Annotated in this window: 51 protein-coding genes (1 of these 51 cut by a window edge); 26 read left to right on the top strand and 25 right to left on the bottom strand. The window is 69.2% G+C overall.

Translation table 11 applies throughout. From position 1 onward, the window contains the following. Positions 1-7: 7 nt before the first annotated feature. The 5 genes from ACRDNQ_RS14655 to ACRDNQ_RS14675 all read right to left on the bottom strand — a co-directional run bounded on the left by ACRDNQ_RS14655 (position 8) and on the right by ACRDNQ_RS14675 (position 5149). Complete coding sequence (locus ACRDNQ_RS14655) at positions 8-517, bottom strand: CarD family transcriptional regulator (RefSeq protein WP_431829434.1); 510 nt, start codon at positions 515-517, stop codon at positions 8-10. A 293-nt stretch (positions 518-810) separates the two neighbouring features. Continuing rightward, positions 811-1149, bottom strand: coding sequence for a ferredoxin FdxA (fdxA, locus tag ACRDNQ_RS14660; protein WP_431829435.1), 339 nt, complete (start codon positions 1147-1149; stop codon positions 811-813). A gap of 133 nt (positions 1150-1282) precedes the next feature. After that, a complete protein-coding gene (locus ACRDNQ_RS14665) occupies positions 1283-1567 on the bottom strand; it encodes an RNA-binding S4 domain-containing protein (RefSeq protein WP_431829799.1) in 285 nt (94 codons plus the stop codon). Further along, the gene (locus ACRDNQ_RS14670) at positions 1564-4509 is read right to left on the bottom strand and encodes a helicase-related protein (RefSeq protein ID WP_431829436.1); all 2946 of its coding nucleotides are present in this window, start codon (positions 4507-4509) and stop codon (positions 1564-1566) included. The genes ACRDNQ_RS14665 and ACRDNQ_RS14670 overlap by 4 nt, the downstream gene beginning before the upstream one ends. A 79-nt stretch (positions 4510-4588) precedes the next feature. Then, positions 4589-5149 (bottom strand): tetratricopeptide repeat protein, encoded by a 561-nt coding sequence (locus ACRDNQ_RS14675; RefSeq protein ID WP_431829437.1) that lies wholly within the window; start codon positions 5147-5149, stop codon positions 4589-4591. 72 nt (positions 5150-5221) lie between these two features. On the opposite strand from ACRDNQ_RS14675, the gene ACRDNQ_RS14680 reads away from it, so the two are divergent. Further along, a complete protein-coding gene (locus tag ACRDNQ_RS14680; RefSeq protein WP_431829438.1) occupies positions 5222-5512 on the top strand; it encodes an SCP2 sterol-binding domain-containing protein in 291 nt (96 codons plus the stop codon). A gap of 2 nt (positions 5513-5514) precedes the next feature. After that, positions 5515-6450, top strand: coding sequence for an alpha/beta fold hydrolase (locus ACRDNQ_RS14685; protein ID WP_431829439.1), 936 nt, complete (start codon positions 5515-5517; stop codon positions 6448-6450). On the opposite strand, the gene ACRDNQ_RS14690 is transcribed toward ACRDNQ_RS14685, so the two are convergent. The 9 genes from ACRDNQ_RS14690 to ACRDNQ_RS14730 all read right to left on the bottom strand — a co-directional run bounded on the left by ACRDNQ_RS14690 (position 6447) and on the right by ACRDNQ_RS14730 (position 17264). Next, complete coding sequence (locus ACRDNQ_RS14690) at positions 6447-7172, bottom strand: peptidase (RefSeq protein WP_431829440.1); 726 nt, start codon at positions 7170-7172, stop codon at positions 6447-6449. The two genes, ACRDNQ_RS14685 and ACRDNQ_RS14690, sit on opposite strands and share 4 nt — an antisense overlap. Before the next feature lie 74 nt (positions 7173-7246). Beyond that, positions 7247-8065 (bottom strand): transglutaminase family protein, encoded by an 819-nt coding sequence (locus ACRDNQ_RS14695; protein ID WP_431829441.1) that lies wholly within the window; start codon positions 8063-8065, stop codon positions 7247-7249. A 1-nt stretch (position 8066) separates the two neighbouring features. Continuing rightward, positions 8067-9020: an alpha-E domain-containing protein gene (locus ACRDNQ_RS14700; RefSeq protein WP_431829442.1), complete on the bottom strand. Its 954-nt coding sequence runs from the start codon at positions 9018-9020 to the stop codon at positions 8067-8069. After that, positions 9021-10445, bottom strand: coding sequence for a circularly permuted type 2 ATP-grasp protein (locus ACRDNQ_RS14705; protein ID WP_431829443.1), 1425 nt, complete (start codon positions 10443-10445; stop codon positions 9021-9023). It lies immediately after the preceding gene. An 80-nt stretch (positions 10446-10525) separates the two neighbouring features. Then, a complete protein-coding gene (betA, locus tag ACRDNQ_RS14710; RefSeq protein WP_431829444.1) occupies positions 10526-12175 on the bottom strand; it encodes a choline dehydrogenase in 1650 nt (549 codons plus the stop codon). A gap of 17 nt (positions 12176-12192) precedes the next feature. After that, positions 12193-13644, bottom strand: coding sequence for a betaine-aldehyde dehydrogenase (gene betB / locus ACRDNQ_RS14715; RefSeq protein WP_431829445.1), 1452 nt, complete (start codon positions 13642-13644; stop codon positions 12193-12195). 77 nt (positions 13645-13721) lie between these two features. Continuing rightward, complete coding sequence (gene der, locus ACRDNQ_RS14720) at positions 13722-15182, bottom strand: ribosome biogenesis GTPase Der (protein WP_431829446.1); 1461 nt, start codon at positions 15180-15182, stop codon at positions 13722-13724. A 44-nt stretch (positions 15183-15226) separates the two neighbouring features. Beyond that, on the bottom strand, positions 15227-16549 hold the full coding sequence (locus ACRDNQ_RS14725; RefSeq protein WP_431829447.1) for a PQQ-like beta-propeller repeat protein: 1323 nt from the start codon (positions 16547-16549) through the stop codon (positions 15227-15229). Between the two features lie 55 nt (positions 16550-16604). Beyond that, complete coding sequence (locus tag ACRDNQ_RS14730; RefSeq protein ID WP_431829448.1) at positions 16605-17264, bottom strand: tetratricopeptide repeat protein; 660 nt, start codon at positions 17262-17264, stop codon at positions 16605-16607. Positions 17265-17514: 250 nt separating this feature from the next. On the opposite strand from ACRDNQ_RS14730, the gene ACRDNQ_RS14735 reads away from it, so the two are divergent. Together ACRDNQ_RS14735 and ACRDNQ_RS14740 are read left to right on the top strand one after the other, a co-directional pair. Beyond that, positions 17515-18663, top strand: coding sequence for an efflux RND transporter periplasmic adaptor subunit (locus ACRDNQ_RS14735; protein ID WP_431829449.1), 1149 nt, complete (start codon positions 17515-17517; stop codon positions 18661-18663). After that, on the top strand, positions 18660-22373 hold the full coding sequence (locus ACRDNQ_RS14740) for an efflux RND transporter permease subunit (RefSeq protein ID WP_431829450.1): 3714 nt from the start codon (positions 18660-18662) through the stop codon (positions 22371-22373). The genes ACRDNQ_RS14735 and ACRDNQ_RS14740 overlap by 4 nt, the downstream gene beginning before the upstream one ends. 139 nt (positions 22374-22512) lie before the next feature. On the opposite strand, the gene ACRDNQ_RS14745 is transcribed toward ACRDNQ_RS14740, so the two are convergent. Beyond that, on the bottom strand, positions 22513-24330 hold the full coding sequence (locus ACRDNQ_RS14745) for an ABCB family ABC transporter ATP-binding protein/permease (protein ID WP_431829451.1): 1818 nt from the start codon (positions 24328-24330) through the stop codon (positions 22513-22515). 130 nt (positions 24331-24460) lie between these two features. Beyond that, entirely contained in the window at positions 24461-25834 is a 1374-nt protein-coding gene (locus ACRDNQ_RS14750; RefSeq protein WP_431829452.1) for a LysM peptidoglycan-binding domain-containing protein, read from the bottom strand. A 103-nt stretch (positions 25835-25937) separates the two neighbouring features. On the opposite strand from ACRDNQ_RS14750, the gene ACRDNQ_RS14755 reads away from it, so the two are divergent. Then, the gene (locus ACRDNQ_RS14755) at positions 25938-26495 is read left to right on the top strand and encodes an LOG family protein (RefSeq protein WP_431829453.1); all 558 of its coding nucleotides are present in this window, start codon (positions 25938-25940) and stop codon (positions 26493-26495) included. Positions 26496-26601: 106 nt separating this feature from the next. Here the strand turns inward: ACRDNQ_RS14755 and ACRDNQ_RS14760 are convergent, their stop codons facing one another. The 6 genes from ACRDNQ_RS14760 to ACRDNQ_RS14785 form a co-directional block, all read right to left on the bottom strand. Continuing rightward, a complete protein-coding gene (locus ACRDNQ_RS14760; protein ID WP_431829454.1) occupies positions 26602-27204 on the bottom strand; it encodes a superoxide dismutase in 603 nt (200 codons plus the stop codon). 107 nt (positions 27205-27311) lie between these two features. Then, the gene (locus ACRDNQ_RS14765) at positions 27312-27731 is read right to left on the bottom strand and encodes a hypothetical protein (protein WP_431829455.1); all 420 of its coding nucleotides are present in this window, start codon (positions 27729-27731) and stop codon (positions 27312-27314) included. Then, complete coding sequence (locus tag ACRDNQ_RS14770) at positions 27731-28297, bottom strand: sarcosine oxidase subunit gamma (RefSeq protein WP_431829456.1); 567 nt, start codon at positions 28295-28297, stop codon at positions 27731-27733. The genes ACRDNQ_RS14765 and ACRDNQ_RS14770 overlap by 1 nt, the downstream gene beginning before the upstream one ends. Continuing rightward, the gene (locus ACRDNQ_RS14775; protein WP_431829457.1) at positions 28290-31298 is read right to left on the bottom strand and encodes a sarcosine oxidase subunit alpha family protein; all 3009 of its coding nucleotides are present in this window, start codon (positions 31296-31298) and stop codon (positions 28290-28292) included. Before ACRDNQ_RS14775 ends, ACRDNQ_RS14770 begins: the two co-directional genes overlap by 8 nt. After that, the gene (locus tag ACRDNQ_RS14780) at positions 31295-31618 is read right to left on the bottom strand and encodes a sarcosine oxidase subunit delta (RefSeq protein ID WP_431829458.1); all 324 of its coding nucleotides are present in this window, start codon (positions 31616-31618) and stop codon (positions 31295-31297) included. Before ACRDNQ_RS14780 ends, ACRDNQ_RS14775 begins: the two co-directional genes overlap by 4 nt. A gap of 36 nt (positions 31619-31654) precedes the next feature. Continuing rightward, complete coding sequence (locus ACRDNQ_RS14785) at positions 31655-31840, bottom strand: hypothetical protein (RefSeq protein ID WP_431829459.1); 186 nt, start codon at positions 31838-31840, stop codon at positions 31655-31657. A gap of 119 nt (positions 31841-31959) precedes the next feature. On the opposite strand from ACRDNQ_RS14785, the gene ACRDNQ_RS14790 reads away from it, so the two are divergent. Continuing rightward, positions 31960-32109, top strand: coding sequence for a hypothetical protein (locus tag ACRDNQ_RS14790; RefSeq protein WP_431829460.1), 150 nt, complete (start codon positions 31960-31962; stop codon positions 32107-32109). Between the two features lie 41 nt (positions 32110-32150). On the opposite strand, the gene ACRDNQ_RS14795 is transcribed toward ACRDNQ_RS14790, so the two are convergent. Beyond that, a complete protein-coding gene (locus ACRDNQ_RS14795; protein ID WP_431829461.1) occupies positions 32151-33395 on the bottom strand; it encodes a sarcosine oxidase subunit beta family protein in 1245 nt (414 codons plus the stop codon). A gap of 215 nt (positions 33396-33610) precedes the next feature. Here ACRDNQ_RS14795 and ccmI point away from each other — a divergent pair, with 215 nt between their 5' ends. The 8 genes from ccmI to selD all read left to right on the top strand — a co-directional run bounded on the left by ccmI (position 33611) and on the right by selD (position 42515). Further along, positions 33611-34882 (top strand): c-type cytochrome biogenesis protein CcmI, encoded by a 1272-nt coding sequence (gene ccmI / locus ACRDNQ_RS14800; protein WP_431829462.1) that lies wholly within the window; start codon positions 33611-33613, stop codon positions 34880-34882. Then, the gene (gene ruvX, locus ACRDNQ_RS14805) at positions 34879-35343 is read left to right on the top strand and encodes a Holliday junction resolvase RuvX (protein ID WP_431829463.1); all 465 of its coding nucleotides are present in this window, start codon (positions 34879-34881) and stop codon (positions 35341-35343) included. The genes ccmI and ruvX overlap by 4 nt, the downstream gene beginning before the upstream one ends. Before the next feature lie 61 nt (positions 35344-35404). Further along, positions 35405-35635: a DUF1289 domain-containing protein gene (locus ACRDNQ_RS14810; RefSeq protein WP_431829464.1), complete on the top strand. Its 231-nt coding sequence runs from the start codon at positions 35405-35407 to the stop codon at positions 35633-35635. A gap of 27 nt (positions 35636-35662) precedes the next feature. Then, positions 35663-36319, top strand: a complete 657-nt coding sequence (locus ACRDNQ_RS14815) for an ABC transporter ATP-binding protein (protein WP_431829465.1) — start codon at positions 35663-35665, stop codon at positions 36317-36319. Next, positions 36316-38718, top strand: a complete 2403-nt coding sequence (locus ACRDNQ_RS14820; protein ID WP_431829466.1) for an FtsX-like permease family protein — start codon at positions 36316-36318, stop codon at positions 38716-38718. Before ACRDNQ_RS14815 ends, ACRDNQ_RS14820 begins: the two co-directional genes overlap by 4 nt. After that, positions 38708-39748, top strand: a complete 1041-nt coding sequence (locus tag ACRDNQ_RS14825; protein ID WP_431829467.1) for a lipocalin-like domain-containing protein — start codon at positions 38708-38710, stop codon at positions 39746-39748. Before ACRDNQ_RS14820 ends, ACRDNQ_RS14825 begins: the two co-directional genes overlap by 11 nt. Continuing rightward, positions 39741-40301: a pyridoxamine 5'-phosphate oxidase family protein gene (locus tag ACRDNQ_RS14830; RefSeq protein ID WP_431829468.1), complete on the top strand. Its 561-nt coding sequence runs from the start codon at positions 39741-39743 to the stop codon at positions 40299-40301. The genes ACRDNQ_RS14825 and ACRDNQ_RS14830 overlap by 8 nt, the downstream gene beginning before the upstream one ends. 42 nt (positions 40302-40343) lie before the next feature. Further along, positions 40344-42515 carry a selenide, water dikinase SelD gene (gene selD, locus ACRDNQ_RS14835; protein WP_431829469.1) on the top strand — a complete coding sequence of 724 codons (2172 nt, stop codon included), beginning with the start codon at positions 40344-40346 and terminating at the stop codon, positions 42513-42515. 14 nt (positions 42516-42529) lie between these two features. Here selD and mnmH read toward each other — a convergent pair whose 3' ends face one another. Both mnmH and ACRDNQ_RS14845 read right to left on the bottom strand, forming a co-directional pair. Beyond that, positions 42530-43588, bottom strand: a complete 1059-nt coding sequence (gene mnmH, locus ACRDNQ_RS14840) for a tRNA 2-selenouridine(34) synthase MnmH (protein WP_431829470.1) — start codon at positions 43586-43588, stop codon at positions 42530-42532. Positions 43589-43598: 10 nt separating this feature from the next. Beyond that, positions 43599-44543, bottom strand: a complete 945-nt coding sequence (locus ACRDNQ_RS14845) for an NAD(P)/FAD-dependent oxidoreductase (protein ID WP_431829471.1) — start codon at positions 44541-44543, stop codon at positions 43599-43601. 98 nt (positions 44544-44641) lie between these two features. On the opposite strand from ACRDNQ_RS14845, the gene ACRDNQ_RS14850 reads away from it, so the two are divergent. The 12 genes from ACRDNQ_RS14850 to ACRDNQ_RS14905 all read left to right on the top strand — a co-directional run. Continuing rightward, positions 44642-45385, top strand: a complete 744-nt coding sequence (locus tag ACRDNQ_RS14850; protein ID WP_431829472.1) for an esterase/lipase family protein — start codon at positions 44642-44644, stop codon at positions 45383-45385. 38 nt (positions 45386-45423) lie between these two features. Next, positions 45424-46905, top strand: a complete 1482-nt coding sequence (locus tag ACRDNQ_RS14855; RefSeq protein ID WP_431829473.1) for an alpha/beta fold hydrolase — start codon at positions 45424-45426, stop codon at positions 46903-46905. 69 nt (positions 46906-46974) lie between these two features. Further along, complete coding sequence (locus tag ACRDNQ_RS14860; RefSeq protein ID WP_431829800.1) at positions 46975-48357, top strand: bifunctional enoyl-CoA hydratase/phosphate acetyltransferase; 1383 nt, start codon at positions 46975-46977, stop codon at positions 48355-48357. Beyond that, entirely contained in the window at positions 48354-49484 is a 1131-nt protein-coding gene (locus ACRDNQ_RS14865; RefSeq protein WP_431829474.1) for an acetate/propionate family kinase, read from the top strand. The genes ACRDNQ_RS14860 and ACRDNQ_RS14865 overlap by 4 nt, the downstream gene beginning before the upstream one ends. 78 nt (positions 49485-49562) lie before the next feature. Next, positions 49563-50006, top strand: a complete 444-nt coding sequence (locus ACRDNQ_RS14870; RefSeq protein WP_431829475.1) for a tellurite resistance TerB family protein — start codon at positions 49563-49565, stop codon at positions 50004-50006. A 156-nt stretch (positions 50007-50162) separates the two neighbouring features. Next, positions 50163-50936 (top strand): ABC transporter ATP-binding protein, encoded by a 774-nt coding sequence (locus ACRDNQ_RS14875; RefSeq protein ID WP_431829476.1) that lies wholly within the window; start codon positions 50163-50165, stop codon positions 50934-50936. Positions 50937-51021: 85 nt separating this feature from the next. Then, complete coding sequence (locus tag ACRDNQ_RS14880; protein WP_431829477.1) at positions 51022-51771, top strand: transporter substrate-binding domain-containing protein; 750 nt, start codon at positions 51022-51024, stop codon at positions 51769-51771. A gap of 81 nt (positions 51772-51852) precedes the next feature. Continuing rightward, positions 51853-52731 (top strand): ABC transporter permease, encoded by an 879-nt coding sequence (locus tag ACRDNQ_RS14885; RefSeq protein ID WP_431829478.1) that lies wholly within the window; start codon positions 51853-51855, stop codon positions 52729-52731. After that, entirely contained in the window at positions 52728-53534 is an 807-nt protein-coding gene (locus ACRDNQ_RS14890; protein WP_431829479.1) for an ABC transporter permease, read from the top strand. Before ACRDNQ_RS14885 ends, ACRDNQ_RS14890 begins: the two co-directional genes overlap by 4 nt. After that, positions 53531-54841, top strand: a complete 1311-nt coding sequence (locus ACRDNQ_RS14895) for a glutamine synthetase family protein (protein ID WP_431829480.1) — start codon at positions 53531-53533, stop codon at positions 54839-54841. Before ACRDNQ_RS14890 ends, ACRDNQ_RS14895 begins: the two co-directional genes overlap by 4 nt. A gap of 54 nt (positions 54842-54895) precedes the next feature. Continuing rightward, the gene (locus ACRDNQ_RS14900; RefSeq protein ID WP_431829481.1) at positions 54896-55579 is read left to right on the top strand and encodes a type 1 glutamine amidotransferase; all 684 of its coding nucleotides are present in this window, start codon (positions 54896-54898) and stop codon (positions 55577-55579) included. After that, positions 55572-56323, top strand: partial view of a glutamine synthetase family protein gene (locus ACRDNQ_RS14905; protein ID WP_431829482.1) — the 5' portion only. The gene runs 610 nt beyond the window's last position; the window shows 752 of its 1362 coding nt (coding positions 1-752); its start codon is at positions 55572-55574; the stop codon falls past the right edge of the window. Before ACRDNQ_RS14900 ends, ACRDNQ_RS14905 begins: the two co-directional genes overlap by 8 nt.

Below are 56323 nucleotides of genomic sequence, written 5' to 3' on the forward strand. Positions count from 1 at the left end.
CGTTGCCTCAGGCCGCGCGGCCCACGAGAACCTCGTCGACCTTTCTCTGGGCCGACATCTCGTCCGAGCCCGACACCGCGGCCACTTCGCGGGTCAGCCGCTCGAGCGCGGCTTCGTAAAGCTGGCGTTCGGAATAGCTCTGCTCGCGCTGGTCGTCGGCGCGGTGCAGGTCGCGCACCACCTCGGCGATGGCGATCAGGTCACCCGAGTTGATCTTCTGCTCATATTCCTGCGCGCGGCGCGACCACATGGCGCGCTTCACGCGGGCCTTGCCCCTTAGCGTCGACATGGCCTTCGACACGATGTCCGGCGATGAGAGCGAGCGCATGCCCACATCGGTCGCCTTGTGCGTCGGGACGCGGAGGGTCATCTTGTCCTTCTCGAACGAGATGACGAACAGTTCCAGCTTGATGCCGGCGATTTCCTGCTCTTCGATGGACATGATCTGGCCCACGCCATGCGCGGGATAGACGACATAGTCGTTCGGGCGGAATTCCGGCTTCTTCGAGTTGCTCATGTGCAGACTTGATCCTTTCATCCCCAGCAACAAGGCGACAAAGTTACGGCGGGGAACCCCTGATTTCCCCGTCGCTGGTCATTGTCATGTCGACTTGTCAGCGCCCGTCAGGACACACGTCGATGCGGGCGGTCGTTTACGTAACAGATATATAGCAAAAGTTGGCCCGAAAATGAAGGGGGCCGTCAGGAACACATAATTTCCGCTGGCGATTCAGTGGGATACAGCCCGAATCGCACTGTGGTTGGGCGGGGTTTTGCCCGGCACCGATTCGCGCCGGTCGCCACGTCCTGTCAGCCGCCCTCTCCCGGCGCCTCCGAGAAGTATTTTTCAAGCTTGCCGTCTTCGCCGTCTCGCGCGTCGGCCTCGGGCAGCGGGTCCTTCTTGGTGATGATCACCGGCCAGGCTTCCGAATACTTCCGGTTGAACTCGACCCATTTTTCCATGTCGGGTTCGGTGTCCGGGCGGATCGCGTCGGCGGGACATTCGGGTTCGCAGACGCCGCAGTCGATGCATTCGTCAGGATGGATGACGAGCATGTTCTCGCCCTCGTAGAAACAGTCGACCGGGCAGACCTCGACGCAGTCGGTGTATTTGCAGGCGATGCAGTTGTCGGTGACGACGTAGGTCATGTCTCTTCTCTCGATTCCGGCGCCTTGCTAGGACAAGCCCGGGCACCGCGCAACCCGTAGCGAACGGTTTGCATTCATCTAAGGCCAAGCCGACCCTCGTCCATGGCCCCGCACCGCGCAACGGGCGAAATCGTCACTCCGGAGCGTCGTCCTCGGTGTAAAGGCCGCGCGCCTCGTCGGCGGGGCCACGGCGGGCCGACAGCGCGGCCACGCGCACCACGCGAACCCCGCCCGGCTGCACCACCGTCAGCACGTCGCCCAGTCGCAGGACCGCACCGGGCTTCTTCACGAGGCGGGCGTTGATGCGGACCTTGCCGGCCTCAACCATTTCGGCGGCAAGGCTGCGGGTGCGAAAGAACCTGGCCTGCCAGAGCCACTTGTCCAGACGGGTGCGCCCTTCGCCCTGCAGCGGGGTCAGTCCTTGGTCCGAAGCCCCATGAGGGCGGCCGCGAAGGGGTTGTCGGGGTCGATCCGGTCCTTCTTCGGCGGTCGTGCCTCGAAGCTGCGCGCGCCCTGCTCCTGGCGGTCGCGCCCGCCGCCCGGCTTGCCCTTGTCGCCACCCTTCGGCTTGCCGCGGCCCTTGGGCTTAGCCCCGCGGCCGTCGGGCTTGGCGCGCGGGCCAGCCTCGGGCTTGCCGCCCTGGTGTGCGCCGTCGCGGCGCGCGGTCCGGTGTCCGCCCCAGGCAAAGGTATAGAAGACCTCGACTTCGACTTCGGCGGCGGTGTCTGCATCAGCGCCGGGCTCTGCGCTTGACGCTGCGCCTGACTCTGCGCCTGACTCTGCGGGCGCCACATCCCGCGCCGCGGCGTCTTCGCCGGCATCGGGCGCGTCCGCAGGCGCTGCGTCGCCGGTGGAGTGCGATGCGTCCGGTGCGTCGGCCTCAAGAGCGGGCGCCTCGGCGACGACCTCATCCCCGGTTTCGGGTACCGTTTCGGACACCGTCTCGGGGGACGTCTCGGACACGGTCTCGGGCGCGGGCCGCGCCTTTTCGCGCTCGCCCCGGGTGGCGCGATAGCCCAGGCCGGTCATCAGCGCGGCGAATTGCTCGAGCGTCAGACCGGTGATCGAAAGCATGTCGGGCGAGGCCTCGAAACCGCCGCGGGTGTCCTTCGCGCGCAGCATGTCGGCAAGCCGTTCCAGCATGTCGATCCGGATCGCCCGTTCGCCGGCCGGGCGATAGCCCGACATCGCGAAGTAGCCCTTGCGCACGGGTTCGATCGCGGGAACGGTCACAAGGCCCGGCGGCGGGCTTTCCGGGAACTCGATCAGCCCCTCGGCCAGCGACCACAGAACGATGCGCAGGCGCGTCGGCGCGGGCTTAAGAAGCGCGGGGATGAAGACGGTGAACTGCCCGAAGCGCACGCCGTGCTTGCGCAGCGCGCCGCGCGCGTCCTGGTCGAGGTCCTTCACCTCGTTCGCCACGCTTTCGCGCGGGATGATGCCGAAGTTCTCGACCATGCGGAAGGCGAAGCCGCGGGCCAGTCCGGTCAGCGTCTCGTCCTTCGACAGCGCCAGAAGCGGCTCGAAGGCGGTGACCACCTTGCGGTCGATGAAATGCTGAAGCCGGCGTTGCACCTTGGCGGCGACATCCGGCCCCGCCTCGTCGTCGACGAAGGCCTCCACCACCGGGCGAAGCGGTTCGGGACCCTTGACCAGCTTGCCCACGGCGTGCGTGCCCCACATCAGCCCGCCCTGCTCGGTGAAGTCGATCTCGGTGTCGGGGGTGTTGTAGAACCGGTCGGCGCGCAGCGTGTATTCCGGCGTCAGGGCGGCCAGCGCGGCGGCGCGCAGCGTGCGCGCCTCGTCCGGGCTTGCCTTCGGATCCTGGCTGAAGCGGAAGCCGTCAAGGCGTCCCACGTGCTGCCCTTCGACGCTGACGTCGCCCTTGTCGTTGACTTCGGCCACAAGGCCCTCCTTCTGTTTCAACCGCCGAAGCAGAACACTGGTCCGCCGGTCGACAAATCTTTGTGTCAGGCGCTCGTGCAGAGCATCCGACAGTCGGTCTTCTACCGCGCGCGTCTCGCCACGCCAATGGCTTTCGTCCCGCGTCCATCCCCGGCGCTGCGCGACGTAGGTCCAGGTGCGGATAAAGGCCAGCCGTTTCGACAAAGTGTCGATGTCGCCATCGACCCGATCGATGCGCGCGATGTGGCGGGCCAGCCAGTCGTCGGGGACCCGTCCGTCCTGATGCAGGAAGCGGAAGATCGCCTCGAGAAGCGAGGCATGCTCGGCATGGCTGATCCCGCGAAAGTCGGGCACCCGGCAGACGTCCCACAGAAGCCGCACGGCGTCGCTGGTCGAGGCGCGGGCCCGCACTTCGGGCAGCGCCGACAGCGCCTGAAGGGCCAGAAGGTCGTCCGCCGCGCGCGCCCGCATCAGCCAGGGATTGTCCGACGCCTCTTCCAGCGCGGCGATCAGGCGGTCGGGCGACCCGAAGTCGAGCTCCGAGTTGCGCCATTGGAGCCGCTTGAGCGGCGTGAAGCGGTGCGTGGTGATCGCCTCGACCACCTCGTCGTCCAGAGGCGGCGCCTCGCCCGTGACGCCGAAGGTGCCGTCGTTCATGTGCCGCCCGGCGCGGCCGGCGATCTGCGCCAGTTCGTTGGGCTCGAGCCGCCGCATCCGGCGACCGTCGAACTTCGACAGGCCGGAGAAGGCGACGTGGTCGATATCGAGGTTGAGGCCCATGCCGATCGCGTCGGTCGCGACGAGGTAATCGACGTCGCCGTTCTGGTACATCGCCACCTGCGCGTTGCGCGTGCGCGGCGAGAGCGCCCCCATGACGACCGCCGCCCCGCCCTTCTGGCGGCGGATGAGTTCGGCGATGGCATAGACGTTTTCCACCGAAAACCCGACGATGGCCGACCTGGGCGGCATCCGGCTTATCTTTTTCGAACCGGAATAGGCCAGGGTCGAGAACCGCTCGCGCCGCAGGAAGACCGCGCCGGGACAGAGCTCCGCGATGGCCCCGCGCATGGTGTCCGAGCCCAGCAGAAGCGTCTCGTGCAGGCCGCGCGCATGCAGCAGACGGTCGGTGAAGACGTGCCCGCGTTCCGGATCGGCGCACAGCTGGATCTCGTCGACGGCCAGGAAATCGGCGCCGATGCCCACGGGCATCGCCTCGACCGTGCAGACCCAGTATTGCGTCCGCTCGGGCACGATCCGCTCTTCCCCGGTGACCAGCGCCACGACCGACGGGCCGCGCAGCGCGACGCAGCGGTCATAGACCTCGCGCGCCAGAAGCCGCAGCGGCAGGCCGATGACGCCGGTGCGATGCGCCAGCATCCGCTCGATGGCGTAGTGCGTCTTGCCGGTGTTGGTGGGGCCGAGGACGGCCGTGACCCGGGCGGGCGGGCGCGACATGGCGGATGTCCCTTTCCTCGGTGACGGTCTGCGCGGTTAAAGCGAATTCCCGAGGGGGCGACAAGGGCCCCGGGACAGGCTAGAGAGACACGCCCTCGACCGATTTCTCGAGGCTCTCGATCGCCTCCTGCGCGCCTTCGGCGTTGGGGTTGAGATCGGCGACCGACCGCCAGACCTCAAGCGCCTGATCCTCCATCCCAAGCTCCTGAAGGATCAGCGCGAGTCCCGAAAGGGCGCCGAAATGCCGGGGGTTGAGTTCCAGCGTCCGGCGGATGTCGGCCAGCGCCTCGCCGTAGTCGCCTTCGCTGTAGAAGGCCATGGCGCGGGCGTTATAGCCTTCCGCGAAATCGGGGGCATGGTCGATCAGGGCCGAGAAATGCTCGATCGCGGCGGCGTTGTCCTCGGCCTCCATCGCCTCGCGGCCGCGGTCCAGAAGAAGGTCCATGGCCGCTGAGCCCGAGCGCGACCACTCGTCCCAGATCTGCGATTCGATCTGCTGGGCGGCTTCGGGATCGGCGGCCTTCAACTGCTCGAAAAGACTGTCGAGCGCGGCCTCGTCCGCACGGGCGGCGGGCGAAAGGCTGCCGATCAGCAGAAATGCCGCAACGACACGTTTGAGATTGGGCAACTTGCCATACATATCAGGGTCAAATGTAACCGGCGCGCCCGAAAAAGCGAGGGGGGCGCCAGTAAATTCCAGGGGAGCGACCTGATGTCCGACGTGATCGACGCCGCTGTGAGCGCGCTGAACGAAAAGCTGGCCGGAAGCGGCTTTGAAGGGGTCGCGAAATTCGTGATCCGCAACGAAGGCGCGATCCTTCTTGACGCCTCGGGCGCGCGGGCCGGCGACGACGCCGCCGACGTCACGATGACGGCCGACACCGACACGTTCCGGGCCATCCTCGCCGGCAACCTGAACCCCACCGCCGCCTTCATGACCGGTCGCCTCAAGGTCGACGGCGACATGGGCGCTGCCCTGCGGCTGGGTTCGGTCCTGTCCTGACGGTGACGCCCGCCCCATTCCATGGCGAGCTTGCCGAAGGGCCGCCGGGGGGCCACGCGCTGTGGCTGACGGCGGACGATGGCGTGCGCCTGCGGGCGGCCTTCTGGCCCTCCGGTTCTGCCGGCACGGTCTTCGTCTTTCCCGGCCGCACCGAAATGGTCGAGAAATACGGCCGCCTCGCCCGGGATCTGGCCGCGCGCGGGTTTTCGACGGTTGCGATCGACTGGCGCGGTCAGGGCCTTGCCGACCGGGTCGGCCGCGATCCGATGATGGGGCATGTCGGTGTCTTCGCGGACTACCAGCGCGACTGGGACGCCGTGCTGGGTGCTGCCCGCACCGCCGGACTGCCGGAGCCCTACTTCGTGATCGGCCATTCGATGGGCGGGGCGATCGCGCTGCGCGCGGTCCTGCGATCCGCCCACCCTTTCGCGGCGGCCGCCTTCAGCGCGCCCATGTGGGGCATCCGGATCGCCCCGCACATGCGGCCTGTGGCCTGGGTCCTGCCACGCACCGCCCGCGCCCTTGGCCGGGCCGAGGTCTATTCCCCCGGCGCGCAGCGTAACAGCTACCTTGCGTCCGCGGCCTTCGAAGGCAACACGCTGACGACCTGCCCCGACCAGTTCGCCTACATGCAGCGCCAGGTCCGCCACGACGAGCGCTTCGCTCTGGGTGGCCCGTCGATTCACTGGCTGCACGAGGCGCTGACCGAGATCGCGGCCTTCCGCCGGATCGAACTGCCCGATCTTCCGGTGCTGACCGGCCTTGGCTCGGGCGACATGGTCGTCGACGGCGGCGCCGTGGCGGCACTGGCGCGGCGCTGGCCGGGCAGCCGGTTCACCGTCTTCGACGGTGCGCGCCACGAGTTGCTGATGGAGCGGGCCGAGGTGCGCGGGCCCTTCCTCGAGGCAGCCGTCGAGTTGTTCGAAAGCGCCGCCTAAAGCGCGATTTCGGCGAAGGACCGCCGCAGCGCGTCCGACCAGGCCGAACTCATGGCCGCGAAGCCGGAGTCGTTCGCTTCGATCCGGCGGCTGTAGGAGGCGCGGCAGGCGTCCTTCTCGATCACCAGAAGGTCCAGCGGCATTCCCACCGACAGGTTCGACCGCAGCGTCGAATCCATCGACAGAAGCACCACCTTCTGCGCGTCCGCCAGCGTCAGGCGCGGGGTCACGACGCGGTCGAGGATGGGTTTGCCGTACTTGTGTTCGCCGATCTGAAGAAAGGGCGTGTCGGCGGTCGCCTCGATGAAGTTGCCTTCGGGATAGATCAGGAACATGCGCATGTCCCCGCCCTTGCGTTGCCCGGCCACGATCATCGTGGCGGTGGCGCTTTGCGCGTTCCGTTCCATCTTCGAGCGCACATCGGCCGAAACCTCGGACAACTCGCGCCCGACCAGCTCGGCCACCTGAAGCATCGTCGGCACGTTCAGCACCGAGGGCGGGCCGTCGGGTTCGGTATGGCTTGCGGCCTCCTGAAGGCGGGCGATCGTGGTCTGGGTCACCGACAGGCTGCCCGCGGTCATGATGGTGACGATGCGTTCGCCCGGGTCCTCGAAGACGAACATCTTGCGGTAGATCGCGATGTTGTCGAGCCCCGCGTTGGTGCGGGTGTCCGACAGCAGCACCATTCCGGCATCCAGAAGAAGCCCCACGCAATAGGTCATGCCCGACTCACTTCGTTTGCTCGATGTCGCAAGACACTATCAGCCGCAGGAGGAAGAGCAATCGACCCCCCCCTCTACTGCGCAGCCTGATTGACGACGACCACGACATCCATGATCTCGTCCCCCAACCCCCGCACCACGCCGCGGATCGGCGCCGCCTCGGCCGCGTCGACACCCGACCCGATGCGGATGTAGCGGTCGTTGGGGCAGATGCGGTTCGACGGATCGAAGCCCACCCACCCCAGATCGGGCAGGAAGATCTCGGACCAGGCGTGCGAGGCCTCCTGCGCGGCCTCGTCCTCGGACGCGAAGAGATAGCCGGTGACATATCGCGCGGGCATGTCCAGCAGCCGCGCCGCCGCGATCAGGGCATGGGAATGGTCCTGGCAGACGCCGTGGCCCAGGGCCAGCGCCTCTGCCGCGGTGGTGCCCTGCTCGGTCTGCCCAGGGGTATAGGCGATGGCGTCGGCGACCGCGTTCATCAGCGCATGCGCCCGGTCAAGCGCGCGATCGGGCGCGATCCCCGCCACCGCGGTTTCGGCCAGGTCGGCCAGCGCCAGATCGGGCCGGGTGACGCGGGTCGAGCGCAGGTAAGCCGCGGGCGGGATCACCTCGCGGTGGCCGCGCAACACGCCGGTCAGATCGACCGTCTCGACCACGCCGCGCACGGTGATATGGGCCTCGGAGATGGGGCCCACGTGCTTGGCCGTCTCGATCCAGTCGCCGGCGCCGTCGCGGAAGGCCGCCCCGCGCATCGCGGGGCCGGTGTCGATCGTCCACTCGACGGCGATCTGCCCGTCGAAAACCGACGGCGTCAGACGAAGCGACTGGATCACGCCCCGCTTGGGCGGGTCGAAGCGGTAGTGCGTGGTGTGATCGACGGTGATCCGCATCCTAGCGCGCCTCGCCGCTGAGGTATTGTTCGTGGATGATCGCCGTCAGCCCGGCCACGGCGTCGATCACGCCGGTCAGGAACTCGTGCAGGCCCACGTCGAAGACATCCTCGACCGTGATCTCGGACAACCGCGCAAGAAGCGCGCGGGACTGCGCCTGCGCGTCGCCCGAGCGGCCATAGCCGCGCGCCAGCGCCTCGAGATGGGTGTTGGCCTCGGTCGCGCAGGTGATCAGAGAGCGCGGCGACTTGGTGTTCAGGATCAGGAAGTCGGCGATCTTCGCGGGCGTGATCTCGCCGCCGTAGGCCCAGTTGAAGGCCCGGTGCGCCGACATCGCCCGCAGGATCGTGCGCCACTGGTAGTTGTCGAGGCCCGAGCCAACGAAATCGACCTGCGGCAGAAGCACGAAATACTTGACGTCCAGAAGCCGCGCCGTGGCATCGGCGCGTTCCAGCGCGTAGCCGATGTGCATGAAGCTCCAGCCGTCGTTGCGCAGCTGCGAATCCTCGATCGCGCCGCGAACCATGGACGAGTTGCGGATCGTCCAGTCGATCAGGTCGTTGACCGACAGCTTCGACCGTTCGGTGCGCCGAAGCTCCTGCATTTCCTGGAACGCGGTGTTGAGGGCGTCCCAGACCTGGCTGGTCAGCGCCGTGCGCACGATCCGCCCGTTTTCCCGCGCGCGCGAAATGCACGAGGCGATCGAGGACGGGTTGTCGAGATCGAAGAACAGGTAGCTTTCGACATTGCGCTGGACCGGGTCGCCGTACTTCCCGACGAAGCCCCCCGCCGTGCCCGAGGCCTGAAGGATCGATTCCCATTCGTTGCGGAACCCGCCGCTGACCGACGGGATCAGCGCGTTCCGGCTGCCCACCTCGAGAAGGCGCGCAATGGTTTCGGCCCGCGCCATGTAGCGGGTGATCCAGAACAGGTTCTCTGCGGTCCGGCTCAGCATCTATTCGGCAAGCACCCAGGTGTCCTTCACGCCGCCGCCCTGCGAGGAGTTGACGACAAGCGAACCTTCGGTCAGCGCCACGCGGGTCAGCCCGCCCGGCACGAGTTCGATCCTTTCGCCCACAAGACAATAGGGGCGCAGGTCGACGTGGCGCGGCGCGATCCCTTCCTCGACGAAGGTCGGCACGGTCGACAGCGCCAGCGTGGGCTGGGCGATATAGTTCTCGGGCGTCGCCATCAGCGTCTTGCGGAAGGATTCGATCTGTTCCTTCGTCGAGCGTGGCCCGACAAGCATCCCGTATCCGCCCGAGCCGTGCACCTCCTTCACGACGAGGTCGCCCAGGTTCGACAGCACATAGCCAAGATCGTCGGTCTTGGCGCATTGCCAGGTCGGGACGTTCTTCAGGATCGGCTCTTCGCCCAGATAGAAGCGCACCATGTCGGGCACGAAGGTATAGATCGCCTTGTCGTCGGCCACCCCCGCCCCCGGCGCCGAGGCGATGGTGACCCCGCCCGAACGATAGACGTTCATCAGGCCGGGCACGCCCAGCATCGAATCGGGGCGGAAGCACAGCGGATCGAGGAAGGCGTCGTCGATCCGGCGATAGATCACGTCGACCTTCTGCGGCCCGCGCGTGGTGCGCATCCAGACGTAATCGCCCTCGACGAACAGATCCGGCCCCTCGACCAGTTCCACGCCCATCATGTCGGCAAGGAAGGAATGTTCGTAATAGGCCGAGTTGTAATGCCCGGGCGTCAGGATTGCGATCGTGGGCTCGCGGTCGCACTTGGGCGGGGCGACCGAGGCCAGCGTGCGCTTGAGAAGCGCGGGATAGCTTTCCACTGGGGCAATCCGGTTCTCGCGGAACAGATGCGGGAACATGCGCATCATGATCTCGCGGTTTTCCAGCATGTAGCTCACGCCCGAGGGGGTGCGGCAGTTGTCCTCGAGCACGAAGAATTCGTCGGCGCCCGTGCGCACAAGGTCGATGCCGACGATATGGCTGAAGACCCCGCGCGGCGGCTTCACGCCCATCACGGCGGGCTCGAAGGCCTCGTTCTGGTAGACAAGCTTCGCGGGCACGCGGCCTGCCCGAATGATCTCGCCCCGGCCGTAGACGTCCATCAGGAAGGCGTTGAGCGCCCGGGCCCTTTGCTTGATCCCGCGTTCAAGCTTGCGCCATTCGTCGAAGGCGAAGATGCGGGGGAACATGTCGAAGGGGATCAGCCGGTCGGGGTCGCCGCCTTCGCCATAGACGGCGAAGGTGATGCCGATGCGGCGGAACAGGGCCTCGGCCTCGGATTGCTTGAGGCTGCGCAGTTCCACCGGCATGTTCGCCGCCCAGGCTTCGATGCCGGCATAGGGCGGCCGCACGCGGTCGCCTTCGAACATCTCGTTGAAATAGGCCGGTTTCGACTGTCCCATGCGACAGACTTAGCAAGCCTGGCGAGGGAGAGGGAAGCGGGTAGCCGCACGAAACGCCACACTGCCTAAAAAAGCGGCAATCAACGCTGGGAATTCCGCCAGTCCGGGTGAATCCACGGCTCGACGTTCATCGGCGGCAATGGCGGGCGGCCAAGGATGTGGTCCGCCATCTTCTCGCCCACCATGATCGCGGGGGCGTTGAGATTGCCGTTGGTGATGCGCGGGAAGACCGAGGTGTCGACCACCCGCAGCGCGTCGACGCCGATCACCCGGCCTTCGGGATCGACCACCGCCATCGGGTCGGTCGCGGCGCCCATCCGGGTGGTGCCGCAGGGGTGATAGGCGCTTTCGGCATGGTCGCGCACGAAGGCGTCTATGTCGGCATCGCTGGTGACGTCGGTGCCGGGCTGGATCTCGCGCTTGACGAAGGGCTTGAAGGCCTCTTGCGCGAAGAGCTCGCGCGTCAGCCGGATCGCCTTGCGGAATTCGGCCCAGTCGTCGGGATGCGACATGTAGTTGAACCGGATCGAGGGCGCGGCGGCCGGATCGGGCGCGCTCAGGCGCACCTCGCCCCGGCTTTTCGACCGCATCGGCCCGACATGGGCCTGGAACCCGTGCCCTTCGGCCGCGACCTTGCCGTCATAGCGCACCGCGATCGGCAGGAAATGGTACTGGATGTCGGGATAGTCGACGCCCGCTGCACTGCGGATGAAGCCCACCGTCTCAAGGTTGTTCGACGCGCCCGGCCCGGTCCGCGTGAACAGCCAGCGCGCGCCCACCCAGGCCTTTCCCGGCAGATTCCAGTACTTGAAAAGCGTGACCGGCTGAAGCGAGGCGATCTGGAAATAGACCTCGAGGTGGTCCTGAAGGTTCGACCCGACCCCGGGACGGTCGGCAATCACGTCAAGCCCGTGGGACTGAAGATGCGCGCCGGGGCCAATGCCCGACAGCATCAGCAGCTTGGGCGTGTTGATCGACGAGGCGGCAAGGATGACCTCGGCACGCGCGCGGATCGTCTCGACCCGCCCGCCCCGGTCGATCTCGACTCCGGTAGCGCGGCCCTGCTCGACCAGCACGCGGCGCGCCAGCCCGCGCACCAGCGTGCAGTTCGGGCCCCGAAGCGCCGGCTTGAGATAGGCCGCTGCCGCCGACCAGCGCCGACCCTGCCAGACGGTCTGCTCCATGGCGCCGAAGCCTTCCTGGTGAAGGCCGTTGTAATCCTCGGTCACGGGATAGCCCGCCTGCCTGCCGGCCTCGAGGAAGGCCGCGTGCAGCGGGTTGTCGCGCGGCCCCCGCGTGACGTGCAGCGGTCCGCCCTGCCCCCGCACCGGCGAGGCGTCGCCGCCGTGCCAATCCTCCATCCGGCGGAAGTAGGGCAGCACGTCGGCATAGCCCCAGCCGGCCGCGCCCTGGTCACGCCAGTGGTCGAAGTCGCGCGCGTGACCGCGCACATAGACCATCCCGTTGATCGAGGACGACCCCCCGATCACCTTGCCGCGCGGCACGACAAGGCGGCGACCGCCCAGGTTCGGCTCGGGCTCGCTCTGCAAGCCCCAGTCGTAGCGCGCCATGTTCATCGGATAGGACAGCGCGCCGGGCATCTGGATAAAGGGGCCCGCGTCGCTGCCGCCGTACTCGACGACGATCACCGACCGCCCGGCCTCGGACAGCCGAAAGGCCACGGCGCAGCCCGCCGAGCCGGCGCCCACGATGACGTAATCGGCTTCCATTCCCCCTCGCTCGTCCCTCAGTAAGGGGCGACGACATCCCCCGTGGCCACGTAGACAGACTTGATCTGGCTGTAGTGATCTAGCGCATGGCGCGAGTTCTCGCGGCCCAGACCCGACGCTTTGACGCCTCCGAACGGCGCTTCGACCGGCGTCAGGTTGTAGGTGTTGATCCAGCAGGTGCCGGCCTGAAGCCGCGCCACGACCCGGTGCGCGCGCGCAAGATCACGGGTGAAGACCCCGGCGGACAGCCCGAATTCGGTGGCGTTCGCGCGCGCGACGATCTCGTCCTCCTGCGCAAAGCGCAGCACGCTCATCACCGGGCCGAAGATCTCTTCGCGTGCGATGGTCATCGCGTCCGTCACGTCGGCAAAGACGGTGGGCGCGATCCAGTAGCCGGCGCGGTCGATCCGGGTGCCACCAGCCACAAGCCGCGCGCCTTCGGCCACAGCGGCCTTGATATAGCCCATCACGATTTCGCACTGCCGGGCCGAGACTTGCGGGCCGTAATTCACGCTTTCGTCCAGCGGATCGCCGACCACCACACCGCTCAGCCGTTCGCCCAGCCGCGCAAGAAACACGTCGTGGATCGCCTCCTGCACGAAGACGCGGGTGCCGTTCGAACAGACCTGCCCCGAGGAGTAGAAGTTGCCGTTGATCGCCGCGCTGACCGCGTTTTCCAGATCGGCGTCGTCGAAGACGATCAGGGGCGACTTGCCGCCAAGCTCCATCGTGACGTGCTTCATGCCCGCGGCCGCCGCGGCATAGACCTTGCGCCCCGTCGGCACCGATCCGGTGAGCGACACCTTGGCGATGCGCGGATCGGTGGCCAGCGCCGCGCCAACCGCCCCCATCCCCTGCACCACGTTGAAAAGCCCCGGCGGGGCCCCGGCCTCGATATAGATCTCGGCAAGTTTCAGGGCGCTGAGCGGGGTCGTTTCCGAGGGCTTGAAAACCATCGCATTGCCGCAGGCCAGCGCCGGGGCCGATTTCCAGCTGGCGATCTGGATCGGATAGTTCCAGGCCCCGATGCCGGCGCAGATGCCCAGCGGCTCACGCCGGGTATAGACGAAGTTCTCGCCCAGCGGAATGAAGTCGCCGGTGTCCCCGGCGATGATGCCGCCGAAGTATTCAAGGCAATCGGCCCCGCTTGCGGCATCGGCCACCAGCGTCTCCTGCAGCGGCTTGCCGGTGTCGAGCGTCTCGAGAACGCTCAGGTCACGGTTGCGGACGCGCATGATCTCGGCGGCGCGGCGCAGGACGCGGCCGCGGGCGGCGGGCGTTTCGGCCGCCCACAGGCGCTGCGCCGCCTCGGCCGAAGCGATCGCCGCGTCGAGAACGGCGGGCGTGGCCGCGTGAAGCCGCGCGATGACCTCGCCCGTGGCGGGATAGAGGACCTCGATCACCTCGCCCGCGGGATCGTCGAGATAGGCGCCATTCACGAAATGGCTGCCGTTCGGCTGGGCGCGCATGGCCTGTCCCTCCGTGGTGTCGTCGTTCGCGCAGGCCCAGCTTTGGCCCCATTCCCTTGCCGGGGCAAGGGTGCGCGTCAGTCCTTCGACCGGCCGTGGATGTGCTTGCGCAACCGCGAGGGGGTGGATTTCTTGCGGTCCTTGTAGGGGTTCTGGTCGGACTGGCTGCGCAGCGTCAGCCGGATCGGCGTGCCCGGCATGTCGAAACTGTCGCGCAGCCCGTTGATCAGATAACGCTCGTAGCTTTCCGGCATCTTCTCGGGGTTCGAGCACATGACGACGAACCCGGGCGGCCGGGTCTTGGCCTGGGTCATGTAGCGCAGCTTGATCCGGCGGCCCGAGGGCGCCGGCGGCGGATGCGCCTCGACCATGCCCGCCAGCCAGCGGTTCAGCGGCGAGGTCGGCACGCGGCGGTTCCAGACGTCATACGCGCGCAGCACCGCGTCGTGCAGCTTGTCGAGGCCCCTGCCCGTCAGCGCCGACACCGTCACCAGCGGCGCGCCGCGCAACTGCGGCAGAAGCTTCTCGAAGGCCTCGCGCAGTTCCTTCAGCTTGGCCTGCTTGTCGGCCTCGACGTCCCACTTGTTGACCGCGACCACCACCGCGCGGCCCTCGCGCTCGGCCAGATCGGCGATGCGCAGGTCCTGCTGCTCGAACGGGATCGCCGCGTCGAGCAGGACGACCACCACCTCGGCGAACTTCACCGCGCGCAGCGCGTCGCCCACCGACAGCTTTTCGACCTTGTCCTGAATCCGCGCCTTCTTGCGCATCCCGGCGGTGTCGAAGAGACGCACCGGCGTGCCATCCCAGTCAAGCCGGACCGAGATCGCGTCGCGGGTGATGCCCGCCTCGGGGCCGGTCAACAGCCGATCCTCGCCGAGGATCTTGTTGATCAGCGTCGACTTTCCGGCGTTCGGACGACCGACGACGGCGATCTGAAGCGGCTTTTCGGCGGTGGGCACGCGCGGCCCGGCGTCGTCTTCGTCGCCCTCGTCGATGTCGACTTCGGTCTCGGGGGCGCTTTCCTCGGCCCGTGCCTCGGCCGCCTCGACCAGCGGGCGCAGGATCGACATGAGCTCGCCCATCCCCTCGCCATGTTCGGCCGACAGGCGCAGCGGCTCGCCCAGGCCCAGGGCATAGGCGTCAAGCACGCCCGCGTCCGCCGCCCGACCTTCGGCCTTGTTAGCGGCCAGGATGACGTGGGCCGACCGCCGCCGCAGGATGTCGGCGAAGACCTCGTCGGCGGGCAGGACGCCGGCACGGGCGTCGATCACGAACAGGCAGGCATCCGCCATGTCGACCGCGCGTTCGGTCAGCTTGCGCATTCGGCCCTGCAGGCTTTCGTCCGTCGCCTCTTCAAGGCCGGCCGTGTCGATCACGGTGAACCTCAGGTCGCCCAGCCGCGCCGCGCCTTCGCGCAGGTCCCGCGTCACGCCGGGCTGGTCGTCGACCAGCGCCAGGCGTTTGCCGACCAGGCGGTTGAACAGCGTCGACTTGCCCACGTTGGGACGTCCGACGATGGCAAGGGTGAAGGTCATGGGCGGTTCCCGATTCGAAGCGCGCGTTCTACACCGCTCGCCCCCTAGCGGAAAGCGTGAAGCGTCCCGCTTTCGCCGACGATGAAAAGCGTTCCGCCCGCCACGACGGGGGGCCGCGCGGCGGGTTCGGGCAGCGTCACGGCGGATAGAAGCGATCCGTCGACCGGGCTGAAGCTGCGCAGAAGCCCGTCGTCCGAGGCGACCAGAAGCCGTCCGCCGGCCAGAACCGGGCCGTAGTGGACGAAGACATCCTTGAGCCGCCGCGCCCGGCGCACCGGCTCGAACAGGGGAAGCGCGACGCCCCAGATCCGCTCGCCGGACGCGGCGTCGAGGCGAAGAAGCTCGTTGCGGTCCGAGATCAGGAAGACCGACCCGCCCTCGACCCAGACCGGGCCGAAGGCGCCCTCTTCCACGGTCCAGACCCTTTCGCCGGTCGCGGCGTCGACGGCGACGGTCCGCCCCGAGGTGTTGCCCATGAAGACGCGCCCGCCCGCGATCACCGGGTCGCCGCCGATGTCGAGGATGCGCGCGAAGACCGGCCCCAGCCGCTGCCCGGCGAGCGACGTGCTCCAAAGCGTCTCGCCGGTGTTGAGCGACAGCGCGGTGATCTGCCCCGACGAGAACGGCAGGATCACGCGGCCGTCCGCGATCGCCGGCGCGCTGCCGCCGACGACCCCGCTGACGCTGCGCGCACCCGGCGTCTGCCAGCGCACGCGCCCGTTGCCCACGTCGATCCCCCAGGCGCGGCTGTCCCGCGTCACAAGGGTCACGATGTCGCCCGACACCGTCGGCGCGCCCGAGGCGACCGAATCGAGTTCCTGCACCCAGATCGTGCCGCCGCTTGCGGCATCAAGCGCGTGAAGCTGTCCGAAGGCGGTCGCCACGAACAGCCGGTTGCCCTGCACCGCAAGCCCCCCGCCCGAGGCATCCTCGGGCCGGTCGCCCGGCCGCGTCAGATCTCGGGCCCAGAGGACCTGCCCGGTCGTCGAAAGCGACGTGACGCGGGCCTGCGAATCCATCGCGAAGATCTGCCCGCCCTGCACCACCGGGTCGACGGTCAGGCGCTGCCGGCGCGTGTTGCCGGCGCCAAGGTCCTGCGACCAGATCTGGGTCGGGACCGCGCCCAGCGCGGGCTGGGGCACGCGATGCGCGGCCGAGCCTGCCTTGTGCGTCCAGTTCGCGTTGAGCTGCGGCGCGGGCAGCGAGATGCGCGCCGCGCGATTGACCGGGCCTGCGGGCGCGGCCGGTGCGGCCTGGGTCGGATCGACGGGGGCCGACAGATCGGCGCGCAGGTCCTCTCTTTCGCCCGGAAGGATCACTTCCTGCTCGGTGCACCCGACCAGAAGCGCCGCAACAAGTGCGGCCATGACCCCTTTTGCCAAAGTGATGCGGATCACGCGTCCTCCCGTCGACCCGGCGATCTCAGGCGCCGTCCGGGGCGCCGCCAAGCACCACGATCAATTGCGTCGCGCGGTTTCGCAAGCCCTGGCTTGCCGTGCTGTCGGCCGAAATCTCGTTCAGCCGGTCAAGCGCGGCCTCGACGTTGCCCCGGTCGATCTCGGCCAAAGCGATCTGCTCGAGCGCGAGAAGACGGTAGGGCGCGCCGGGAAGGGCAAGCCCCTGCACCCGCGTGATCCGTTCGTCGGGCGACATCGTGGGGCCACCCGCCATCACGGCCTTGAGCGCGGCCAGGTCCCGCAAGAGCGGCGATGCCTCGGGCGAGGCCGCAAGCGCGTCAAGCGTCGACAAGGTGGCGGCAAGATCGCCGCCCTCGATATCGGCCCCCGCGGTCAGCAGGCCGACAAGAGCGGCAAGGTCGGGCCGCCCCGAGGTGTCCACGACCTCGAGCGCCGCGCGCCGGGCGGCGGGATCCTCGGTCTCGAGCGCGGCGATGATGGCATCGCCCAGCCGTTCGGCTTCGGCCTGCGCGGTCGCCTTGCGCCATTCGTTCCACGCGGCGCCGCCGACGATCAGCAGAACGGCAAGAATCGCGATCCAGCCATAGCGGCGCATCAGCGCGAACAGGCGGTCGCGGCGCAAGTCTTCGGTCACCTCGTCGATGAAGCTGTCCTGATTGGCCACGCGCCACCCTTTCCTTGCCGTCGGAAGACCTCATACCGCCCCCTGCCGCCGGTTGCAAAGGGCGTTCGCACATGGCCGGTCAGCCTTCTTGCGCGGCACCGCGAAAAAAACTAATCTGAACCGAACGGTTTAGCGTAAGATCAGTTGAACGCGAACAGATTGCAGACACACCCCTCCGCAAGCCATGCCCCCGGCGTCGCCCGCCGTGGACGACGTGCGGGGTGAAACAGGACGAGTTACGAGACCAATCATGCGCCTTTTCCCGATCCTGACCGCCGCCGTGGTCGTGGCGGTCCTCTATCTTCTGGTCTTCGATCGCGACCGCCTTCTGACCCTGGCCGGCGTCGGACCGACCGTGGTCGAGGCGGTCGAGGCCTCGGAAACCCCGGCCGAAGCGGCAGCGCACAATGCGCATGCCGTTCCAGTGGTGGCGATGCGCTCGACGGCGCAGGAAATCGACAGCGCGGTGGTGCTGCGCGGCCGCACCGAAGCGGCCCGCAACATCGACGTGCAGGCCGAGACCAGCGGACTTGTCGTGTCCGAACCGCTGCGCAAAGGCAGCACCGTCGCCGCCGGCGACCTTCTGTGCCGGCTTGACATCGGAACCCGCGCCGCCGCGCTTGCCGAAGCCGAAAGCCGCCTGACCGAAGCGCGCGCGCGGCTTGCCGACGCGGAAATCAACCTGACCGCCGCCTCGCGCCTCAGCGAGGGCGGTTTTGCCACCGAAACCCGGCTGACCGCGGCCGAAGCCGCCGCGGAATCGGCGCGGGCAGGCGTGCAGGCGGCCGAAGCCGCCATCGCCTCGGCCAAGACCGAGATCGACCGGATCGAGATCCGCGCCCCGTTCGACGGCCTTCTCGAAACCGACTCGGCCGAACTCGGATCGCTTCTGCAACCCGGCAGCGTCTGCGCCTCGATCATCCAGCTTGATCCGATCAAGCTTGTGGGCTTCGCGCCGGAAGTCGCCATCGACCGCATCACGGTCGGCGCGTCCGCCGGCGCGCGCCTGGCCACCGGGCGCGAGGTTCCGGGAACCGTGACCTTCCTGTCGCGCTCGGCCGACCCCGCCACCCGCACCTTCCGGGTCGAGGTCGAGGCGCCGAACGGCGATCTTGCCATCGGCGATGGGCAGACGGCCGAGATCTTCATCTCGTCGGACGGACAGGTGGCGCACCTGCTGCCGCAATCCGCGCTGACGCTGAACGACGAGGGCCGGCTTGGCGTGCGCCTTGTGGTCGACGCCGCCGCGGCCTTCGCGCCGGTGTCGGTGGTGCGCGACACGACCCAGGGCATCTGGGTCACCGGCCTCGAGCCCGACATCGAGGTGATCGTCGTCGGCCAGGAATACGTGACCGACGGCGTGCCCGTCGCCGTCACCCTGAAGGAGGCCGCGCAATGACGGGCATCGTCGACTGGGCCGCCGCGCGCGCCCGGATGGTCATCGCCTTCATCGTGCTGGCGCTGGTCGCCGGCGGCTACAGCTACGTCAACCTTCCCAAGGAAGGCGAGCCCGACATCGAGGTGCCGGCCGTCGTCATCTCGCTGCCGTTCCCCGGCATCTCGTCCGAGGACAGCGAAAAGCTTCTGATCAAGCCGATGGAGACCGAGCTTTCGGATCTCGACGGGCTGAAGTCGATGTCGTCGACCGCGGCCGAAGGCTATGCCAACGTCGTGCTCGAGTTCGAATTCGGCTGGGACAAGACCGCGACGCTCGCCGACGTGCGGGACGCCATGAGCGCGGCCGAGGCGCAGTTTCCCGCAGGGTTCGAGCGCTATTCGATCAGCGAATTCAACTTCTCGGAATTCCCGATCATCATCGTCAACCTCACCGGCCCGGTGCCGGAACGCACCCTGCTGCAGGTCGCCAAGCGCCTGCAGGACCGGCTCGAGGGGCTCGAGCCCGTGCTTGACGCCTCGCTTGCCGGCCAGCGCGACGAGATGGTCGAGGTCGTCATCGACCCGCTGCGGCTCGAGGCCTACAACGTGACCGCGGGCGAACTGATCGGCGTCGTGGTCAACAACAACCAGCTGATCGCCGCCGGCGAGATCGAAACCGCGACCGGCGCCTTCTCGGTCAAGATACCGGCCTCGTTCAACGACCAGCGCGACATCTTCACCCTGCCCGTCAAGGTCGACGGCGACCGGGTGGTGACGCTGGGCGATCTGGCTGACATCCGTCTGACCTTCGAGGATCGCCAGGGCACCGCGCGCTTCAACGGCGAGAACACCGTCGCGTTGCAGGTGGTCAAGCGCAAGGGCTTCAACCTGATCGACACCGCCGCCCTGGTGCGCGAGACGGTCGAGGCCGAACGCGCCGCATGGCCCGCCGAACTGCAGTCGGCGATCACCGTGGGCACCTCGAACGACCGCAGCCGCGAAGTCGTCTCGATGGTCCAGCAGCTTGAAGGGTCGGTGCTGACCGCCATTGCGCTGGTGATGATCGTGGTGCTTGCGGCACTTGGCACGCGCTCGGCGCTTCTGGTCGGCTTCGCGGTTCCCACCTCGTTCCTGATGACCTTCGCGCTGTTCGCGGTGATGGACGTCACGATCTCGAACATCGTGATGTTCGGCCTGATCCTGGCGGTCGGCATGCTGGTCGACGCCGCGGTGGTCATCGTCGAATATGGCGACCGGCGCATCGGCGAGGGCGCGGGCCCGATGACCGCCTATACCGAGGCCGCCAAGCGCATGTTCTGGCCGGTCGCCGCCTCGACCGCGACGACTCTGTGCGCCTTCCTGCCGATGCTCTTCTGGCCCGGCGTCGCGGGCGAGTTCATGGGGATGCTGCCGACCACGATGATCTTCGTGCTGACCGCGTCCTTCATCGTGGCGATCGTTTTCCTGCCCGTCGTCGGCGGGGTCGCCGGCCGCGCCAGCCGCCACCTTGGCCGCGTGGCCGGGGGACTGAAGCGCGTGCTGCCCTGGTGGGCCCGGGCCGCGCTGGTGCCGGTGGCGATGTACGGCATGTTCCTGGGCGCGATGCAGGCGCTGAACCCCGGCTACCTGCTGCCCGACGACGCCACTGGGGCGGGTCCGCGGATGTTCGGGGTCGCGCTGTTCTTCCTGTCGGCCGCCGCCTCGTCGATCACGCTTCAGGCCGCCCGGATCGAGCGGACCGCAGGCCAGATCCAGGCGGGCTACCGCCGCACGCCCTTCGGCCATTTCATCCGCCTGCTGACCGCCAACCCGATCATGCCGGTCCTCACGATCGTCGCGGTTGCGGCCTTCGTGGTGGGCACCTTCAGCGTCTACAGTCGGAACAACAACGGGGTCGAGTTCTTCGTCGAAAGCGAACCCGAGCAGGCGATCGTCTATGTCCGCGCGCGCGGCAACCTCAGCCTGGACGAAAAGGATGCTCTGGTGCGCCAGGTCGAGGACGTGATCCTTGACACCCAGGGCGTGCAGTCGGCCTTCGCCTTCGCCGGCTCGGGCGGTCTGAACCAGAACACCGGCGGCTCCGGCGGTCCGCGCGACGCCATCGGCCAGGTCCAGATCGAGCTTGTGCCCTGGGAAGACCGCCCCGACTACGCCCGCGGGCTTGACGGCGTGACCGCGGCCGACCTCGACGGCGACCTCGTGCTTGCCCGCCTGCAGGACCGGCTGGATCAGATCCCCGGCATCCAGACCGAGATCCTGAACCTGGCCCAGGGCCCGGCCTCGAGTAAGCCCGTCCATCTGCGCCTGATGGGCGACGACGGCGCGGCGCTGGCCCAGGCCGTCGCGATCGCGCGCGCCAAGTTCGAGTCGACGCCCGGACTTGTGGACCTCGAAGACACGCTGCCCCTGCCCGGCATCGACTGGCAGATCAACGTCGATGTCGAGAAAGCCGGCCGCTACGGCGCCGACGTGGCCACCGTGGGCGGCATGGTGCAGCTTGTGACGCGCGGCATCCTGCTCGACACGATGCGGGTGCCAAGCTCGGAGGACGAGATCGAGATCCGCGTCCGCCTGCCCGAGGACGACCGCGTGCTCTCGACACTCGACACGCTCAAGGTGCGCACGAGCGACGGCCTCGTGCCGCTGTCGAACTTCATCACCCGCGAACCCGTCGCGAAGCTTGCGCAGATCGACCGGATCGACCAGTCCCGCTACCTCGACGTCAAGGCGGGGGTCGAGGCCGACCTCGTGACGCTGGTCGACGACCAGGGTCGGGTCGTGGCGGCGCTGACCGACGAAGCGCTTGCCGCCGATCCGGCGCTGAGCGACCGCGTGGCAAGCGGCGCGTTGAACCGCGTGCCGCTGACCGCGAACGAACGCATCGCGCACCTGACGGAATGGCTTGAGGCCGAGCGCCCCTTCCCCACCGGCGTGACCTGGGAATGGACCGGCGACCAGGAGGACCAGGCCGAAAGCCAGGCCTTCCTCGGCACCGCCTTCGCCGGGGCGCTGGGGCTGATGTTCATCATCCTGCTTGCGCAGTTCAACTCGTTCTACAACTCGGTGCTGGTGCTGCTGGCGGTGGTGCTGTCGACGGCCGGCGTGCTGATCGGGATGCTGGTGATGGACCAGACCTTCTCGATCATCATGACCGGGACGGGGATCGTGGCGCTGGCGGGAATCGTGGTGAACAACAACATCGTGCTGATCGACACCTATCAGGAGTTCAGCCGCTACATGCCGCGGATCGAGGCGATCATCCGCACCGTCGAACAGCGGATCCGGCCGGTGCTGCTGACCACGATCACCACGATGGCCGGCCTGACGCCGATGATGCTGGGCATCAGCTTCGACTTCCTCGGCGGGGGCTATTCGATCGACAGCCCGACGTCGCTGTGGTGGAAGCAGCTTGCCACCGCGGTGGTCTTCGGCCTTGGCATCGCCACGGTGCTGACGCTGATCGTGACCCCGGCCATGCTGGCGCTGCGGGTCTGGGTCGGCGCGGGGGCCTATCGCTCGATCGCCGGGCTTCGGGCGCTGACCCACGGCAGCGGCAGCAAGACCGCGCGCGACCTCGCACTGCATAAGGCCGCGCGCAAGGTCAAGGACCCCGAGATCGTCTGGGAAATCGACGGTCCGTCGCCCGCACCGGCACCGGTGCCCGTGTCCGTCCCGCCGACGGACGCACCCGCGGAAGACGCGCCCGGAAAACCGCTTCGCGCGGCAGAGTGACGGCGCGGACAGCAAGAAGGACCCCGCCCTGGCGCGGGGCCTTTCGCTTCTTCTCTTGGGAAATACTCCCGCCGGAGGCCCCGCGCGGACTGCGCCGCACGAAGGCAGCGCGCCCGGAACGGGCGCACCGCAGTGACGGTCACGCCGCCTCTTCCCGCTCGGCCGCCTGCCGCTGCCAAAGGCCGGCATAGCGGCCCTGACTTGCCAGAAGCGCCTCGTGGGTGCCTTCCTCGACGATCCGGCCGGCTTCCAGCACGACGATGTGGTCGGCATCCGCGACCGTCGACAGGCGGTGCGCGATCATGATCACCGTGCGGCCCTCGCCCATGGCCTTGAGCTCGCCCTGGATCTCGGCCTCGGTCTCGGTGTCGAGCGCGCTCGTTGCCTCGTCCAGAAGCAGGATCGGGGGATTCTTCAGAAGCGTGCGCGCGATGCCCACGCGCTGCTTCTCGCCCCCCGACAGCTTCAGCCCGCGCTCGCCCACCTTCGTCTCGTAGCCCTCGGGCAGGCTGGCGATGAAGTCGTGGATCTTGGCGGCCCGCGCCGCTGCCTCGATCGCGTCGCGGCCGGCCTCGGGCCGACCGTAGGCGATGTTGTAGTAGATCGTGTCGTTGAACAGCACCGTGTCCTGCGGCACCACGCCGATGGCGTCGTGCAGGCTTTCCTGCGTGACGTCGCGGATGTCCTGCCCGTCGATGCGCAGCGCGCCGCCCCCCACGTCGTAGAACCGGAAGAGCAGCCGCCCGATCGTCGACTTCCCCGATCCCGTGGGGCCGACGATGGCGACGCTGCGGCCCGGGGGCACGGTCAGGCTCACGCCCTTCAGGATCGGGCGCGCCGTGTCGTACCCGAAACGAACGTCGTCAAACACGATCTCGCCCCCGGTGACTTTCAGCGGCGGCGCCCCGGGCTTGTCCGTCACCTCGGCGGGCTGTTCGAGAAGGTCGAACATCTCGCCCATGTCGACCAGCGCCTGACGGATCTCGCGGTAGACCGTGCCAAGGAAGTTCAGCGGCATGGTGATCTGGATCATGTAGGCGTTGACCATCACGAAATCGCCCACGGTCAGCGCGCCGTTCGACACCCCGATCGCCGCCATCACCATCACGATGACCAGCGCCGTCGTGATTATCAGCGACTGCCCGAAATTGAGGAACGCCAGCGAATAGTTGGTCTTGAGCGCCGCCGCCTCGTAGCCTTCCATCGCCCGGTCATAGCGCGCGGCCTCGCGCCGCTCGGCGCCGAAATACTTGACCGTCTCGAAGTTGAGCAGGCTGTCGATCGCCTTCTGGTTGGCGTCGGTGTCCTGGTCGTTCATCTGCTTGCGGATCTTCACGCGCCATTCGGTCACCTTGAAGGTGAACCAGACATAGATCGCGATCGTCACGGTCAGCACGATCAGGTAGTCGATGTCGAAGACCACCGCCAGCACGATGCCGGTCAGCAGAAGCTCGAGCACCAGCGGCCCGATCGAGAACAGAAGGAAGCGCAGCAGGAAGTCGACGCCCTTCACCCCCCGCTCGATGATCCGGGACAGGCCCCCGGTCTTGCGCGTGATGTGATAGCGCAGCGACAGCCTGTGGATGTGCTCGAAGGTCTCGAGCGCCAGCTTGCGCAGCGCGCGCTGGCCCACGGCGGCGAAAAGCGCATCGCGCAACTGCTGGAAGCCCACGTTCGACAGCCGCGCCACGCCATAGGCGACGGTCAGGCCGACCGCCCCCAGCCCCAGCGTCCAGGCCGCGTCCGCTGACCCTTCGCCCGACAGCGTGTCGACCGCCGCCTTGTAGAAGAAGGGCGTGGCCACCGTGATGACCTTGGCAAGGATCAGCGCGACCATCGCCAGCACGACGCGGCGCTTGGCCCAGCCTTCGCCTTCGGGCCACAGATAGGGCGCGACCCTGCGCACGGTTCGCCAGCCGCTGCGGCGGGCCTCGGTCTCGAAATCGGTGTCTGCCACGCGCCGGTGCGCCTTCTGCGGTGAAACGGTCCCCGACCCTAATGCGGGTCCGCGGCGAAGACCAGAGAGCGCCGCCCGCGGCGCGCCTGTGCATTCGCGCACGGATCGCGCCGCACGGCCCTGCGGTGCGTCAGTCCGGGACGGTAAAGACCTGCCCGGGATAGATCAGGTCGGGGTCGCGGATGCGATCGCGGTTGGCCTCGAAGACGCGCACGTAAAGCAGGCCCTCGCCATAATTCTCGCGGGCGATCCCCCACAGCGTGTTGCCGGGCTGAACCGTCACCAGTTCGACCGGACGGGTGACCGTCGCGCCGTCGGCGGCGTCAAGCGCCTGAAGATCGGTGACCGCTTCGCGCTGGAACGGCGTCTCGGCGCGCGAGGTGACGACCCCGCCCGCGTCGAGTTCGTCCACGCGCAGGGTATAGACCCCGGTGTCGATGTCCGGAAGCTCGGTCCGCCACTGGCCCCCCTCGCCCACCTGAGTGGTCAGGAGAGGCGCGTTGTCGAGATAGACGCGCACGAAGCCTTCGCCCGTGGCGCGCCCGGCAAGCTGCACCTCGCCCGCCGCGTCGTAGCTGATCGAGTCGATGCGCACGCTGTCCATGACCTCGGGGCCTTCGCCGCCGGACTGAAGCACCTGCACCCCGTCGGCATCGGCCAGCAGCACGATCGGCGCGGTCTGGTCGGGCCCGGCCTCGGCGGACGCGGCGTCGACGGGCGACGCCACGGCTTCTGGCGCGGCTGCCGCATCTTCGGCCGGATCGGTCGCTGCGATGTCGACCCCGGCTTCGTCCGGTTCGGCGGCCGCCGCCTCTGCGACAGGCGGTTCGGTCGCCGTCGGTTCCGCGACCGATGGTTCGGCAGCAGGCGGTTCGGGCGTCGTGTCCGCAACCGCCGCCACCTCGGGCGATGGCGCAAGGATCACGGTCTGGGCCGACGTCGCGGCCTCGCCGCCCGCGTCCGGCGCGGCAAGCGAGATGACGCGCGGCGCGTCGGCCCGGCCGACGTCGAGCATGGCGACGAAGTTGCCGCGCGCATCCGCCTCGGCCGTGGCGACCGTGGCGCCGTCGATCTGCACCTCGACCGTGGCGCCGGGCGCGGCGCGTCCGGCGATCAGCGCGTTGCCGTCGGGTTCGACCCGAACCACGTCGAATTCGGGGCGGGCATCGGCCCCGGTTTCGGGCGCGGCGGGCGTTTCGACGGCGGGCGTTTCCGCGGCGCTCTGCCCTGTGGCGTCCCCTGTGGTGTCCCCCGGCGCGTCCCCCGTGGCGTCCCCGGCGGCTTCCCCGGGCGTCGCGGCGTCCGATGCGTCAGGCGCCGACGTGGCGGGCCCTGACGCTGCCGGTTCGGGCACGGCGGCGATTTCTGCCCCGGGCGCGGCCTGGTCCCGCGGCGGCTGCTGGCGCGTTCCGTAGATCGCCACCCCCGCAACCACGACCGCCAGACCGCCAAGGATCAGATAGGCAATCCCGCGTTTTCCCTGCGCCGGCGCATCATCGGCCATGGCAGCATCCCCCTTTGTCCTCGGCCATCCCCATGCCGAAGCTTGAGCGACCATACCAACCCCGCTATCACCGGTCAAAACCCTTTGGCGAAAGCAGCTTATCATGACAACCGCATCCCGTTCCGTCTGTGTGTTCTGCGGCTCGCGCTATGGCAGCGACCCGGCGTGGCGCGGCGCCGCCGAAGACCTTGGCCGCGGGATCGCCGAGGCGGGCTGGCAGCTGGTCTACGGGGCGGGCGACGTGGGGCTGATGGGCGCGGTCGCCAACGCGGCGCAGGCCGGCGGCGCCGACACGCTGGGCGTAATCCCGATCCACCTTCTGTCCCACGAGAAGGGCCGCCGCGATCTGACCCGCTTCGTCGTCACCGAGAACATGCACGAGCGCAAGAAAGTCATGTTCATGAACTCGGACGCGATCGTCGTCCTGCCCGGCGGCGCGGGCACGCTTGACGAATTCTTCGAGGTGCTGACCTGGCGGCAACTGGGCCTGCACGCCAAGCCGATCCATCTTCTGAACGTCGCGGGCTATTGGGACCCGCTTCTCCGGCTGATCGACAGCGTCATCGCCACGGGCTTCGCCGAACCGAGCCTGCGCGCCTTCGTCGAGGCGCCGGACACCGTGGCGGCCTGCCTTTCACGGCTGGGCGCCCAGTTGTCCTGAACCCGGGACGGACCGAAAAGGAAAGCCCGCCACAGGCGGGCGGGCTTTCCGGGTCGTTGGGGGGCGCGCGTGCCGGATCGCGCCGCGCCGTGTCCTGCGCCGGGCCTCACATCCGCGAGGCGACGTTTTCCCAGTTCACGAGTTTCTCGAGGAAGTTCGTCAGATAGGCCGGGCGCTTGTTGCGGAAGTCGATGTAGTAGGAATGCTCCCACACGTCACAGCCCAGAAGCGCGGTCTGCCCGAAGCACAGCGGGTTCACGCCGTTCTCGGTCTTGGTGACCTTCAGGCTGCCGTCCTTGTCCTTGACCAGCCAGCACCAGCCCGATCCGAACTGGCCCGCACCGGCGGCGGCGAAGTCGTCCTTGAACTTCTGGACCGACCCGAAGCTTTCGGTGATCGCCTTTTCAAGCGCGCCCGGCATCTTCTTGGCTTCGCCCGGCCCCATCATTTCCCAGAACTGGTTGTGGTTCCAGTGCTGGCTGGCGTTGTTGAAGATGCCGTTCTGGGCCACCGCGCCGGCCTGGTAGGTGCCGGTGATGATGTCCTCAAGGCTCTTGCCCTCCCACTCGGTGCCCGCGATCAGCTTGTTGCCGTTGTCGACATAGGCCTTGTGGTGAAGGTCGTGGTGATACTCCAGCGTCTCCTTCGACATGCCGAGACCGGCAAGCGCGTCATGGGCATAGGGAAGATCGGGAAGTTCGAAAGCCATGGTGATAGCCCCTCTGTTGGCGTGGCGTCAGACTGGCGCATACCTGTGCCGTGGGGGCCGCAAGGTCAACCCCGGACGACGCCGACGCGGGCCGCCGGCCGATGCCCTCAGCCAGTCCGGGCGCAGCCGCCGCGGGCGAAGAAGCGCTCTTGAAAGCCCAGGGGCACGGCGGTGACGATCAGCCGGTTCGGGGCCTTCTGCAACGAGGCGCGGAAGGTCATCGTGGCCTTGGCAAGGTTGAAGCCCTGCATCGGGATCGACCAGGTCACGACCAGCTTGGCGTCGGTGTTCTCGGTCACCTTGCCCTGGATCGGGCCGCCATAGGTCGCGCGGATCAGCGGATCGAGAACCCGCACCGACCCGCCGTCGGGCGCGATCTCGAAGCGCATCCTTTCCTGGATGGGATTGGAAAAGCGCCCGAAGGCCTCGGTCGCGTAGACCCGCCGCTGGACCACGCAGTCCAGCGTTTCGGCCAGCGCCGGCGCGGCCGTGGCAAGAAGCAGGGCGGCAAGGGCGAGGCTGCGCATCAGAAATACTCCACCCGGGCCTCGGGGGCGGCGGCATTGGCGAGCACGTCGAAGACGTAGCGCGCGACCGACCGGAAGGCGACGATCTCGACGCTGTCGGGGCCAGGCATCCAGATGGCGGCCGCCACCTGTGCAAGCCGCGTGCGCCGCACCTCGCCCGGGCCGAAGGCGTCGGGGTGAAGGTCGGCAGGCGTCAGCTTCGACAGGACCTCGCGCGCGCCCGGGCCCTCAAGCCGGAACAGGCAGCGCGCGTCCGACACGTCGACCGCCAGATGGTGAGTGCCCGAAAGCGCGCGGGCCAGCGTCGCCGCGCCCCCGGCCGCCTCGGCGCGCGGCAGCAGCACCATCACCTCGTCGGGCGCCATCCACAGAAGACCGTTCTCTCCGGCAAGCGCGGCGCCGCGCGGGCCGGGAAAGTCCACCCCGGCCAGCTTCGCTGCCGCCGTCTTCAGCTTGGCCGAGGACAGATCGCCCTTCAGCGTGATCATGCCCCGGGGCGGCAGTTCCGTGATGCGGACGAGACCCTCGAAGGTCGCGCCGCCAAGCGGGCTGACGGGATCAGACATTCTGCTTCTCTCCCTCGGGGTCGTAGAAGACGGGGCTGACGATCCGCGCCTTCACCGTGCCGCCCTTGCCATTGGTGAAATCCAGAACCTCGCCCATGCGGTCGGGGCCATGGCGCACAAGGCCCATGGCGATGCCGCGCCCCAGCGTGGGCGAATGATAGGTCGAGGTCACGCGCCCCTGCGTGTTCCGCTGGCCGTTGGCATTGCGGCCCGCGTCCAGCGCATAGGCGCCCTCGGGCAGGACCGAGCCGTCAATCGTCTCAAGCCCCACCAGCTTCCAGCGGGTCGGGTCGGTCATATGGGTCCGTTCCTGCGCGCGCTTGCCCAGGAAGTCGGCCTTCTTCTTCGACACCGCCCAGTCAAGCCCAAGGTCTTGCGGGATCACGGTGCCGTCGGTTTCGTCGCCGATCATGATGAACCCCTTCTCGGCCCGAAGCACGTGCAGCGCCTCGGTGCCGTAAGGCATGACCCCGAAGGGCTCGCCCGCCGCGACCAGCGCTTCCCACAGCGCCAGCCCCTGCCCCGCGGGCACCGCGATCTCGTAGCTGAGCTCGCCCGAGAACGAGATCCGGAAGACCCGCACCGGAAACCCGCCCAGCGTGCCGTCGGCCCACTGCATGAAGGGCAGCGCCTCGGCCGAGACATCCATGCCGCCAAGCCGGTCCAGCAGGTCGCGGGCGTGCGGGCCGACGACGGCGATCTGGGCATAGGCCTCGGTCAGATTGGCGGTAAAGACCTTCCAGTCCCACCATTCACACTGAAGCCAGTCTTCCATATGCGCGTGGATACGATCCGCGCCGCCGGTGGTGGTGTGACACAGCCAGGTGTCCTCGTCGATCCGGGCGACCACGCCGTCGTCGATGAGAAACCCGTTCTCGTTGCACATCAGTCCATAGCGGCATTTGCCCACGGGCAACGTCGACATCATGTTGGTGTACATCATGTCGAGGAACCGGCCCGCATCGGGTCCCTTGACAAGGATCTTGCCAAGGGTCGACGCGTCCAGCAGTCCGACGCCGTCGCGGACGTTGCGCACCTCGCGCTGAACCGCCGCCTCGACGCTTTCGCCGGCGCGCGGGAAGGCATAGGGCCGCCGCCACTGGCCCACCGGTTCCCAATGCGCGCCCTGCGCCTCGTGCCAGCCGTGGATCGCGGTGCGCCGCAGCGGCTGGAACAGTGCGCCGCGCGCCTCGCCGGCGATGGCGCCCAGGGTGATGGGCGTGTAGGGCGGGCGGAAGGTTGTCGTGCCGACCTGCGGGATGGCTTCACCCAATGACTGAGAAAGAACGGCAAGACCGTTGATGTTGCTCAGCTTTCCCTGATCGGTCGCCATTCCCAGCGTGGTATAGCGCTTGGCGTGCTCGACGCTTTCATAGCCTTCGCGCGCGGCCAGTTCGACGTCGGACACCTTCACGTCGTTCTGGAAGTCGAGCCACATCTTCGATTTCAGGTCGGCCCCCGCGGCCGCGGGCATCACCCAGACTGGCAGGATCGGGCCCTCGGCCGGTGCCTCGGCCTTTGGCGCCGCCGGGGCACGCTTGCCATGACCGGCCGCTTTCGCCGCGGCGACCCCCGCCCGATGACCGCTTGTCACGGCCGCCGGGGTCGTCAGGTCGCCGTCCGCCGCCCCCGCCGCCCGGACGAAGGGCTGGCCATCCGCGCCGGTCGGCGCGCGCTCGGCGTCGGGGCGGAACATCGCCTGCGCCTCGTCCCACCAAAGCTTGCCGCCGCAGTGCGACCAAAGGTGAACGACCGGCGACCAGCCGCCCGACATCGCGACAGCGTCGCAGGCGATCTCGTCCAACACCGCGCCCTCGCCCGCCGCGGCGCAGACCGCCACGCCTTCGACCCGCGCCACGCCCTTGACCTTCGCCACGGCGCGGCCGGTCAGGATGCGCAGACCCTCGGCGCGCGCGGCCTCGACCAGTTCGCCGCCGGGGGCCTCGCGCGGATCGAGGATCGCGGGCACCTGAAGCCCCGCCGCCACCAGCGCCAGCGCCGTGCGGTAGCCGTCGTCGTTGTTGGTGACGACGACCGTCCGGTCGCCGGGCGAGACGCCGTAATCCACGACATAATCGCGCACGGCCGAGGCCAGCATCACCCCCGGCACGTCGTTGCCGGCGAAGCTCAGCGGCCGCTCGATCGCGCCGGTGGCCGTCACCACCTGCGCGGCGCGGATCTTCCACAGCCGCTGGCGCGGCCCGCCGCGGTCGGGGTCGTGGTCGGTCAGACGCTCGGCCGCAAGCACATAGCCGTGGTCATAGACGCCGGACCCCATGGTGCGCAGGCGAAGCCGGACATTGGACATCGTTTCTAGTTCGGAAACGACCTTCTCGACCCAGGCGGCGGCCTCGATCCCGTCGATGGTGCCGGCGTCCGTCACGCGCCCGCCCCAGTGGGCCGTCTGCTCGACCACCAGCACCCGCGCCCCGGCCTTGCCAGCGGCGCGCGCCGCGGCCAGACCCGCGATCCCGCCGCCCACGACCAGCACGTCGACATGGGCGTGCATCTGCTCGTAGCGATCCGCATCGCGATGCGCGGGCGCCCGGCCCAGACCGGCGGATTGCCGGATGAAGGGTTCGTAGACGTGTTTCCAGAACGACCGGGGATGCAGGAACATCTTGTAATAGAAGCCCGCCGGCAGGAACCGCGACAGGAACCCGTTGACCGCGCCCAGGTCGAATTCGAGGCTGGGCCAGTGGTTCTGACTGAGCGCCTCAAGCCCCTCGTGAAGCTCGGTCGTGGTGGCGCGGGCGTTGGGCTCGAACCGGCGGTCGCGGCCCAGGCCCACCAGCGCGTTGGGCTCTTCCGCGCCGCTGGCCACGATGCCGCGCGGGCGGTGGTACTTGAAGGACCGCCCGACCAGCAACTGTCCGTTCGCCAGCAAAGCGGACGCCAGCGTATCGCCCTGGCAGCCGCGCATCCGCTTGCCGTTGAAGGTGAACTCGACCGTCGCGGCGCGGTCGATTAGGCGGCCGCCCCGGGGCAGACGCGCGCTCATGCCCCGGCCCTCCAGCCCGGGCGCTTGGCGTCGATCGCGTCAAGAATCGCCTGCGGTGGCGCCGATGTCTGCGCCGGGTAGGTCCCGAACACCTCGAGCGTCACGGTGCAGCGCGCGGCCAGGAACCACTTGCCGCAGCCATAGGCATGGCGCCAGCGCTCGAAATGGACGCCCTTGGGGTTGGCGCGGTGAAAGAGATACCCCTCGAAGTCGTCATCCGACGACCCCGGCCCGAAGCGCTTCAGATGCGCCTCGCCGCCTGGGGCAAGCTCGGTCTCGTCGGCGGCAATACCGCAGCAGGGACAGGTCAGGATCAGCACGGCGCGGCCCCCTTGCGGGCGGCCATGCGCCCGACGTCAGAGATTTGGATAGATCGGCGCGGGCGGAACCGGCGTCTCGCCGATGCCGTATCCGGTGTAGAGCACGTGGAAGAAAAGGACCACGACGATGGGAACAAGGATGCCCGCCGCCAGCCCCGCGATCTTGCCCCTGTGCCGGTGGAAGGTGTCGGCGTCGGGCAGGCGGGAAAGCAGGGCGTGCATGGGGTCGTCTCCGGATCGTGTCGCCCCCGAGATATGGTCATGACGCCGCAGGTCAAGCGCGCCCCGTTGACCTTCGCACGCGGCAGGCGCATGTCAGCGCAAACAGCAAGGCAGGCCCCATGGTTCACGTCATCCGCATCCTTCCGCTCGCAATGCTTCTCGTCACGGCCAGTATCGTGGTGTGGCGCGGGCTTGATGACCGCGCCGGCAAGGCGAAGTCGAAGCTTCGCAAGCCCGCCGAACCGCGCGGCTGGAAGTTCTGGCGCTAGCCACCCGGCCACGACGGCGGGGCGCAGGGCGGTCACGACCGTCAATGTGCCACCCCCGCGGCCACGCTTTCGTCCACGAACCTGCCCGCACGAAAACGGTCTAGTCCGAATTCCGCGGCCAGCGGGCTTTCGCCCGTCGCCATCAGCTGGGCCATCGCCCACCCCGATCCCGGTATCGCCTTGAACCCGCCGGTTCCCCAGCCGCAGTTGATGAAGCAGCCCTGAAGCGGTGTCTTCGAGATGATGGGCGAGCGGTCGCCGGTCATGTCGACGATCCCGCCCCACTGGCGCAGCATCTTCAGCCGGCTGATCATCGGAAAGGTCTCGATCAGGGCGCGCACGGTTTCCTCGATATGGTGGAAGGACCCGCGCTGGGTGTAGTTGTTATAGCCGTCCGCGCCGCCGCCGATCACCATCTCGCCCTTGTCGGACTGGCTCATGTAGCCATGCACCGTGTTGGCCATGACGACCACGTCCATGCAGGGCTTGATCGGTTCGCTGACCAGCGCCTGAAGCGCGACCGACTCGATCGGCAGCCGGAACCCCGCCATCCGGGCGACCACGCCGGAATGGCCCGCCACCACGATGCCAAGCCTGCCGCAGCCGATCGTGCCCTTCGTCGTCTCGACCGCCGTGACGTGCCCGTTCTCGGAGCGCACGCCCGTGACTTCGCACTTCTGCAGGATGTGCATCCCCATGGCCGAACAGGCCCGGGCATAGCCCCAGGCCACCGCATCGTGCCGCGCCGTGCCGCCGCGCGGTTGCCAGAGCGCGCCGAGAACCGGATAGCGGGGGCCGCGCGTCTCGATGATCGGGCACAGGTCCTTGACGCGCTCGGGGCCGATGAACTCGGTTTCGACGCCCTGGAGGGAATTGGCCTGCGCGGTGCGCCGGTAGCCGCGCACCTCGTGTTCGGTCTGGGCCAGCATCATCACGCCGCGCGGGCTGAACATGACGTTCATGTTCAGGTCCTGGCTCAGCGTCTCGTAAAGGCTGCGCGACTTCTCGTAGATCGCGGCCGACGGGTCCTGCAGGTAGTTCGAGCGGATGATCGTGGTGTTCCGCCCGGTGTTGCCACCACCAAGCCAGCCCTTTTCCAGAACCGCGACATTGGTGATGCCGTGGTTCTTGCCAAGGTAGTAGGCCGTGGCAAGGCCATGTCCGCCCGCGCCGACGATCACCACGTCGTAGCGGTCGCGCGGCACCGGGCTGCCCCAGGCGCGGTCCCAGCCGGTGTGGCCGCGAAGGGCCTCGCGCGCGACGGCGAAGACGGAATAGCGCTGCATCGGATTCCCTTCCGGGGCTTGGGTCGGACTCACCGTCGACCTTATGGGAAAATCCGCGCGCCGACGCCACGGCTACCTGCGGCACATCGCGCCCAAATCGCGACATGCGGCAATCCCCCGCGCCCCTCTCGCGCGGCTTTGATCGCCCAGGGGATCGGGCGGGGGTTTCTTCCATGCCGCCGCCGCTATAGATGAAGCCTGCGAAGGAGAGGCGGATGGCGTTCTGGATCATTTCGGCGGCGATGGCGATCGGCGTGGGCGCGCTTCTGGCGCTGGCGATGATCCGGGCCCGGCGCGGCGCGGGGATCGGCTCGGGCTCGTCGGACGTGCAGGTCTATCGTGACCAGCTGAAAGAGGTCGACCGCGACCTTGCGCGCGGCGTCCTGAGCCCCGAGGAAGCCGAACAGGTCCGCATCGAGATCTCGCGCCGCCTTCTGGACGCCGACCGCAAGGCCGCCGAAGGCGACACGGCGGCCGCAGGCCAGGGGGTGGCCGCCGCAGCGACGATCACGACCCCGCTGGGCGCGCTGGCGCTTGGGGCGGTCGTGGTGGCCGCAGCACTTGCGCTTTACGGACGGCTCGGTGCGCCGGGATACCCGGACCTGCCGCTCGCGACCCGGATCGAGATGGCCGAAGCCGCCCGCGCCGCACGTCCCACACAGGAGACGGCCGAGGCCGAGATCGCCGCCCGCGTCCCGCCGGTGACCAATGCCGACCCGCAGCACCTGCAACTGGTCGAGCAGCTGCGCGCGGCGCTGGCGACGCGCCCCGACGACCTGACCGGCTACACGCTTCTGACGCGCAACGAGGCCGCCCTTGGCAACTTCGCCGCCGCGCGCAAGGCGCAGGCGCGCGTGATCGAGCTTCTGGGCGACCGCGCGACCGCGGCCGACTATGCCGATCTCGCCGACCTGATGATCCTTGCCGCCGGCGGCTTCGTCTCGCCCGAGGCCGAGGACGCGCTGCTTCAGACGCTGAACCGCGACCCCGGCAACGGCACCGCGCTTTACTATTCCGGGCTTCTCTACATCCAGACGGGGCGGCCCGACCGGGCCTTTGCCCTCTGGCGGCCGCTTCTGGAACGCAGCACGCCCGAAGACCCATGGTATCTTCCTGTCCGCGCCCAGATCGAGGAACTGGCCCTGCGCGCCGGCGTCACCTACACCCCGCCGGCGCCGACGCCCCCGCCGATGGCGGGTGGGGGCCTGCGCGGCCCCTCGGCCGCAGATGTCGAGGCCGCGCAGGAGATGACGGCCGAAGACCGCCAGGCGATGATCGAGAACATGGTGGCGGGCCTGTCGGACCGGCTGGCCAGCGAAGGCGGCACGGCCGAGGAATGGGCGCGCCTGATCACCGCCCTGGGCGTTCTGGGCCGGACCGACGAAGCCCGCGCCATCGCCGACGAGGCGCTGACCGCCTTCGCCTCGGAACCCGCCGCGCTACCGGTGATCGAGGAAGCGCGCCAGCGCGCCGGCATCGCCGAATGATCTTCGACGACATCGCGACCTTCGCCGCCGCCCTGCCCGCCTCGGGCGCCGTCGCGGGCCTCGATTTCGGGGAAAAGACGATCGGAGTGGCGATCTCGGACACGCGCCGCACGGTGGCCACCCCGTCCGAGACGATCCGGCGAGCGAAATTCACGCAGGACGCGGCGGCGCTGGCCCGGATCCTGTCCGATCGCGCGGCGGTGGGGGTCATCCTTGGCCTGCCCCTGAACATGGACGGCTCGGAAGGGCCGCGCTGCCAGTCGACGCGGGCCTTCGCGCGCAACTTCGCGCGGCTGTCCGCGCTGCCGATCGCGTTCTGGGACGAACGCCTGTCGACGGTGGCGGCCGAGCGCGCGCTGCTTGAAGCCGACGCCTCGCGCCGCCGGCGCGGCGCGGTGATCGACCATGTCGCGGCGGGATTCATCCTGCAGGGCGCGCTTGACCGCATGGGGCGGCTGTGACGCAGGTGGCGGTCGCGGCGGCGCGTGCTATGTGCCGGGGACGGCGGGAAGGAAGACGCACGTGAACGACGACATCTGGCGGCGCGACGAGATCGAAAGCCCCTGCATCAAGGTTTGCCTGATCCATCCCGAAGCGCGGATCTGCGCGGGGTGCTACCGGACGATCGACGAGATCGGCGGCTGGACGCGGCTTTCCCCCGAGGACCGTCGCCGGATCATGGACGACCTGCCCGCGCGCGCCGCCCGGCTGAAGCAGCGCCGCGGAGGGCGCGCAGGGCGCCTCGCGCGCTGATCCGGCGCCCGCCCGGAAGGGGACGACATGCTTCTTTCCGTCGAGGATCTGCGAAAAAGCTTCCCGGGCGACGCGGGCCCGGTGGCCGTGCTCGACGGCGTGTCGATGACGCTTGGCTCCGGTCAGACGCTGGCGCTGACCGGCGAAAGCGGGTCGGGCAAGTCGACCTTCCTGCATGTGGTTGCGGGGCTCGAGACGGCGGACGCCGGCCGCGTCCGCGTCGCCGGGCACGAGGTCACCACGATGAACGACGCCGCCCGGGCGGCGCTGAGGCGAGGCACCGTCGGGCTGATCTTTCAGCAGTTCAACCTCATCCCCTCGCTCGACGTGACCGCGAACATCGCCTTTCAGGCGCGTCTTTCGGGACGCCATGACCCCGACTGGTGCGCCGCGCTGATCGACCGGCTGGGCCTTGGGCCGCAGGCGCGAAGCTTTCCCGAGCAGCTTTCGGGCGGGCAGCAGCAGCGCGTCGCGGTGGCGCGCACGCTGGCGGCCCGGCCCGCGCTGGTTCTGGCGGACGAGCCCACCGGCAACCTTGACGAGGCCACTGGCGACGCCGTGCTTGCGCTGATGCTGGGTCTGGTGGCCGAAACCGGGGCCGCGCTTCTGATGGTGACCCATTCGGCACGCCTTGCCGCGCGGCTTGACCGGCGTCTGCACCTCAGCCACGGGCGGCTGCGATGACGCGCGCTGCCTTTCAGGCGCTGCTGTCGCACTGGCGCCGGCGCCCGCTCCAGCTTGTGACGCTGGTGTTGGGGCTGGCGCTTGCGACGGCGCTGTGGTCCGGGGTGCAGGCGATCAACGCCGAGGCGCGGGCAAGCTACGACGAGGCGGCCGAGGCGCTGGGCGGCGGCGCGCTTGACACGCTTGTCGCGGCCGATGGCGGCACCATTCCGGTCGAGACCTTCGTGGCGCTTCGCCGCGCGGGTTGGGCCGTGGCGCCGGTGGTCGAAGGCTGGATCGCCGGCGACGGCGGCCGGGTACGGCTTCTGGGCCTCGACCCCCTGACCGCGCCCCCGGGCACCGCGGCGGCGGGCGCAGCGCTGGGCGACGACCCGCTTGCCTTCTTCGGATCGAACGGCGTCCTGCTGGCCGCGCCCGCCACCGCCGACCGCCTTGCGGCCAACGGCCTGCCCGTGACCGCGGTCGAGGGGCTGGCCCCCGGCATGGCCTTCGCGGACATCCCCGTGGCACAGCGGCTTTTGGGCGTGGACGGGCTGACGCGGCTTGTTATCCTTGAAGAGCAGCCCCTCGTCCGACCCGCGCTCGACACCCTGGCCCCCGGGCTTGACCGGCGCGCGCCCGAGGCGCAGGCCGACCTCGCCCGGCTGACCGACAGCTTCCATCTGAACCTGACCGCCTTCGGCCTGCTCAGCTTCGCGGTGGGTCTTTTCATCGTCCACGGCGCGGTCGCGCTGGCCTTCGAACAGCGCCGCCCGGTGTTCCGCACCCTGCGCGCCCTGGGCCTGTCGGCCCGGCGCCTGACCGCGCTTGTCGCGCTTGAACTTCTTGCCTTCGCGCTGATCGCGGGCGCGATCGGGGTGGGGCTTGGCTATGTCATCGCCGCAGCGCTTTTGCCAGGCGTGGCGGCCACGCTGCGCGGCATCTACGGCGCCACGGTCGAGGGATCGCTGACGCTTCAGCCCGCGTGGTGGGCGGCGGGCTTCGCGATCGCGGTGGCGGGCACCGCCGTCGCCGCCGCCGGAAGCCTGTGGAAGCTTTCGCGCCTGCCGGTGCTCGCGCCGGCGCGGCCGCGCGCCTGGGCCATGGCCTCGGGCGCGGCGCGGCGCGCGCAGCTTGGCGCGGCGGGCGGGCTTGCGCTTCTGGCGCTTGGCGCAGGACTGTCGGGCGGAGGGCTTGTCGCGGGCTTCGTCATGCTTGGCGCGCTTCTGGTCGCCGCGGCACTTGCCCTGCCCACGGTCCTTGACCTTGCGCTTGGGGCCTGCGCCCGCCTTGGCGGCACCGGCCCCAAGGCACAGTGGTTCTGGGCCGACACGCGCCAGCAGCTTCCCGGCCTGTCGCTGGCGCTGATGGCGCTTCTGCTGGCGCTGGCAGCCAACATCGGCGTCGGCACGATGGTTTCGAGCTTCCGGCTGACCTTCACCGGCTGGCTGGACCAGCGGCTGGCGTCCGAGCTCTACGTGGCAGCCGAAACGCCCGAACAGGCCGAGGCGATGCTGGCCTTCCTTGGGCCGATGACCGACGCGATCCTGCCGATCTGGAACGTCGAGGGCACTGTCGAAGGGGCCCCGGCCGAGATCTTCGGCGTGGCCGATCACGCCACCTACCGCGAGAACTGGCCGATGCTCGACGCGCTGCCCGGCGTCTGGGACCGCGTGGCCGCCGGCGGGGCGGTGCTGGTCAACGAACAGCTCGCCCGGCGCGAAGGGCTGGCCCCCGGCGACGCGGTGTCGCTGCCGGATGGATGGACGCCGGTGGTGGGCGGCATCTACAGCGACTACGGCAACCCCATGGCGCAGGTCCTGATCGCCTTGCCCGAGCTTGCCGCGCGCTTCCCCGGCGTCGAGAAGCTCGACTTCGGGCTGCGCGTTCCGCCCGGCAGGGTGGACGAGGTCCGGCAGGCGCTTCTCGGCTTCGGCATTCCCGACGAGAAAATGATCGACCAGGCCGCGCTCAAGGCCTTCTCGCTCGAGGTGTTCGAACGCACCTTCGCGGTCAGCGCCGCGCTGAACGTGCTGACGCTGAGCATCGCGGGCTTCGCGATCCTGACCAGCCTTCTGACGCTCGCGGCCATGCGCCTGCCGCAACTGGCGCCGGTCTGGGCGCTGGGGCTGACGCGGGCAGAGCTTTCGCGGCTCGAAGTGCTGCGCGCGCTGCTGCTGGCGGTGCTGACCTTCGTTGCCGCAGTCCCGGTGGGTCTGCTGCTGGCCTGGGTTTTGCTGGCCGTCATCAACGTCGAGGCCTTCGGCTGGCGGCTGCCGATGTTCCTGTTTCCGCGCGACTGGGTCTGGCTTGGCCTTCTGTCGCTTCTGGCGGCCGGCCTTGCAAGCCTCTGGCCCGCGCTGCGCCTGTCGCGCATGGCGCCTGCGCGGCTGATCGCGGTCTTCGCCCATGAACGCTAAGGCCGTCGCCCTTGCCATGCTTCTTCCCGCCGCCGCGCTGGCGCAGGGCTTCGCGGGCCTTGGCACGGATGCCGAAGGCTTCTCGATCCCGCAGCGCGGCGTCCCCTTCGAGTTTCCCGCCGACCACGGCGCGCACCCCGACTACCGGATCGAGTGGTGGTACCTGACCGCGAACCTGACCGACGCCGGGGGGCGCGACTACGGCATCCAGTGGACGCTCTTCCGCAACGCACTGGCCCCCGGCGAGGCCGAGGGCTGGGACAGCCCGCAGGTCTGGATGGCCCATGCCGCCATCACAACGCCAGACGGCCACCACGTCGCCGAACGCTTCGCCCGAGGCGGCGTCGGCAGCGCCGGCGTGACGGCCGAGCCCTTCGCCGCCGTGATCGACGACTGGTCCATGGCGGGCCCCTCGCTGTCCGACATCGTCGTCACCGCGCAAGGCACGGATTTCGCCTACGATCTTCGCCTCACGGCCGACCGCCCCTTCGTCCCGCAGGGCGACGGCGGCTATTCGGTCAAGTCGCAGGACGGGCAGGCCAGCCATTACTACTCGCAGCCGTTCTACAGCGTGGCGGGCACCCTGACGCTGCCGCAGGGCGAGGTGGCGGTGACGGGAACCGGCTGGCTGGACCGCGAATGGTCCTCGCAGCCCTTGTCGCCCGACCAGACCGGGTGGGACTGGTTCTCGCTGCATCTCGACAGCGGCGAAAAGCTGATGGGCTTCCGGCTGCGCAGCCGGGCGCGCGCGCCCTTCACCGCCGCGACCTGGATCGCGGCGGACGGCACCCCCACCCCCCTTCCCGACGGCGCCTTCCGGGCCGAACCGCTCGAGGTGACGCGCGTCGCCGGCCGCGAGGTGCCCACCGCCTGGGCGCTGTCGCTGCCCGAGCGCGGTCTGGCGGTCGAAGTGCGGGCGATCCAGCCGCAGGCCTGGATGGACACGGCGGTCGAATACTGGGAGGGACCGGTGCGCATCACCGGAAGCCATGGCGGGCGCGGCTATCTGGAGATGACGGGTTATGAGTAAGACATTCGAGACGCTCCCCGGAACGCTCGACGCGGTCTGGCAGCGGCTGGCGCGCGGCGTCGCCGACCGCCGGGCGCCGGCGCGTCACCCGGTGCTGGCCACGGCGGGCCAGAACGGCGGCGCGGCCGCGCGCGTCGTGGTGCTGCGCGCGGCCGACCGCGCCAACGCGCGGATCGAGGTGCACACCGACACCGCAAGCGGCAAGATCGCAGAAGTCACCGCGGATCCCGCCTGCGCGCTGGTGGTCTGGGACCCGCGCGCGCAGGTCCAGATCCGCCTGACGGCCACCGCGTCGATCCTTTCGGGCGCAGACGCCGCCGGGCGCTGGGCGCGCATCCCCGAGGGGGCGCGCACGAACTATGGCGGCGCGCCCGCGCCCGGCACGCCGCTGGCCGACCCCGCCGAGCACCGCCCCGGCGCGACTTTCGACCGCTTCGCCGTCCTCGACCTTCGGATCGACGCGATCGAGACGCTTCACCTTGGCCGCGACCGCCACCGCCGCGCGCGCTTCGAACGCGCGGACGGTTTTGCAGGGCGCTGGATCGCGCCGTGAGCCCCCTCGCCTTGTCCCGTCAATCGCGCTAGGCACGGCGCCATGGACGCCCTGCCCCTGCCCCTTACCCGCGAGCTTGTCCTGATCGGCGGCGGTCATACCCATGCGCTGGTGCTGCGGCGCTGGGGGATGACGCCCTTGCCCGGCGGGCGGCTGACGGTGATCAACCCCGACCCCACGGCACCCTACACCGGGATGCTTCCCGGCCACGTCGCGGGGCATTACCCCCGCGAAGCGTTGGAGATTGACCTTGTTCGGCTGACGCGCTTCGCCGGCGCGCGGCTCATCCTTGGCCGGGTCGACGCGATCGACCGCGAGGCGCGGCGCGTCCACGTCACCGGGCGCGGGTGGATCGGATACGACATCGCCTCGCTCGACATCGGCATCACCTCGGACCTGCCCGACCTTCCCGGGTTTGCCGCCCATGCCATTGCCGCCAAGCCCCTGGGACCCTTCGCCGATGCGTGGGCTGTCTTCCGCGAGGGCGACGGCCCGGCCGAGATCGCCGTGATCGGCGGCGGGGTCGGCGGGCTGGAGCTTGCCATGGCGATGGCCCATGCGCTGGGCGCGCGCGGCCGGCCCGCGAGGGTCCGCGTGATCGAGGCCGAGACCCCCGCGCAGGGTCTGGGTCCGGCGGCGAAGGCAAAGCTCATGGCGGCCGTGCAGGGCCACGGGATCGAGGTGCTGGCGGGCACGCCTGCTGCCCGCGTTACCGAAGACGCGGTGATCCTTGCCGACGGGCGCGCGGTGCCCTCGCGCTTCACCGTCGGCGTGGCCGGGGCGCGGCCGCAGGACTGGCTGCGGGACACGGGCCTGGACCTGACACGCGGCTTCGTGACGGTCGACCCCTTCCTGAGGTCGGTCTCCGACCCCGCGATCTATGCGGCCGGCGACTGCGCGCATCTGGCCCATGCGCCCCGCCCCAAGGCCGGCGTCTTCGCGGTGCGCGCCGCCCCGATCCTGGCCCACAACCTGCGTGCGGACCTCTCACGCGGGGTGCGCAGGCGCTTCGCGCCGCAGCGCGATTACCTCAAGCTCATCTCGCTGGGCGGCCGGCGTGCGCTGGGCGAGAAATGGGGGCTGGTGACGACCGGCGACTGGATCTGGCGGCAGAAGGACCGGATCGACCGCCGCTTCATGGACCGACTGAACGCCCTGCCCCGCATGGCCCCGCCCCCACCCCCGCGCGAGGCGGCGCGCGACGTGGCCGAGGCGCTGCACGGCGGGCAGGCGCTGTGCGGGGGGTGCGGGGCGAAGGTGGCCCCGGCCCCGCTGGCGCGGGTGCTGGCGGCGCAGGCCGCGACGCATCCCGATGTCCTGACCGGCCCGGGCGACGACGCGGCCATCGTCCGGGTGGGCGGCGTGCGGCAAGTGCTGACGACCGACCACCTGCGCGCCGTGACGTCGGACCCGCACCTCATGGCGCGGATCGCCGCCGTGCACGCGCTGGGCGACGTCTGGGCGATGGGCGCGCAGCCGCAGGCGGTGCTGGCCTCGCTCATCCTGCCGCCGCTGAGCGAACGGCTGAGCGAGGGCTGGCTGACCGAGATCATGGAGGCCGCGGGCGGCGTCTTCGCGGCCGAAGGCGCGGCCATCGTCGGCGGGCACACCACGCAGGGGGCCGAACTGACCATCGGCTTTGCCATCACCGGGCTTCTCGACGGGCCGGCGATCACGCTGGCCGGGGCACGGCCCGGCGACGTGCTGATCCTGACCAAGCCCGTCGGCGCGGGCGTCCTGCTGGCCGCCGAGATGCAGGGCAAGGCCCGGGGCGACGACATCGCGGCGCTTTGGGCGGCAATGGTGCGTCCGCAGGGCGACGCGGCGGCGCTGCTGTCGGGCGCCCACGCCATGACGGATGTCACGGGCTTCGGGCTGGCGGGGCATCTCATGGCGATGCTCGACGCCTCGGGCGTGGGCGCCGAGGTCGATCTGGCCGCGGTCCCGGTCCATCCCGGGGCCGAGGCGCTGGCCGCGCGCGGCATCCGCTCGACGCTGTTCGACCAGAACCGGGCGGCGGTCGAGGACCGGGTGCGCGCGCCCGAGGGCCCGCGCGCCGATCTTCTGTTCGATCCGCAGACCTGCGGCGGGCTTCTGGCGGCGGTGCCGGGCGATCAGGCCGCGCGGCTGGTGGCGGACCTGCGCACCGCCGGTGTTCCTGCCGCCCGAATCGGCCGGATCACGGACGATCCGCCCCGGATCACGGTGAGATGATCACGCTGCGATGATCACGGCGCGATAGCGCCCAGCGTCGCGGCGACCTCGTCGGCCAGCGCGTCAAGCGCGGCCTCGTCAAGCGAAGCCGCCGACACGGTCGCCACGCGCAGATCAGCGAAACGGGCACGGGACTTCTCGTAACGCGGATCGTAATGCGCCTCGATCAGGTCGGCGGCCAGCGCCTCGTGCGCGCCGGCTTGCGCCAGCGCCGTCCACTGGGCCACACGCTCGCGGCCCTGAAGCGGGATCAGCAGCCTGAGCCGGCCGACCAGTTCCTCCGTGTCGGCGGTGAGGTCGGCATAGGCGCGCGCCAGATAGGCGGCGCGGGCGGCGACCGGGGCCTCGACCTCGATCCTCGGGGCCTGGGCCATGGCCTTCCAGACCTCGGGCGGCAGGATCGCGGCGCCGATCTTGCTCGATTCCGCCTCGACCACCACCGGCCGGCCTGGATCGCAGGCGGCAAGACCCGTCGCCAGCGCGGTCTCGAAGGCCTTCTGCCCGGGCTGCCCGCCCGCGCGCGGCCCTAGGACGGACCCACGGTGGTTCGCCATCCCCTCGAGGTCAAGCACCTGCACCCCGCGCCCCGCAAGCCGCGCCAGAAGCGCGGTCTTCGCGGTGCCGGTATTGCCGTCAAGCACGACAAGACGATGCGCCAGAGGGCGATCGTAGAGGCTGGCCACCACCTCGCGGCGGAAGGCCCGGTAGCCGCCTGTCAGCACCTCGACCCGCCAGCCGATCTCGCGCAGGATCGTCGCGACCGAGCCCGACCGCTGCCCGCCGCGCCAGCAATAGACCAGCGGGCGCCAACCGCCGTCCTTGTCGGCCAGCGGACCGTCAAGATGCGCGGCCACGTTGCGCGCCACCAGCGCCGCGCCGATCTTGCGGGCGCGGAAGGGGCTGTCCTGCTTGTAGATCGTGCCCACCCGCGCGCGTTCTTCGTCCGAAAGCGCCGGCAGGCTGATCGCGCCGGGCAGGTGATCCTCGGCGTATTCGGCGGGCGAGCGCACGTCGATCACGGTGTCGAACCCGTGGTCGAGAAGCGCGGACAGGCGGGGCAGATCGTAGGCCATGCCGCCCCCTCTAGCCGCTTTCCCCCGCGTCGGAAAGCAGCGCCCGGGCCATCGCCTGGCCGCTTTGCCAGGCGTGAAGGGCGTCGGGGCCAAGCGCCCAGTCCCCGCCGGCCAGAAGCCCCGCGGCGGCGTCTCCGGCGAAGGGCGCGCCAAGCGGCACCTCGGTCCGGGCATAGCGCCAGCGATGCGCGGCGGCATGAACCGTGGAAGGCAGCGGGCCCACCACGTCGGCGAACTGCTGCAAGAGGTCGGGCAAGATCGCGTCCTTCTCCTGTTCAAGGGTCGCGCGGGTGAAGGCGGGCGTGAACTGCACGACCCAGGCGTCCGGCCCGGCGCGGTCGCCGGACGGCCGCCCGGGGCGCGACGACTGCCGTTCGGCCCGCGCGATCGCGCCTGCGGCCTCGACCAGATCGGGGGTGTCGAGCGGGGTCTCGAAGGCGGCCAGCAGCGTCCAGGCCGGCGCCATGCGCACGGCGCTGATCGCGGCGGCGTCCGCCGTGCCCTTGGGCAGAAGGCGCAGCGCCTGCGGGGCCGGGATGGCCAGGATCACGGCCTCGAACGCGCCCAGGGCCGCGCCGTCCGCCCCCGCCAGCGTCCAGCCGCCGCTGGCCGGCCGGATCGCCGCCACCTCGGCGCCCGCGCGCAGGTCGAGGCGCTGCGCCACAGGCCGCAGAAGCGCGCTCATCCCCGGCCGGCCCCAGGCCGCGTCGCCCCGGGTCGTGGCGCCGAGTTCGGCGAGCCAGTCAAGAAACGCCGGGTCCGCGCCGGTCGCGCACGGCGCGCCATGGTCGAACGACAACTCGCCCGCCGGAGACCCGGTGCGGCGCGTGGCCAGCCGCCCGCCGACCCCGCGGCTCTTGTCGAAGACGGTGACGGCCCGCCCGGCCGCGTCCAGCGCCGCGGCCGCGGTCAGTCCCGAAAGCCCCGCCCCGATGATCGCCGTCCTGCCCTGCATCCCGATCCCGCGTCTTGCCGCCTCGTCTGCCCCCTGAACCTAGCCCGCGGGCCCCGCGCCGCAACGTCAGACTTCGCAGAACCGCCGCCATCCCCTACATGAAAGCCGTGAGACAGCTGATCGCCCTTGCCCTTCTTCTGGCCGCCACGGCAACCGCGGCCCCGGCGCGCGCCGACTGCGTGGTGCTGCTGCACGGCCTTGCGCGCACGCCGGCCTCGCTCAAAGTCATGGAGGTGGCGCTGGCCTCGAAGGGCTATACCGTCGTCAATCTTGGCTACCCCTCGACCACGATGCCCTTCGCCGACCTCGTAGAGATCGCCGTGCCGCCCGCCGTCGCGGCCTGCGGCACCGAGCGGACGCATTTCGTGACGCATTCCATGGGCGGCATTCTTCTGCGCGCCTGGCTCGAGGATCACCGCCCGCCGCTGATGGGACGTGTCGTGATGCTGGCCCCGCCGAACAAGGGCACCGAACTGGTCGATACCTTCGGCGATCTCGAGGCCTTCGCCTGGCTCAACGGTCCGGCGGGAATGGCGCTGGGCACCGGCCCCGACAGCGCGCCGAACAGGCTTGGCCTGCCGACGTTCGAACTGGGCGTCATTGCAGGCGACAAGTCCCTGAACCCGGTCTATTCGCAGATCATCGAAGGGCCGGACGACGGCAAGGTTTCGGTCGACAGCACGCGGATCGAAGGGCTGACCGACCACATCGTGCTTCCGGTCACGCATACCTTCATGATGAACGACCCCCTCGTGATCGCCGAGACCTTCAACTTCCTGCGGACCGGGCGCTTCCAGCCCGACCTGACGCTGCGCGAGGCGATGCGCGAGCTTCTGGAATAGACCGCGACGGCGGCCGGGGGCCGCGCTATATGCGCCCCATGTCCCGCCTTCGCCCCCTTCACTGGATCGTCGCCGCGCTCGCCCTTGTGGTGCTTGCGCTGTCGCTCTGGCGGCTGGAAGGCGTGCGGCAGGGGATCGAGATCCTGCGCTTCGAGGTCGGCACGACGCCCGCCACGCTGTACCGTCTGCCCGGGGGCGACCGGCGGCTTGTCGTGGTCAGCCACGGCTTCGCGGGCTCGCGCCAGCTGATGGAAGCCTGGTCGCTCACGCTGGCCCGGAACGGCCTTGCGGTGGTGGCCTTTGACTATGAAGGCCACGGCCGGAATTCCGTGCCGATGTCGGGCGACGTCACCTCGGTCGAAGGCACGACGCGGCTTCTGGTGGACGAGACGCGGCGCGTGACCGACGCCGCCCTCGCCCTGCCCGGCGTCACGGGGCCGGTGGCGATCCTTGGCCACTCGATGGCCTCGGACGTGATCGTGCGCACGGCAGCGACCGACCCGCGCATCACCGATGTCGTCGCGATCTCGATGTTTTCCGAAGCCGTGACCGCTGATCATCCGCGCCGGCTTCTGATCATCACCGGGCAATGGGAGGCCTATCTGCGCGCCGCGGCCCTCGACGCGCTCAGGCTGGTCGATCCGGCGGGTCAGGAGGGCCAGACCTTGGCGGCCGGCGAGGTGCGCCGCCGCGCCGTGGTGGCCCCCATGGTCGAGCATGTGGGGGTCCTTTACAGCGCCACCGGGCTGCGCGAGGCGCGCGACTGGCTGGGCGGCGAGGGCGCGACGACCGACCCCGCGCCGGTAGCGGCGACGGGTGGGGCCATCCTTGCGATGCTGGCCGCGATCGTCGCCTTGGGCTGGCCGTTGTCGCGCCTGCTGCCGCAGGCCCGCCGGCCCACGGCGCCGCTGCCGCCCGGCCGTTTCGCCCTGGCGGTGATCGCCCCGGCGCTGGCGGCGCCCCTGATCGCCACCCGGATCGACACCGGGGTGCTTCCGGTCCTCGTGGCCGACTACCTGGTGGTGCACCTTCTCATCCTGGGGGTCCTGCAACTGGCGGTCCTTCGATGGGCGGGCGTGAGCCCGGGGCCGGTCCGGCCGCTTGCCCTTGCCGCACTTCTGGTTTGGGGCCTGCTGGTCTTCGGTGGCGCGCTGGACCGCTATGTCGCAAGTTTCTGGCCCTCCGGCACGCGCTGGGGGATCGTCGCGCTTCTGGCGCTGGGAACGATCCCGGCGATGTTGGCCGACACCACGCTGTCGGATGCGGGCCAGGCCCCGCTCTGGCGGCGGATTGGCGCGAAGGCGGCGTTCTTCGCCTCGCTCGCGCTGGCGGTGGCGCTTGACTTCGAACGGCTGTTCTTCCTTCTGATCGTGGTGCCTGTGATCGTGCTGTTCTTCCTTGTCTATGGGCTGATGGGGCGCTGGGCCGGCCGCGGCGCGACCGCCGCGACGGTGGGCCTTGGCCTTGGCGTGATCCTCGCCTGGGCGCTGGGCGTCACCTTTCCGCTTTTTGCGGCATGAGAGCGCTTCGCTTGGCCGGACGATCTGCTAGGCTGCCCCGAGGAAGCCAGGGACACCCGCGCGATGGCGCTGCATTTCGACAACACGCCCTTCGACCGTCTGACGATCGGCGACACCGCCGAGACGACGCGGGCCTGCACGGCCGACGATCTTTACGTCTTCGCGCGCTCGTCGGGCAACCGCAACCCGATGCACCTGCCCGAGGCCGACGGCGACCTTGACGGCGTGCCCGAAGGCATCGCGCCGATGCTCTGGGTGGCCTCACTTGTCTCGGAGGTTCTGGGCAACAAGCTGCCCGGTCCGGGAACGATGTATCGCAGCCAGACCCTGACCGCCCACACCGCCGCCCGCGTGGGCGATACCCTGACCGCGCGGGTGACGCTTCTGGCCAAGGGGGACGGCCGGCTCGCGCGGTTTTCGACCGAGGTCCTGCGCGAGGATGGCACCCTGATCCTGTCGGGCGAGGCCGAGGTGATCGCCCCCGACCGCCCGCAAAGCTTCGACGGCTCGGACGTGCCCGACCTGCTGCTGCGCCGGCATGTGCATTTCGAGCGCCTGCTGAAGCTGGCCGAACCGCTGGCCCCCCTGCGCACCGCCGTGGTCGCCCCCGAAGAAGCCAAGTCGCTGGGCGGCGCGCTTCTGGCCCTGTCGCATACCCTGATCGAGCCGATCCTGCTGGGCGACCCAGCCCGGATCGAGGCTGCGGCCGACGAGATCGGCGCCGATCTGAAGGGGATCCGGATCATCCCGATCCCCGAGAACCGCCTTGCCGCCGCACGGGCCGTGGCGCTGGTGCGCGAGGGCCGGGCCGACGCGATCATGAAGGGGCATCTGCACACCGACGTCCTGCTGCACCCGATGCTCGACAGCGACACGGGGCTGCGCGCGGGACGGCGGCTGAGCCACATCTTCGTGATGGACGTTCCCGGACTGAAGCAGCTTCTTTTCGTGACCGACGCCGCGATCAACATCGCCCCCGACCTCAAGACCAAGGTCGACATCGTACAGAACGCGATCGATCTTGCCCGGGCGTTGGGGATCGAGGAGCCCAAGGTGGGCATCCTGTCGGCGGTCGAGACGGTGAACTTCGCGATCCCCTCGACCATGGATGCCGCGATCCTGTCGAAGATGGCCGAGCGCGGGCAGATCACCGGCGGCGCGGTCGACGGGCCGCTTGCGATGGACAACGCCGTCGACCTCGAGGCGGCGCGCACCAAGGGGCTGACCTCGGTCGTGGCCGGAAAGGCCGACATCCTGGTCGCGCCGAACCTCGAGGCCGGCAACATGCTGGCCAAGGAACTGAGCTTCATCGCCCACGCCGCGGCGGCGGGCGTGGTGATCGGCGCGTCCTGTCCCGTCATCCTGAACAGCCGGTCGGACGACGACGAGGCGCGGCTGGCCTCGTGCGCGGTGGCCGCGCTTTATCACGCCCGCGCCAAGACCCCGGGATGAGCGCGATCCTGACGCTCAACGCGGGCTCGTCGTCGATCCGGTTCGCCCTTTACGATGCGGAGGGCGCCAGCCGGCGGACCGGGGGGCAGGTCGAGCGGATCGGGATGGGTGAGGCGCGGCTGCGCGGCCCCGATGGCGTGCGCACCCTGGGACAGGTGGACCATGCCCAAGCGCTTGACGCGATCCTCGACGCCCTGCCGGACAGCGACATCGTCGCGGTGGGACATCGGATCGTGCACGGCGGGGTGCGCCACCGCGGACCCGCCCAGGTCGATCCGGCGCTGCGGGACGAACTTGAGGCGCTTGTGCCCCTTGCCCCCCTGCACCAGCCCCACAACCTTGCGGCCCTGGACGCGGCTCAGGCGCGGTTTCCGAAGGCCGCGCAGGTGGCCTGCTTCGACACCGCCTTTCACCGCGGCCATCCCTTCGTCAACGACACCTTCGCCCTGCCCCGGCGGTTCTACGACGCGGGCATCCGCCGCTACGGCTTTCACGGGCTGAGCTACGAATTCATCTCGGGGCGTCTGGCGGCCAAGCATCCGGCGCTTCACGCCGGCCGAGTCGTCGTCGCGCACTTGGGCAACGGCGCCTCGATGTGCGCGATCCAGGGCGGGCGCAGCATCGGATCGACCATGGGCTTCACCGCCCTCGACGGGCTGCCCATGGGCACGCGGTCGGGCCAGATCGACCCGGGCGTGCTGCTTTACCTGCTGGGCCAGGGCTACGACGCCGAGGGTCTGACGCAGCTTCTTTATCACGAGAGCGGGCTCAAGGGCCTGTCGGGCATCAGCGGCGACATGCGCGACCTGCTGGCATCGCCTGAGACCGGGGCGGCCGAGGCGATCGACTATTACGTCTTCCGCATCCGGCGCGAACTTGGTGCGATGGCCGCCGTTCTGGGCGGGCTCGACGCGCTGGTCTTCTGCGGCGGCGTGGGCGAAAACGCCGCGCCGATCCGCGAGCGCGTGATCGACGGGATGGACTGGCTTGGCCTTGCCCTCGACCGCACGGCGAACGCCCGGGGCGCGGCCGAGATCGGCGCGGGCCGGGTGCGCGTGCTGGTGATCCCGACGGACGAGGAATCGGTCATCGCCGCCCAGACCGCCCGACTGGCCGGATCCGCCTGACGCGATCGTGCGCGCGCGTTGATGCGGGCCCCCCACCCTCCCCTTCCCGGCGCGGTCCTCTTGGCCTATATGCCGGGCATGTTCGGAGATTTCCTAAGACGCCTTGCCGCCCCCGGGCCCGATCCCCTTCCCAGCGAGGATGCCCGCCTGGCGCTGGCCGCGCTTCTGGTGCGCGTTGCGCGCTCGGACGGGCACTACGCCGAGGCCGAGATGCGGCGGATCGATCGCATTCTGGCCCTGCGCTACGGCCTGTCGCCCTTCGAGGCGGTGGCGCTGCGCGGGCGTGCCGAAACCCTTGAAGCCGAAGCCCCGGATACGGTGCGCTTCACCCGCGCGATCAAGGACGCGGTGCCCTACGAGGACCGGCACGGCGTCATCGAGGCGCTGTGGGAGGTGGTGCTGGCCGATGGCGCGCGCGACCACGACGAGGATGCGCTGCTGCGGCTTGTGGCGAACCTTCTCGGGGTGAACGACCGCGACTCCAACATCGCCCGGCAAAAGGTCGAGGCGCGGCAGGGATGACGCTGCCGGTGTTCGCTCACCGGCGCTCGGACCGGCACCGCGCAAACGATTGCCGCGAATTTTGGCACTTGCCGCTAGGTCGTGCCCATTGCCGATTGCAATCCCGTCCAAATCCCGCCTAACTGTGACGCCGGGGAAACAACAACCGACAAGATCGTGACCGACGCGACCGCACCCGTTATCGAGATCCGGAATCTCCACAAGCGCTATGGCGCGCTTGAGGTCCTTAAGGGGGTGGATCTGACCGCCCCGCGCGGACATGTCGTGTCGCTCATCGGATCGTCGGGATCGGGAAAGTCGACGCTCTTGCGCTGCGCCAACCTGCTCGAGGACAGCCAGGACGGCGAGATCCGTTTCGAGGGTGAACCGATCGTCTGGAGCGGATCCGGGCTTGGGCGGCATCCGGCGGACCGGACGCAGGTCACGCGCATCCGGACCAACCTGTCGATGGTCTTCCAGCAGTTCAACCTGTGGTCCCATCTGACGATCCTGCAGAACGTGATGGAGGCGCCGGTGACGGTGCTCAAGCGCGACCGCGACGCGGTCGAGACCTCGGCCCGCGGCTATCTCGACAAGGTGGGGATCGGCGACAAGTGCGATGCCTATCCCGCCATGCTTTCGGGCGGCCAGCAGCAGCGTGCCGCGATCGCGCGGGCGCTGTGCATGGAACCGCGCGCCCTGCTGTTCGACGAGCCGACCTCGGCCCTCGATCCCGAGTTGCAGCGCGAAGTGGTGGCGGTGATCAAGGATCTTGCCGACGAGAAGCGCACGATGATCCTTGTGACGCACGACATGAACCTGGCCGCCGACGTCTCGGACCACGTCATCTTCCTGCACCAGGGACGGGTCGAGGAAGAAGGAACGCCGAAAGAGATCTTCGAGACCCCGAAGTCCGAGCGGCTTCGGCAATTCATCCTGCACAGTCCGTGATGGCGAATACCGAAAGAATGTAGCTATACTAATGCTGAAGTAGCTGATCTAATCACCCGACAACCGTCTTATGGGGAGACACATGATGACCGCTAGACTGCTGACCACCCTCGCCGTGACAGGCGCGCTTCTTGCCGGCGCAGCCGCCGCGCAGGAGGTCGTCCGGATGGGGACCGAAGGCGCCTATCCTCCGTACAACTTCATCAACGACGCGGGCCAGGTCGATGGCTACGAGCGCGAACTTGGCGACCTGCTGTGCGAACGCGCGGGCCTGACCTGCGAATGGGTCACGAACGAGTGGGACTCGATCATTCCGAACCTGACCTCGGCCAACTACGACACGATCATGGCGGGCATGTCGATCACGCCCGAGCGCGAGGAAGTCGTGGACTTCACGCAGAACTACATTCCGCCCGCAGCCTCGGCCTTCGCATCGACCAATCCCGATGCAGACCTCGAGGGCGGCGTGATCGCGGCGCAGGTCAACACGATCCAGGCCGCCCATATCGCGGCTTCGGGTGCGACGCTGCTTGAATTCGCGACCCCCGACGAAACCATCGCCGCCGTTCGCAACGGCGAAGCCGATGCCGTCTTCGCCGACAAGGACTTCCTTGTCGCCATCGTCGACGAGGACCCGAACATGTCCTTCGTGGGCGAGGACGTCCCGCTTGGCGGCGGCGTCGGCATGGCCTTGCGCGAGGGCGACCCGCGGCGCGAGACGTTCGACGCGATCCTCGGCGAACTGAAGGCCGACGGCACGCTGAACGAACTGATCGTCAAGTGGTTCGGCGAGGACGCCACGGTCTATGACCTTGACGAGGCCAGCGGCAACTAAGGTCCGCACGGCCGCGTCGCCGGCCGGGTCCGCCTTACCTCCTTCCCCTGTTTCCCGGGGGAAGGGGGGCCCGAACAGAACATGTTCTCCTATTGCGCCAATCCCTCGGAGCTCGACACCTTTCGGTGGCTGTCGTGCTATCTGACCACGGGCGTGCACATGAAGTTCTACCTCAGCTTCGGGGTCGTGCTTCTGCTTCTGGCGCTGACGGCGCCGCTTGCGCTGCTGTTCGGCTTCGGCGGCGCGGTCGCGTCACGGTCGCGCTTCCTGCCGCTGTCGCTGCTGGGCAAGACCTATACCGCGATGGTGCGCGGCATCCCCGACATCGCCTTCTTCCTGTTCTTCGTCATCGCGCTTGACCAGGGGCTCGAATGGCTGCGCCACCAGGCGCTGTGCCCCGACTGGACCGAGCCGATCCGCCAGGGCGCCAACTTCCTGGTCTGTCCGCAGGCGAAACTGCCGCAATCGGCCTCGCCGCAGATGTTCCATGAGATCTACAATTTCTCGCTGGCGGTCTTCACCTTCGCGATCGTGTTCGGCGCCTTCGCGGCAAACGTCCTTTACGGGGCGATGCAGGCCGTACCGCGCGCCCAGATCGAGACGGCCGAGGCCTATGGCATGACGCCGCGGCAGGCGTTCCGGCGGGTGCTGGTCCCGCAGATGTGGATCTACGCCCTGCCCGGCCTGTCGAACCTGTGGATGATCCTGATCAAGGCCACGCCGCTTCTGTTCCTGCTGGGGGTCGAGGACATCGTCTATTGGGCGCGCGAGCTGGGCGGCTCGAAGACCGCCCGCTTCTCGGACTATCCGCATCCCGACTGGCGGCTCTGGTACTTCCTGGGACTTCTGGTGTTCTACCTTGCCATGACGCGGGTCTCGGAGATCGTGCTGGGGCGGCTGACCCGGCGGCTGAGCCGCGGCCAGGCCACCATGGCCGGCGAGGAGCTGCGCCGGGCATGACCTGCATCGAGACCCTCCAGGCCTATGGGCTGCGCTCGCTGGGGATCGGCGAGAGGCTTCTGCCGACGGCCGACATCAGCCTGTGCCAGCAGTTCGTGCTGATCGGGTCGGGGATGATCTGGAACATCTACTTCGGCGTGCTGGCGCTGTGCACGGGATTCTTCCTCGCCACCGCGCTGGCGCTGGGCAAGAACGCCCGCACGCCGCTTCTGCGCAAGCCCTGCGAGTGGTTCATCTTCGTCTTCCGGGGCTCGCCGCTGTTCATCCAGTTCTTCATCGCCTACTTCCTGTTCCTGACGCTCAAGCAGGAAAACGACGCCTTCGCGCCGCTGACCTCGGCCGCGCTCGGGGCGCTGGTGGTGCTGTTCCTGAACACCGCCGCCTATACGGGCGAAATCTTCTACGGCGCGCTTCGTTCGGTTCCCAAGGGCGATCTCGAGGCCGCCGACGCCTATGGCTTCACCGGCTGGGCGCGGTTCCGCCGCATCCTGTGGCCCACCACGCTGCGGCTGGCCTGGCCGGCCTACACGAACGAGGCGATCTTCCTATTCCACGCCACGACGCTTGTGTTCTTCTCGGGGTTCCCGGCGATCCAGCAACGGGGCGACGCGCTTTACTATGCCAGCTACTTCGCGGACAAGACCTTCAACCCCTTCGTTCCCTACCCCATCGTCGCGGGCTATTTCATCCTGCTGACCTTGGGCATCATCGCGCTTTTCGGCGCTATCAACCGGCGGCTCAACCGCCATCTGCCGCAGGCCGAACGGGGTCGGCTGCGGCTCAGACCTCAGGTGATCAGATGAAACCCGCCCAAAGCTACCGCATCGCGGTAGCCGACGTGAATGGACAGGCCCGCGGCAAGCGGTTGCCCGCCGGCAAGCTTGACGAACTGGCTCTCGGATCGGCACGAATGCCGCTTTCGGCGCTGAACGTCGATGTTTCGGGGGCCGATATCGAGGACAGCCCCCTGCTGTGGGAAAGCGGCGATGCCGACGGCACGCTCCTGCCGACCGGGCGCGGCCCGATCCCGATGCCCTGGCTCGACAGCCAGTCCGAACTGATCCCGATGTGGATGTGGAAGGCCGGGCTTCCGTTTCATGGCGACCCGCGCCACGCGCTGGCCCGCGTCCTTGACCGCTATACCCAGCGCGGCTGGACCGTGATCGCGGCGACCGAGCTTGAGTTCTACCTGCTCGAGGCCGCCTACCTGACCGAGATGTCGCCGGCCTCGGCGCCCGGCCGCGCCGTCACCCACATCGGCGAGGCGATCCTGTCCCTGGACGAACTTGACGCCTTCGACAACTTCTTCACCGCGCTTTACGACGGGGCCGAGGCGATGGGCATTCCCGCCCAGTCGGCCACGTCGGAATCCGGCATCGGCCAGTTCGAGATCAACCTCGACCACCGGCCCGCGATGCGCGCCGCCGACGACGCCTGGCTCTTCAAGCTTCTGGTTCGCGGCCTTGCGCGCCGCTATGGAATGGCCGCGACCTTCCTTGCCAAACCGTTTTCGGACAGCGCGGGCAACGGGCTGCACATGCATTTCTCGGTGCTGGACGACGACGGGCGCAACATCTTCGACGACAAGGGGCCGATGGGCACCGACATGCTGCGCCACGCCGTCGCCGGCTGCCTGCGGGCCATGCGCCCCTCGACGCTGGTCTTCGCACCGCATGGTCCGTCCTATGCACGGTTCGAGGAATCGAGCCACGCGCCGATCAATGCCGTCTGGGGCTACGAGAACCGCACCGCCGCGATCCGCATCCCGGGCGGGTCGTCCAAGGCGCGCCGGATCGAGCATCGCGTCGCGGGGGGCTGCGTGAACCCCTACCTGCATTTCGCCGCCGTCCTGGGCGCGGCGCTGAACGGGATCGAGGACCGGCTGGAACCGCCCGCCCCGATCGCCGGCAACGCCTACGAGGTCGACGCCCCCGAGATGCATCGCGACTGGGCCGCGGCGATCGACGACTTCGAGACCAGCGAAGAGATGGCCCGCATCTTCCATCCGGAACTGATCCGCAACTACGTGCTGACCAAACGTCAGGAGATTGCGCGCTTCGGCACCGTTGACGTCCCGAAACGCCACGCCCTATATCTCGAGAGCGTTTGACCGCATCCTGCCGCTGGGCTAGCCTCGGCGGCACCCAAAATTCACTGGTGTATCATGCTTATCGGCATTCTGCAGACCGGCCACGCGCCCGACAGCGTTCGTGCGCGCGACGGTGACTATTCCGACCTCTTCGAGAAGCTCCTCGGGGGCCGGGGCCTGACCTTCCGCACCTGGAGCGTCGTCGACGGAGAGTTTCCGCCCGATGCGGACGCCGCCGATGGGTGGCTCATCACCGGCTCGCGCCATGGTGCCTACGACGACCTGCCGTGGATCCCGCCTCTCGAGGACCTGATCCGCAAGATCCATGCCGCGAAGAAGCCCCTGGTCGGTGTCTGCTTCGGCCATCAGATCGTCGCCCAGGCGCTGGGCGGTCGGGTCGAGAAGTTCGAGGGCGGCTGGAACGTCGGCCGCACCGAATACGACTTCGACGGAACCACGCTGGCGCTGAACGCCTGGCACCAGGACCAGGTGGTCGAGGCGCCGAAAGAGGCCCGTGTTCTGGCCACGCACCCCAACTGCCGCTATGCCGCGCTGGCCTATGGCGACCACATCTTCACCGTTCAGCCGCACCCCGAATACTTTGCCGATACCCTGGGCGATCTGATCCGCTACCGGGGCCGGGGCGTCGTTCCCGACGCCCGGCTCGACGCGGCCGAAGCCAAGCTGTCCGAGCCCACCGACAACGTGCGCGTCGCCGACCGCATCGCCGCCTTCTTCCGGGAGACCGCCCATGTCTGACTGGCTTGACACCCTCCCGGAAACGACGCGCGAGTACCTTGCCGGGCGCAAGCCCGACGAGGTGGAATGCGTCATCGGCGACCTGCCCGGCATCGCGCGGGGCAAGGCCATGCCGGCGTCGAAATTCGCCACTCAGAAGCGCTTTTTCCTGCCGAACTCGATCTTCTACCAGACGATCACCGGCGACTGGGGCGAGGCGGCGGGCGACGCCGGCTTCACCGAGCCCGACATGATCCTGAAGCCCGACATGGATACGGCAACCGCCGCACCGTGGACGGCGGACCTGACGCTTCAGGTGATCCACGACGCCTATGACCAGAAGGGCCGGCCGATCCCGACCTCGCCGCGCAACGTCCTGAAGCGCGTGGTCGATCTTTACCGCAAGCAGGGCTGGGAGCCCGTCGTCGCGCCCGAGATGGAATTCTACCTTGTGGCGCGCAACCTCGACCCGGCCAAGAACATCGAACCGATGATGGGCCGCACCGGCCGACCGGCGGCGGCGCGGCAGGCCTATTCGATCAGCGCGGTCGACGAATTCGGGCCCGTGATCGACGACATCTACGACTTCGCCGAGGCGCAGGGCCTCGAGATCGACGGCATCACGCAGGAAGGCGGCGCGGGGCAGCTTGAAATCAACCTGCGCCACGGACACCCCGTCCGGCTTGCCGACGAGATCTTCTTCTTCAAGCGGCTGATCCGCGAGGCGGCGCTGCGCCACAACTGCTTTGCCACCTTCATGGCCAA

Origin of the sequence: Saliniferula longa, assembly GCF_050789285.1 — a bacterium.
GTDB lineage: Bacteria > Pseudomonadota > Alphaproteobacteria > Rhodobacterales > Rhodobacteraceae > CAVPWP01.

What these genes read in the sequence shown, in the direction of transcription:
- ACRDNQ_RS14655 (WP_431829434.1), bottom strand. Translation starts at nt 517, where the DNA reads ATGAGCAACTCGAAGAAGCCGGAATTCCGCCCGAACGACTATGTCGTC.
- fdxA (WP_431829435.1), bottom strand. Translation starts at nt 1,149, where the DNA reads ATGACCTACGTCGTCACCGACAACTGCATCGCCTGCAAATACACCGAC.
- ACRDNQ_RS14670 (WP_431829436.1), bottom strand. Translation starts at nt 4,509, where the DNA reads ATGTCGCGCCCGCCCGCCCGGGTCACGGCCGTCCTCGGCCCCACCAAC.
- ACRDNQ_RS14675 (WP_431829437.1), bottom strand. Translation starts at nt 5,149, where the DNA reads ATGTATGGCAAGTTGCCCAATCTCAAACGTGTCGTTGCGGCATTTCTG.
- ACRDNQ_RS14680 (WP_431829438.1), top strand. Translation starts at nt 5,222, where the DNA reads ATGTCCGACGTGATCGACGCCGCTGTGAGCGCGCTGAACGAAAAGCTG.
- ACRDNQ_RS14690 (WP_431829440.1), bottom strand. Translation starts at nt 7,172, where the DNA reads ATGACCTATTGCGTGGGGCTTCTTCTGGATGCCGGAATGGTGCTGCTG.
- ACRDNQ_RS14695 (WP_431829441.1), bottom strand. Translation starts at nt 8,065, where the DNA reads ATGCGGATCACCGTCGATCACACCACGCACTACCGCTTCGACCCGCCC.
- ACRDNQ_RS14700 (WP_431829442.1), bottom strand. Translation starts at nt 9,020, where the DNA reads ATGCTGAGCCGGACCGCAGAGAACCTGTTCTGGATCACCCGCTACATG.
- ACRDNQ_RS14705 (WP_431829443.1), bottom strand. Translation starts at nt 10,445, where the DNA reads ATGGGACAGTCGAAACCGGCCTATTTCAACGAGATGTTCGAAGGCGAC.
- betA (WP_431829444.1), bottom strand. Translation starts at nt 12,175, where the DNA reads ATGGAAGCCGATTACGTCATCGTGGGCGCCGGCTCGGCGGGCTGCGCC.
- betB (WP_431829445.1), bottom strand. Translation starts at nt 13,644, where the DNA reads ATGCGCGCCCAGCCGAACGGCAGCCATTTCGTGAATGGCGCCTATCTC.
- der (WP_431829446.1), bottom strand. Translation starts at nt 15,182, where the DNA reads ATGACCTTCACCCTTGCCATCGTCGGACGTCCCAACGTGGGCAAGTCG.
- ACRDNQ_RS14725 (WP_431829447.1), bottom strand. Translation starts at nt 16,549, where the DNA reads ATGGCCGCACTTGTTGCGGCGCTTCTGGTCGGGTGCACCGAGCAGGAA.
- ACRDNQ_RS14735 (WP_431829449.1), top strand. Translation starts at nt 17,515, where the DNA reads ATGCGCCTTTTCCCGATCCTGACCGCCGCCGTGGTCGTGGCGGTCCTC.
- ACRDNQ_RS14740 (WP_431829450.1), top strand. Translation starts at nt 18,660, where the DNA reads ATGACGGGCATCGTCGACTGGGCCGCCGCGCGCGCCCGGATGGTCATC.
- ACRDNQ_RS14750 (WP_431829452.1), bottom strand. Translation starts at nt 25,834, where the DNA reads ATGGCCGATGATGCGCCGGCGCAGGGAAAACGCGGGATTGCCTATCTG.
- ACRDNQ_RS14755 (WP_431829453.1), top strand. Translation starts at nt 25,938, where the DNA reads ATGACAACCGCATCCCGTTCCGTCTGTGTGTTCTGCGGCTCGCGCTAT.
- ACRDNQ_RS14760 (WP_431829454.1), bottom strand. Translation starts at nt 27,204, where the DNA reads ATGGCTTTCGAACTTCCCGATCTTCCCTATGCCCATGACGCGCTTGCC.
- ACRDNQ_RS14765 (WP_431829455.1), bottom strand. Translation starts at nt 27,731, where the DNA reads ATGCGCAGCCTCGCCCTTGCCGCCCTGCTTCTTGCCACGGCCGCGCCG.
- ACRDNQ_RS14770 (WP_431829456.1), bottom strand. Translation starts at nt 28,297, where the DNA reads ATGTCTGATCCCGTCAGCCCGCTTGGCGGCGCGACCTTCGAGGGTCTC.
- ACRDNQ_RS14775 (WP_431829457.1), bottom strand. Translation starts at nt 31,298, where the DNA reads ATGAGCGCGCGTCTGCCCCGGGGCGGCCGCCTAATCGACCGCGCCGCG.
- ACRDNQ_RS14785 (WP_431829459.1), bottom strand. Translation starts at nt 31,840, where the DNA reads ATGCACGCCCTGCTTTCCCGCCTGCCCGACGCCGACACCTTCCACCGG.
- ACRDNQ_RS14790 (WP_431829460.1), top strand. Translation starts at nt 31,960, where the DNA reads ATGGTTCACGTCATCCGCATCCTTCCGCTCGCAATGCTTCTCGTCACG.
- ACRDNQ_RS14795 (WP_431829461.1), bottom strand. Translation starts at nt 33,395, where the DNA reads ATGCAGCGCTATTCCGTCTTCGCCGTCGCGCGCGAGGCCCTTCGCGGC.
- ccmI (WP_431829462.1), top strand. Translation starts at nt 33,611, where the DNA reads ATGGCGTTCTGGATCATTTCGGCGGCGATGGCGATCGGCGTGGGCGCG.
- ruvX (WP_431829463.1), top strand. Translation starts at nt 34,879, where the DNA reads ATGATCTTCGACGACATCGCGACCTTCGCCGCCGCCCTGCCCGCCTCG.
- ACRDNQ_RS14815 (WP_431829465.1), top strand. Translation starts at nt 35,663, where the DNA reads ATGCTTCTTTCCGTCGAGGATCTGCGAAAAAGCTTCCCGGGCGACGCG.
- ACRDNQ_RS14820 (WP_431829466.1), top strand. Translation starts at nt 36,316, where the DNA reads ATGACGCGCGCTGCCTTTCAGGCGCTGCTGTCGCACTGGCGCCGGCGC.
- ACRDNQ_RS14825 (WP_431829467.1), top strand. Translation starts at nt 38,708, where the DNA reads ATGAACGCTAAGGCCGTCGCCCTTGCCATGCTTCTTCCCGCCGCCGCG.
- ACRDNQ_RS14830 (WP_431829468.1), top strand. Translation starts at nt 39,741, where the DNA reads ATGAGTAAGACATTCGAGACGCTCCCCGGAACGCTCGACGCGGTCTGG.
- selD (WP_431829469.1), top strand. Translation starts at nt 40,344, where the DNA reads ATGGACGCCCTGCCCCTGCCCCTTACCCGCGAGCTTGTCCTGATCGGC.
- mnmH (WP_431829470.1), bottom strand. Translation starts at nt 43,588, where the DNA reads ATGGCCTACGATCTGCCCCGCCTGTCCGCGCTTCTCGACCACGGGTTC.
- ACRDNQ_RS14845 (WP_431829471.1), bottom strand. Translation starts at nt 44,543, where the DNA reads ATGCAGGGCAGGACGGCGATCATCGGGGCGGGGCTTTCGGGACTGACC.
- ACRDNQ_RS14850 (WP_431829472.1), top strand. Translation starts at nt 44,642, where the DNA reads ATGAAAGCCGTGAGACAGCTGATCGCCCTTGCCCTTCTTCTGGCCGCC.
- ACRDNQ_RS14855 (WP_431829473.1), top strand. Translation starts at nt 45,424, where the DNA reads ATGTCCCGCCTTCGCCCCCTTCACTGGATCGTCGCCGCGCTCGCCCTT.
- ACRDNQ_RS14865 (WP_431829474.1), top strand. Translation starts at nt 48,354, where the DNA reads ATGAGCGCGATCCTGACGCTCAACGCGGGCTCGTCGTCGATCCGGTTC.
- ACRDNQ_RS14870 (WP_431829475.1), top strand. Translation starts at nt 49,563, where the DNA reads ATGTTCGGAGATTTCCTAAGACGCCTTGCCGCCCCCGGGCCCGATCCC.
- ACRDNQ_RS14880 (WP_431829477.1), top strand. Translation starts at nt 51,022, where the DNA reads ATGACCGCTAGACTGCTGACCACCCTCGCCGTGACAGGCGCGCTTCTT.
- ACRDNQ_RS14885 (WP_431829478.1), top strand. Translation starts at nt 51,853, where the DNA reads ATGTTCTCCTATTGCGCCAATCCCTCGGAGCTCGACACCTTTCGGTGG.
- ACRDNQ_RS14890 (WP_431829479.1), top strand. Translation starts at nt 52,728, where the DNA reads ATGACCTGCATCGAGACCCTCCAGGCCTATGGGCTGCGCTCGCTGGGG.
- ACRDNQ_RS14895 (WP_431829480.1), top strand. Translation starts at nt 53,531, where the DNA reads ATGAAACCCGCCCAAAGCTACCGCATCGCGGTAGCCGACGTGAATGGA.
- ACRDNQ_RS14900 (WP_431829481.1), top strand. Translation starts at nt 54,896, where the DNA reads ATGCTTATCGGCATTCTGCAGACCGGCCACGCGCCCGACAGCGTTCGT.